Below are 57,262 nucleotides of genomic sequence, written 5' to 3'. Positions count from 1 at the left end.
CTGCTGGGGACATTCGCGTCCGCCAGCCTCGGTCATTTCCTGTTAATGTGGTCCAGCGCCAGCCTCGGCGCCATCGGCGGATTCTGGCTCTCGTGGTGGTTAGGCGTTCGCTATCGTCACCGCCTCACGCAGTTGCGCTGGCTGACCGCCGAGCGGCTGGCCCGCAGCCGACTCTTTTTTCAGCGCCGCGGGCTGTGGGCGGTCTTTTTCAGTCGTTTCCTCTCTCCCCTGCGCGCCACCCTGCCCCTGGTCAGTGGCGCCAGCGGCCTGCCGCTGTGGTCGTTTCAGCTGGCTAACGTTACCTCCGGTCTGCTGTGGCCGTTTCTGCTACTCTCCCCCGGCGCTTTAAGCCTGAGTTTATGGTGAAAAAACTTTGTCTTTCAAAGAGATTCCGCAAATCCGCGATATGCTCTAGAATTAGGATAAGCACCTGCTATTTAAACTATTTTTTAATAATTGTACGATTATTTTAAATATGCTACCGTGACGTTATAATCACTGGAGAAAAGTCTTATGAAAATCGCGGTTTACAGTACGAAGCAGTACGATAAAAAGTACCTGCAGCACGTTAATGATACCTACGGCTTTGAACTGGAATTCTTCGACTTCCTGCTGACAGAGAAAACCGCCAAAACCGCCCACGGTTGCGAAGCGGTATGCATCTTCGTCAATGACGACGGCAGCCGTCCGGTGCTGGAGGAGCTGAAGGCTCACGGCGTGAAGTATATCGCCCTGCGCTGCGCCGGGTTTAACAACGTCGACCTCGAGGCGGCGAAAGCGCTTGGCCTGCGCGTCGTGCGCGTCCCGGCCTACTCGCCGGAAGCGGTCGCTGAACATGCGATCGGCATGATGATGTCGCTTAACCGCCGCATCCACCGCGCCTACCAGCGTACCCGTGATGCCAATTTCTCCCTCGAAGGCCTCACCGGTTTCACCATGTACGGCAAAACCGCCGGGGTGATCGGCACCGGGAAAATTGGCGTGGCGATGCTACGGATCCTTAAAGGCTTCGGCATGCGTCTGCTGGCTTTTGATCCGTACCCAAGCGCCGCCGCGCTGGAGCTGGGGGTGGAATATGTTGACCTGGCCACGCTGTACAAGGAGTCGGACGTGATCTCCCTGCACTGCCCGCTCACCGACGAAAACTACCATCTGCTCAATCGCGAGGCCTTCGATCAAATGAAGGACGGGGTGATGGTGATTAACACCAGCCGCGGCGCGCTGATCGATTCCCAGGCGGCCATCGATGCCCTGAAGCACCAGAAAATCGGCGCGCTGGGGCTGGACGTTTATGAGAACGAACGCGATCTGTTCTTCGAAGACAAATCCAACGACGTGATCCAGGACGACGTCTTCCGTCGCCTCTCCGCCTGCCACAACGTGCTGTTCACCGGCCATCAGGCGTTCCTCACCGCCGAGGCGCTGATCAGCATTTCGGAGACCACCCTGGGCAATCTGCAGCAGGTCGCCAACGGTGAAACCTGCCCGAACGCTATCGTCTGATTCCTTTCCCTTTTGTGCTCCTCTCCCCGGGGGGAGCACATTCAGATAATCCCCACAGATCCCCGCTGCGATACCGTTACACTGGCTTTGTTTTATTAGTAATGTGAATGTTTTGGAGTAAAAATGAACAAATTTGCGGCATTACTGGCGGCAGGGTTGCTGCTGTCCGGCTGTGTCTATAACAGTAAGGTGTCCACCGGCGCGGAACAGCTACAGCATCATCGTTTCGTGTTGACCAGCGTCAACGGCCAGGCGGTGAACGCGGGCGACCGGCCGCTGGAGTTGAGCTTCGGCGAGAAGACGGCTCTTACGGGCAATATGTATGTTTCGGGCAATATGTGCAACGGCTTCAGCGGGGAAGGTAAGGTGTCGGACGGCGAGCTGAAGGTTAAATCGCTGGCGATGACCCGGATGCTGTGCCACGATGCCCAGCTCAATACCCTTGACGCGACCATTGGTAAGATGCTGCGCGAGGGCGCGCAGGTCGATCTGACGGAAAACCAGTTGACGCTGGCGACCGCCGACCAGACGCTGGTCTATAAGCTCGCCGACCTGATGCACTAGCCGGCGTGGTGAACCCGCTGCGGGGCTGCCATTAATAGCCGCAGCTTCCGCCCGCCAGCGCCTGCTCGCTGCAGCGTTTACCGTTCGGCAACGCGCACATGCCAATCGCCGAACCATCGAGCTGACGAGCTACCGATAACGAGCCGCCTATCATGGCGCAGTTGGCCTGACCGGCGTCGCTCATCGCCGCCCGCATTCCTGGCGTGACGTGCGCCGCCGTGGCCTGCTGAACGGGTTCACTACTGCACGCCGACAGCAACAGCGCCGCACATCCCACTAATATCGCAGCTCGCATTTTCTCTCCCCTCGGAAACGTCTTAAAAAGCAAACCCAAGAATAATAGGCAGCGTGGCGCGCGGCGTCGAGAGGGGAAGTACGTATTTATGCGTCTCATTAACATTTTCTAGCAAATTTCTGCGTAAAGGTTGATCTCCCCCGGGTTCGCCACCGGATAAGCGCTGGCCTTCACGCCCTGGAAAGCCACTTTCTCCGCGAACCGCGCAAAATATTGATCTGGTCACGGGTGGCCGCCGCATTGAGGACACAAATGCAAAAATGGCGGCATCAACGGTTTGCTAAACTACCTCTTATATAATTACAGGGCGCGTCGCGGTTTTACGCGTCCATTCTTTTGCGCAATGTAAGGGTGTCTTCCTATGATTACTATTGATGGTAATGGCGCGGTCGCTTCCGTCGCGTTTCGCACCAGTGAAGTTATCGCCATCTACCCGATCACGCCCAGTTCAACGATGGCGGAACAGGCCGACGCCTGGGCCGGCAACGGGCTGAAAAACGTCTGGGGCGATGTGCCCCGCGTGGTCGAAATGCAGTCGGAGGCAGGCGCCATTGGCGCCGTACATGGCGCGCTGCAGACCGGCGCCCTCTCCACCTCCTTTACCTCATCGCAGGGCCTGCTGCTGATGATCCCCACGCTGTACAAACTGGCCGGCCAGCTGATGCCGTTTGTCCTGCACGTCGCCGCCCGCACTGTCGCCACCCACGCGCTGTCGATTTTCGGCGACCATTCCGATGTGATGGCGGTCCGCCAGACCGGGTGCGCCATGCTGTGCGCCAGCAGCGTTCAGGAAGCGCAGGATTTCGCGCTGATCTCGCATATCGCCACTCTGCAAAGCCGGGTGCCGTTTATTCATTTCTTTGATGGTTTCCGCACCTCGCACGAAATCAACAAAATCGCCCCGCTGGCGGATGACACGATTCGCACCCTGCTGCCGCAGGAAAAAATCGCTGAGCATCGCCAGCGCGCGCTCAATCCGGAACACCCGGTGATCCGCGGGACCTCAGCCAACCCTGACACCTACTTCCAGTCGCGGGAGGCCACCAACCCGTGGTACGACGCGGTTTATGATCATGTCGAGAAAGCGATGGACGACTTCGCCGCCGCCACCGGCCGCCAGTACAAACCGTTTGAGTTTTACGGCCATCCGCAGGCGGAGCGCGTCATCGTCATTATGGGCTCGGCCATCGGCACCTGCGAAGAGGTGGTCGATGAGCTGCTGAGCCGCGGCGAGAAAGTCGGCGTACTGAAGGTCCGCCTCTATCGTCCGTTCTCCGCCGCCCACCTGCTGGCAGCGCTGCCGGAGAGCGCCCGGGCGGTGGCGGTGCTGGATCGCACCAAAGAACCTGGCGCGCACGCGGAGCCGCTGTATCTCGACGTGATGACCGCCCTGGCGGAAGCCTTTAACCGCGGCGAGCGCGAGACGCTGCCGCGGACCATCGGCGGCCGCTACGGTCTCTCTTCCAAGGAGTTCGGTCCGGAATGCGTGCTGGCGATATTCCATGAGCTGCAGGCCGCCCAGCCGAAGCCGCGCTTTACCGTCGGCATTTACGACGACGTGACCAACCTGTCGCTACCGCTGGGCGAAAATACCCTGCCGGCAGAGGCCAAGCTCGAAGCGCTGTTCTACGGCCTCGGAAGCGACGGCAGCGTGTCGGCCACTAAAAACAATATCAAAATCATCGGCAACTCCACCCCGTGGTTCTCCCAGGGGTACTTTGTCTATGACTCGAAGAAGGCCGGCGGCCTGACCGTCTCCCATCTGCGGGTCAGCGAAAAGCCGATTCGTTCTTCGTATCTGATTTCGCAGGCCGATTTCGTTGGCTGCCACCAGCTGCAGTTTATCGATAAATACCAGATGGCCGAGCGGCTGAAGCCCGGCGGCATTTTCCTGCTCAACACGCCGTACAGCGCCGATGAAGTCTGGTCCCGCCTGCCGCAGGAAGTGCAGGCTACCCTGAATCAGAAAAAAGCGCGTTTTTACGTGGTCAACGCGGCGAAGATCGCCCGCGAATGTAGCCTCGGGGCGCGCATTAATACCGTGATGCAGATGGCCTTCTTCCATCTGACTCACATCCTGCCTGGCGACAGCGCGCTGGCGGAACTGCAGGCGGCCATCGCCAAAAGCTACAGCAGCAAAGGTCAGGAGCTGGTGGAACGTAACTGGCAGGCGCTGGCCCTGGCCCGCGAGTCCCTGGCGGAAGTGCCGCTGCAGCCGGTGAATGCCAGCAGTCCGAACCGCCCGCCGGTGGTCTCCGACGCCGCGCCGGATTTCGTCAAAACGGTTACTGCCGCCATGCTGGCCGGCCTCGGCGATGCGCTGCCGGTCTCCGCCCTGCCGCCGGACGGCACCTGGCCCATGGGCACCACCCGCTGGGAGAAACGCAACATCGCCGAAGAGATCCCGATCTGGAAGGAAGCGCTTTGCACCCAGTGTAACCACTGCGTTGCCGCCTGCCCGCACTCGGCAATCCGCGCCAAAGTGGTCGCGCCCGAGGACATGGAGAACGCCCCTGCCAGTCTGCACTCACTGGACGTTAAATCCCGCGATATGCGCGGGCAGAAATACGTTCTGCAGGTCGCCCCGGAAGACTGCACCGGCTGCAACCTGTGCGTGGAAGTGTGCCCGGCAAAAGATCGCCAGAACCCGGAGATCAAGGCCATCAATATGATGTCGCGCCTGGAGCATGTGGAAGAGGAGAAAGTGAATTACGATTACTTCCTCAACCTGCCGGAAATCGACCGCAGCAAACTGGAGCGGATTGATATCCGCACTTCGCAGCTGATCAGCCCGCTGTTTGAATACTCCGGCGCCTGCTCGGGCTGTGGCGAAACGCCGTATATCAAACTGCTGACCCAGCTGTATGGCGACCGGATGCTGATTGCCAATGCCACCGGCTGCTCATCCATTTACGGCGGCAACCTGCCCTCGACCCCGTACACGACCGACGCCAACGGCCGCGGCCCGGCGTGGGCCAACTCGCTGTTTGAGGATAACGCTGAATTCGGGCTCGGCTTCCGCTTAACCGTCGACCAGCATCGCCAGCGCGTGATGCGCCTGCTGAGCGAATTCGCCGACCAGCTGCCGACAGAGCTGAACGCGGCGCTGCATGCCGAGGCGACGCCGGAAGCGCGCCGCGAACAGGTGGCAGCCCTGCGTCAGGCGCTGGCCGGCGTGCAAGGCGCTGAAGAGCTGCTGACCGATGCCGACGCGCTGGTGGAGAAATCCGTCTGGCTGATCGGCGGCGACGGCTGGGCCTACGATATCGGCTTCGGCGGTCTGGACCATGTGCTGAGCCTGACGGAAAATGTCAACATTCTGGTGCTGGATACCCAGTGTTACTCCAACACTGGCGGCCAGGCGTCAAAAGCCACCCCGCTGGGGGCGGTCACTAAGTTTGGCGAGCACGGTAAACGCAAGGCGCGCAAAGATCTTGGCGTCAGCATGATGATGTACGGTCATGTCTATGTGGCGCAGATTTCGCTGGGCGCGCAGCTGAACCAGACGGTGAAAGCGATTCAGGAAGCGGAAGCCTATCCGGGGCCGTCGCTGATCATCGCCTACAGTCCTTGCGAAGAGCATGGCTACGATCTGGCGCTCAGCCACGATCAGATGCGTCAGCTGACCGCTACCGGCTTCTGGCCGCTCTACCGCTTCGACCCGCGTCGGGCGGAAGAAGGCAAGATCCCGCTGGCGCTGGACTCCCGCCCACCGTCAGACGCCCTGGCTGAGACGCTGCTCAATGAGCAACGCTTCCGTCGCCTGAATGCGCAGCAGCCGGAAGTGGCGGAGCAACTGTGGAAAGACGCGGCCGCCGACCTGCAGAAGCGCTACGACTTCCTCGCCCAGCTGGCGGGCAAAGCGGAGAAATCACCGAGCGAGAGCTAAGGTTATTTTTCCTCCCGCAGCCATAAAAAAAGCCCGAACATAAAGTTCGGGCTTGTCGTTTTACCGATAAACAAAATCATTCCGCAGAATGAGACGGCAAATAAAAATGCTTGGCATGACAATAAAGGCATATAACGCCCGAATAATACGCGATCAAACTGAATATGTATAATTTTTATTTTGTATATTATTTGTAGATATATTCACCATAATTATCACCATTACTTCAGACGTATTTTATTTAGATTTTACTTATATCGTAACAATTGAGTCTTACCATATCTCAGACCGCTCCTTTAGCATGAGTTCACTTCCTTCCCGGAAGCTAGAACATAAAAACAGTTAAAGGAATTTCTTCATGAAAAGAAAAGTACTGGCCCTCGTTATTCCGGCTTTATTAGCCGCTGGCGCTGCGCACGCGGCGGAAATTTATAATAAAGACGGAAATAAATTAGATGTCTATGGCAAGGTAGACGGTCTGCACTATTTCTCCAGCGACTCGAAAAAAGATGGCGACCAAACTTACGTTCGCTTTGGCTTTAAAGGCGAAACCCAGATCAACGATATGCTCACCGGTTACGGCCAGTGGGAATACAACGTTCAGGCCAACAATACCGAAAGCGCCGGCGATCAGGCGTGGACCCGTCTGGCCTTCGCCGGTATCAAAGTGGGCGATTACGGTTCTTTCGACTATGGTCGTAACTACGGCGTGCTGTACGACGTCGAAGGCTGGACCGATATGCTGCCGGAGTTCGGCGGCGACTCTTACACCTATGCGGATAACTTTATGGCAGGCCGCGCCAACGGCGTCGCGACCTACCGCAACAGCGATTTCTTCGGTCTGGTGGATGGTCTGAACTTCGCCCTGCAGTATCAGGGTAAAAACGAAGGCCAGAACGCCCAGGATATCAACGTCGGCACCAACAACCGCAGCAGCGACAGCGATGTTCGCTTTGACAACGGCGACGGTTTCGGTCTCTCCACCTCCTATAACTTCGGCATGGGCATCAGCGCGGCTGCGGCCTATACCTCTTCTGACCGTACCAACGACCAGATGACCCAGACCAACGCCCGCGGCGATAAAGCCGAAGCCTGGACTGCCGGTCTGAAGTACGACGCCAACGATATCTACCTGGCGACCATGTACTCTGAAACCCGCAACATGACCCCGTACGGCAATGACGGCGTGGCCAACAAGACGCAAAACTTCGAAGTCACTGCTCAGTATCAGTTCGACTTCGGTCTGCGTCCGGCTATCTCCTACCTGCAGTCCAAAGGCAAAGATCTCTATAATACCGGCAGCTACGCCGATAAAGATCTGGTCAAATATATGGACGTCGGCGCCACCTATTACTTCAACCGTAATATGTCCACCTACGTTGATTACAAAATCAACCTGCTGGATGACAACGACAGCTTCTACAAAGACAACGGTATTTCTACCGACAACATCGTCGCGCTGGGCCTGGTTTACCAGTTCTGATGCGCCAGCCCGCCGGTTCCGGCGGGCTTTCTCTCTCTTTGCATCGCAGCAGCTAAAACAAAACAATATATCCCACAGCTTAAAATAGCCGTCCGTTTAGTGATATAGTCGTGCTCAGTCAGTGCCTGCCCGAGGACGTCCATCATGCATCATCACCCGGTAAAATCTTCCCGAATTATCTCTGTCGCCTATGATGACGCCTCCGCCACGCTGGAAATCTGTTTTTATCACCAGCCGCCGTTGCAATATACCGGGGTTCCACCGCGTATTTTTCGTGACTTTTTACAGGTGGTGTCAAAAGGCCGATTTTATGACGGCGTGATAAAGGGAAAATTCCCCGAACGCAAGCCACGTTAATGTCAAAGTGTGACTGCGGTCATGATACAAAACGTGCCATAATGCCGTACAATATGAGGGGATACTTAAACAGGAGGTTTTATGAGCAGAATGATTCTTGTCCCCATCGATATCTCTGATAAAGAATTTACTGAACGCATTATCAGTCACGTTGAATCGGAAGCGCGGATTGACGACGCTGAGGTCCATTTCCTCTCCGTTATCCCTTCCCTGCCTTATTATGCCTCACTGGGAATGGCCTATACCGCCGAACTGCCTGGTATGGATGAGCTGCGCGAAGGGACGGAAACGCAGCTTAAAGAGCTCGCGAAGCAGTTCTCTATCCCGGAAGATCGGAAACATTTTCACGTTGCCGAAGGGTCGCCAAAGGATAAGATCCTGGCCCTCGCCAGGTCGCTACCCGCCGACCTGGTGATCATCGCTTCGCACCGGCCGGATATTACCACCTATCTGCTGGGCTCCAACGCCGCCGCGGTGGTCCGCCACGCCGAGTGCTCGGTGCTGGTCGTTCGCTAACGCCTCAGCCCGCCGCCCGGCGGGCTTTTTATTTTTACTTCTGCCCCTGCCCCCAGCCGAAAGTGCCGGAAAAATGCTGACATTCCGCCCCTGAATCCGTACCATACACGCCACGGTTGTCCGTCAGACCTCATTAATTGCTACGCGCCAGCGCCACGTTGTCCAGCGGCTGGCAGAACGCGTGCTCTTCTGATGCCACACTATGAATTGAGCCACTATTACATGCTGCAAAATCAAGAAATCAGTAAAAATGTACAACACCAATAAGTTGTGCCCCCTCCAACCAACTGAATTTCTTTTATATTTACATTCAGCCAGCCCCCACAGCGCCGGCCGCTGGTCCTGGTACCTGAATCCACCCGGGAATGGATGAGGCAGGCTATTCGAGGAAAAGAGGTGAATGAGATAATTGCAGATGGTGCGGTACCTGCTGATCATTTCACATGGCACCCCGTTTTCCGAGCGGTGGACAACGTTAGGAATCAGGGGGCGTAATTGATTGAGGCTATTAAAATCCAATAACCTGATAATACCCGCACTATGCTGACAGCAGACCTTGGTGTTCTGATTGCCTTTTGCATCGGGAATGCCCTCAAAGCGCATAAGTTAAGGAAGTTGCTCAGACTCCGACGGCATCTTTAGGGCTGGTTGATAAAAAATCAAAATTGTGAACTACTTTCATCGATAATAAATTCAACGTAATAAAAAACCGCCGGCGCGAGTTTCAATCAGAAGTCATCCATTATCACGTTAAGATAGGTAAGATAACGCAACTGTACCGATCAGCTACTCTTTGAAACCAGGCTTGCCATTCCTGGCCCGCCATTCTTTCACTTCCTTAACAACCCTTTCCGGACTATCCTCTCGGCCCTTTGGAGGATAGAAAATTACATCAGAACCATCAGGGTGTTCAGTGATACGTTCAAACTCTAAAACATTTTGCACATCTTCATCTTCGGTTGTATTATCCGGATTAAATATCTTTTTCACAAAAGCTAAAAACTCAGATTCGGTGTAATCAGAAATGCTTTTTTTATTGTCCATCATTTACCACCATTGCTTAGTGAACTTCGACATGGCTTTTGTGCATCATAACTCGCCAGTTCTCAATACCATACACATCACCGGTATTTTAATAGCTTTTGCGTGTTCTAATTCATGTTTAAGCCTTCCCCCGACATGCTCATTTTACGAATGAACGACCATGTTTCTAACTTGATACCCCCTAAGCTAGCTTGTCAAACCGCTCAGTTAGCTCAGTGGTATCAGAAACCGCCTTCCTGAAAGCTCTCCGAATGAATGAAAGTTCGAAAACTCACAGCCACGAAATTTTTCAGCAATCACACTGGGAACAGGAGAGCCTAACTCGTCTCCAGTTTTTTTCAGCCAACCATGACTAACCTGCTCCCCTTAACCAGTAATTTTGCCAGGTAAATCTCTAGAGCTTGCCAACATAACATCACTTGGCTCGACTCCCATTGCAAGAGCATCAGGCTGCTAGATCTCTCAGTACACAAAATCCAGGTAGGCTAGCAGTATTTACGGTTGAGATGGACGAAATCTTATTGTTCCACGCGCAATGCCTGGCTTTCCGGGCTCATACTTGCATTTTCTCATTGCTGATCTTGTTTCTCTAAAAAAGATCTCAGCACCAGTTGTCTCAACAGAAGTTACTTCCCCTTTTTCATTTACTGAGGCAGCGTAATTTACAGTGCCACTAATCCGATTAGCCATGGCAGAAACTGGATAATAAGGATTAGGGCAACTTATCCGCACAGGCACCACTTCTTCTTTATTTCCTGCAGCAAGTGCCAAGTTTGATATAAGAACAGCGCAAACCAGAAGTAATGTTTTTTTCATAACCGATACCAATTGTTGTTTTCCTTATGTCTATAGATCCCTAATACGCCTTTTTCATGCAACGCCGGAGGATGCGGCTCCACTTCTACATCCCCGCTGGTATGGAGGGGATTATATATCACAGCCGGGTTAGCTGCGCGCTTTGCGTTCTGCGGGGGATTGAGGCATCGCCATTCTTCCGCAGGGCTACTCCTTCCCTATAACGCATCCATTCACCTATATTCCATTAAAAAATGAGGAGTTTCGACTTATCATTTAGGGTCAAGTAAAGTAAACACCTCTCTTACAGCCAGATTTCCAATCTTATGTGAGCCCCAAAACCCGGCACTGATTACCGGGTATTTTATTGTTTCCCAAGTGCTTTTACGGTCTCTCACGCCCGGCACATCTCCGGCGAGTTACCTCTCACCAGCGCCTCAGCAAAAGGCCTCGGTATGGCATTAGCAGCAGGAAACCGGACGATACAATTGCTCGCCCCTGCCCTGGACGCGCTCAAAGCGCAGCATGAACTGACAGCTGGACATCCGGTAGCCACTATCACGTTTCACCACAGGGAATACGGCTCAAGCGAGGAACAGAATTTGCGACTTGTTTTCATGCCGCGGAGACGGAAAGGCGAGCAAAAACACTGCTACTCGCACAGCAGCATAGGCAGCAGATGGGAAGCTGCAGTAAAACGCGCTGGCATTCGCCGCAGGAATCCGTACCATACGCGGCATACTTTTGCCTGCTGGCTCCTGACGGCTGGCGCAAACCCGTCTTTTATAGCCAATCAGATGGGGCATGAAAACGCGCAAATGGTGTACGACGTTTATAGTACATGGATAGAAGAGATGAACGGCGACCAGGTTTCTATGTTGAATTCCCGGCTTGGGCTTTAACACATTTTGCCCCCTATATGCCCCTTTTAGATTTTGAGAATGTTAATAATGCAAGAAAATCAAGAACTTACAAAGAAAGAGAAATACAACATCGATAAGCTGCAGAAACGTCTGCGCCGCAACGTCGGTGAGGCGATCGCCGACTTCAATATGATTGAAGAAGGCGACCGCATTATGGTTTGTCTGTCAGGCGGCAAGGACAGCTATACCATGCTGGAGATCCTGCGTAACCTGCAGAAAAGCGCGCCCATCTCCTTCTCGCTGGTGGCGGTGAACCTCGACCAGAAACAGCCCGGGTTCCCGGAGCATATTCTGCCGGCGTATCTTGAGCAGCTGGGCGTTGAATACAAGATTGTCGAAGAGAATACCTACGGCATCGTCAAAGAGAAGATCCCGGAAGGGAAAACCACCTGCTCGCTCTGCTCTCGCCTGCGTCGCGGCATTCTCTACCGTACCGCCAGCGAACTCGGCGCCACCAAGATTGCCCTCGGCCATCATCGCGACGACATCCTGCAGACGCTGTTCCTGAATATGTTCTACGGCGGCAAAATGAAAGGGATGCCGCCGAAGCTGATGAGCGATGACGGCAAACACATCGTCATCCGCCCGCTGGCCTACTGCCGCGAAAAGGACATCGAGCGTTTCTCCCAGGCCAAGGGCTTCCCGATCATTCCGTGCAACCTGTGCGGGTCGCAGCCTAACCTGCAGCGCCAGGTGATCGCCGATATGCTTCGCGACTGGGATAAGCGTTATCCGGGACGCATTGAAACCATGTTTAGCGCGATGCAGAACGTGGTGCCTTCGCACCTGAGCGACGTTAATCTTTTTGATTTTAAAGGTATCACCCACGGTTCTGAGGTGGTGGACGGCGGCGATCTGGCGTTTGACCGTGAAGAGATTCCCATGCAGCCTGCCGGCTGGCAGCCGGAGGAAGAGGACGCCCGGTTAGATGAGCTGCGTCTGAACGTAGTGGAAGTGAAGTAACCCGAAAGCGTCTCAGGCCGCCGCCTGAGACGCGCTATTCTGCCCTTACTTCAGCAGTCGTACGCGGCAGGCTTTGCCTTTGATCTTGCCGTTTTGTAACTGCTTATACGCTTTCTGCGCCATATTCTGGCGGATCGCCACATAGACGTGGGCCGGGTGGACGGTAATTTTGCCGATATCGGCGCCATCAAACCCCATATCTCCGGTCAACGCCCCCAGCACATCCCCCGGGCGCATTTTCGCCTTTTTTCCGCCGTCGATGCACAGCGTCGCCATCTCCGCCGTCAGCGGCGTGATAGCGTTTCCCGTCGGCGCCGGCAGCCAGTTAAGGGATAATTGCAGCATGTCGGCCAGAATGGTGGCGCGCTGCGCCTCTTCCGGCGCGCAGAAGCTGATAGCCAGGCCTTGTTCGCCGGCGCGGGCGGTGCGGCCGATGCGGTGAACATGCACCTCCGGATCCCAGGCCAGCTCGAAGTTCACCACCAGCGCGAGAGATTTGATGTCCAGGCCGCGGGCGGCGACGTCGGTCGCCACCAGAACCCGGACGCTGCCGTTCGCGAAGCGCACCAGCGTTTGATCGCGGTCGCGCTGCTCGAGGTCACCGTGCAGCGATAATGCGCTCTGCCCGGCGGCGTTGAGCGCATCGCAGACCGCCTGGCAATCGCGCTTGGTATTGCAGAACACCACGCAGGACGCCGGCTGATGCTGGCTGAGCAGACGCTGGAGCAGCGCAATCTTGCCGTGACGGGAAACTTCAAAGAACTGCTGTTCGATAGCCGGTAACGCATCGACGCTGTCAATCTCAATCGTTTCCGGATGACGCTGCACCCGACCGCTGATCGCCGCGATCGCCGCAGGCCAGGTGGCGGAAAACAGCAGCGTCTGCCGGTCAGCCGGCGCGAAGCGGATCACCTCGTCGATGGCGTCGCTGAAGCCCATATCGAGCATGCGGTCCGCTTCATCCATCACCAGGGTCTGCAGCGCGTCGAGAGAGACCGTCCCCTTCTGCAGATGATCGAGCAGACGGCCCGGGGTGGCGACGATAATATGCGGGGCGTGCTGCAGTGAATCGCGCTGAGCGCCAAACGGCTGCCCGCCGCAGAGCATCAAAATCTTGATGTTCGGCAGGCAGCGCGCCAGACGGCGCAGCTCGCCGGCAACCTGATCGGCCAGTTCGCGGGTCGGACACAGCACCAGCGACTGGGTCTCAAAGCGCGACGGATCGATATGCTGCAGCAGGCCCAGCCCGAAGGCGGCCGTTTTTCCGCTGCCGGTTTTTGCCTGCACGCGCACATCTTTCCCCGCGAGGATCGCCGGCAGGGCGGCGGCCTGAACCGGCGTCATCGACAGATAACCCAGCTCGTTAAGGTTGGCTAATTGGGCGGCAGGTAAAACAGTCAGGGTAGAAAAAGCGGTCACAATGTATTCTCGTATTAAAGGACAGACGATCTGCAGGCGCGTATCCTCGCAGATCTCCGCGCCTGATGCGACAATTTAATCGGCTCTTCATCAGGCGGCGGATCGGGCTGCGGCTGCGGGCGCGGTCGCGGATCGGGTAAAGGAACCGGATCGTTCGGCTCGGGCGAGATGGGGATGGACTGGGCTGTCAGCCCTGAAGCGTAATGCATAGTGGCCTCCCGGAAAGTGATACGGGCGTACCCGCAGGCGTAAACGGCCTGAAGACCGTCGGGTGTCTTAGTAAGCGTAGAAGCTGGTCAGGAGAGCGCAAAAAAAAAAGCCGACTCAACAAAGTCGGCGTCGTACGAATCAATTGTGCTATGCAGTAATTCAAAAAAGGAAGTAAGACAATATGGAGCGCAACGCCCATCGCTTGACGTTGCATTCACCTGCGAGAGAGATATTGCCCTGAATGGGTAGAGGGTTTATTGATTTCGCTCAAACATTGCCGGGTTTTACCGGCATCGTCGCCGCCAAAAGGCGATTCTTTACAACCATTTACTGCGATGTAACCACCACGCAACACCACCGATGACAACGACTAACATCAGGCAAAAGAGGCTAAAGCCCAGATGCCAGCTGTTACCTGGGATCCCCCCGAGGTTGACGCCGAACAGGCCGGTTAAAAAGGTGCTGGGCAGAAACACCATCGCCATCAACGACATCGTATAGGTCCGCCGCGCCAGCGACTCCTGCATAATCTGGGCGATCTCATCGCTCATGATCGCCGTCCGGGCAATGCAGCTGTCGATCTCGTCCAGCCCGCGCCCCAGCCGCTCGGCGATATCCTGCATCCGCCGCCGCTGATCGTCGCTCATCCACGGCAGGCGTTCGCTGGCCAGCCGGGCGTAAACATCGCGCTGCGGCGCCATATACCGGCGCATCACAATCAGCTGCTTACGCAGTAGCGCGAGAAAACCGCGCGGCGGCACCTGCTGATCGAGCAGGTCGTCTTCGAGGTCGATAATTCGGTCGTGCAGTTGTTCAATAAACTCACTGGCATGATCGGTCAGCGCGTCGCAGACTTCCACCAGCCAGCTGCCGCCATCCGTCGGCCCATTGCCCTCCTTCAGGTCGCCCAGCACATCGTCCAGCGCCAGCACTTTGCGCTGACGAGTGGAGACGATCAGCCGCTCATCCATATACAGACGCATCGCCACCAGCTGGTCTGGCCGTTCATCGGTGCTGCCGTTGATGCAGCGCAGGGTAATCAACGCCCCGTCGCCGATCCGCGTCACCCGCGGTCGGGTGCTCTCGCCCGCCAGGGCATCGCGCACGTTATTGGGCAGCAACGGGGTGGCCGCCAGCCAGTCGGCGCTGTCGCTATGGGTATAGTTGAGATGCAGCCAGCAGGGCTTCTCTTTGTCGATAATATCGTCATCGGCGAGCGGCTTCACGCCCCCCTGCCCGTCGAGCACCCACGCGAAGATCGCGTCCGGTATCTGCAACTCCGAGCCTTTAATCGCGTCCACTCAACCTCCGTTAATCCATGCCTGTCGCATTGCGCGCGCTCTGTATAAGGTACGCGAAAGCGCGCTTTTTCGCTGTTTATTGCCCGGTGAAAGAGGCTAATCGCTTCATTAAAAAGCGCTTTCCCCCGGGCCGCGCCCGCTTTCCTCATTTAACGTTAAAGTGTAGTGAAATCAAGTTCTTCAGGTTTTGCGCGGTTCACTGCGACCTTTTGCGGTTTATTTTGCGACTTTTTGCTGTATTATGCCATTTATTGCGTCAATTTGCGGAGTCCCTCGCCATGCATAAGCTCGCGCGACAAAAACACATCCTTGACCGGCTGAGTGAAACCGGTCAGCTGAGCATCAGCGAACTGGTTGATGCGCTGCAGGTGTCGGCCGATACCATACGCCGGGATCTCAGTGAGCTGGAAAACCAGGGGGTACTGCAGAAAAGCCACGGCGGCGCCATCGCGCTTAACGTCCCGGCGATGACGCGCCAGGGAAGAAACGCCCTGCTCCCCGGAACGAAACAGCGTCTGGGCCAGCAGGTCGCCGCGCGCATCCCCTCCGGCTCGACGCTGTTTCTCGACGCCGGCAGCACACTGCTGGCCGTCGCTACACAGCTGAAAGGCCCCATGACCGTGATCACCGCGTCGCTGGATATCGCTCAGCTGTTCAGCGACCGCGCCGATATCCAGCTTATCCTGCTTGGCGGCCAGTGGGACAGTGAACAGCGGCTGTTCGCCGGCAGCGCCACGCTGTCGCTGGTGGCGCGCTACCGCGCCGATATCGCGATTCTCGGCGCCTGCGCGTTGCATGCCGAACTGGGCCTGAGCGCCAGCCAGGAGGCCGATGCGGACGTAAAATGCGCCATGCTCGCCGCCAGCGCGGAACACTGGCTGGTGGCGGACCATACCAAAGTCAACCATTGCGAACCCTGGCTGGTGGCCGGTCTCAACGACATTCACCATCTTTTCCTCGATCGTCCCTGGCCTGAGCTGGGGGATGACCTTGCCCTCTCTGTACATATTGCTGACGCTTAACAACGTGGAGAACCTGATGAGTAACAACACGATAAATATCGCCCTGATTGGCTATGGCTTCGTCGGTAAGACTTTCCACGCGCCGCTTATCCGTTCGGTGCCGGGCCTGAACCTGGCCTTCGTCGCCTCGCGCGATGAAGAGAAAGTCAAACGCGACCTGCCGGACGTCACGGTGATCGCTTCCCCGGAAGCGGCGGTCCAGCACCCGGATGTCGATCTGGTGGTTATCGCCTCCCCCAACGCCACGCACGCGCCGCTGGCCCGCCTGGCGCTGAACGCCGGCAAGCATGTGGTGGTGGACAAACCCTTTACCCTTGATATGCAGGAGGCCCGGGAGCTGATCGCCCTGGCGCAGGTGAAACAGCGCCTGCTTTCCGTCTTTCATAACCGCCGTTGGGACAGCGATTATCTCGGTATCCGTCAGGTTATTGAGCAGGGCGCTATCGGCACGGTGAAACATTTTGAGTCCCATTTCGACCGGTTCCGCCCGGAAGTCCGCGTCCGCTGGCGCGAGCAGAACGTCCCCGGCAGCGGCTTATGGTTCGATCTGGGGCCGCACCTGATCGATCAGGCGCTGCAGCTGTTTGGTCTGCCGCAGTCGGTACAGGGCAACATCGCCACCCTGCGCGACGGCGCGGAGATCAACGACTGGGCGCATGTGGTCTTAAACTACCCGGCGCATAAAGCGATCCTCCACTGCAGCATGCTGGTCGCGGGGGGCTCCTCGCGCTTCACGGTGCATGGCGATAAAGGCAGCGTTGTCAAAGCCCGGGCCGACCAGCAGGAGAGTCAGCTGCTGGCGGGTGTGGTGCCGGGAAGCGCCGGCTGGGGCGAGGATGAGGATGGGCTGGTTATCTATGACGCCTCGCTGCAGACCCAAACCCAGCCTACCCCGCCGGGCGATCAGCGCCAGTACTATATGCAGATCCGCGACGCGCTGAAGGGCCTGATCGCCAATCCGGTGCCGCCGGTGCAGGCGCTGGCGGTGATGGCCGTCCTGGAAGCGGCGGCGCGCTCTGCAGAAAGCGGCGTGGCGCAGACCCTCGACCTGACCGACGACGAGCGCAACGCGCTGCGCTAAGCCTGTCGTTACTCCGGTTATCTGCGCGGCCCGCAGGTAACCGGATCGCCACCCCGACTGCAGAAATAATCACTGCCTGTCAGTAGATTATCCTTTCTTTATCCTGCCTTTTTGCCTAAAGCACCGCTGGAAATTTCAGCCAATTGGGAGGAGGATAGAGAACAGATCGATCGTGATGAGAACAAGGTTGCTGACGCTGTGGACGCGGTGACCGCAATACCGGACAGGAGAAGCTCATGTACTACACGTTAGGAGATACCACTCTCCATTTTTATCGCTATCAGTGCAAATTCTACGTCGCCCACTGGGAAGGAGGGAACGTGATGGACGAAAAATTTAAACCGTTTATCGAGCAGATCACTGAGAAGACCGGGCTGGACGCGAAGCGCGTCGAGACCGCCGCGCGCGATTATTTTACTAACGTGGATTAACAGGCAGCCTGTTGCGGTATACCCAAGGCCTGGCCGACGCGCCTGCCGTTGATCTCCCCCCTTCCGCCGCCACGGCCCTCGTTCCCGCTGGCGGCTCTCCTTCCCCACCGGCGATAAACAGGATAACGACCAGCCAGAACCCCAGGCTGTCTGCCCCACATTTTTGTCAATTTCCAGACCGATAACGTGAGATGTCATTTATCGTAATTATCTATTTCCCCGTGATTTTTAAGTCGAAACACTATCGCCCTGCCGCCAGGCAGGGCGTCGGCGACTACCGCTCCTCCAGCGCCGCCACCGGCTCCGGCGCGCTTTTCCTGCGCAGCAGATAGCCTGCGGCAAGGATCAGCAGCCATACCGGGATCAGGCAGACGGAGATGCGGATGTCCGGGGTCAGATACATCACCCCGAGGATCCCGGCGAGAAACAGCAGACACAGCCAGTTTGTCAGGGGATAGGCGAAACTCTGGAAAGCCGTTACCTTCCCGGCCCGCTGCATGGCGCGGCGGAACTTAAGATGAGTGATGCAGATCATCGCCCAGTTGATGACCAGGGCGGCCACCACCAGGGCCATCAGCAGGGCAAAGGCTTTCCCGGGCATCACATAGTTAATCACCACGCAAAGCGCCGTGGCGACGGCGGACACCGCCAGGGCGGTCAACGGGATCCCGCGGTGGTTCACCCGCAGCAGCGCGCGCGGGGCGTTGCCCTGCTGAGCCAGGCCGAACAGCATCCGGCTGTTGCAGTAGACGCAGCTGTTGTAGACCGACAGCGCGGCGGTGAGCACCACCAGATTGAGGGCGTTGGCCACAATATTGCTGTCAATGGCGTGAAAGATCAGCACAAAGGGGCTTCCCCCTTCCACGACGTTCCGCCACGGGTAGAGTGACAGTAAGACCGCCAGCGACCCCACATAAAAAAGCAGAATACGGTAGATCACCTGGTTGGTGGCTTTGGGAATGGTTTTATGCGGTTCGTCGGCTTCCGCCGCGGTGATCCCCACCAGCTCAAGCCCGCCGAAGGAGAACATGATCACCGCCATGGCCATCACTAAGCCCGTGATACCGTTAGGGAAAAATCCCCCATCCTGCCACAGGTTGGCCACCGTCGCCGCCGGCCCGCCGTGACCGCTTAATAACAGATAGCAGCCAAAGGCGATCATGCTGATGATGGCGGCCACTTTGACAATCGAGAACCAGAACTCCAGCTCGCCATACACTTTGACGTGCGTCAGGTTGATGGCGTTGATCGCCACGAAGAAGATTGCCGCCGACAGCCAGGTGGGTACCTCCGGCCACCAGTACTGAATATAGATGCCCACCGCCGTCAGCTCCGCCATGCTTACCAGCACGTACAACACCCAGTAATTCCAGCCGGACATAAACCCGGCGAAGGGCCCCCAGTAGCGGTTGGCGAAATGGCTGAACGACCCCGCCACCGGCTCCTCTACCACCATTTCGCCAAGCTGACGCATGATAAAGAAGGCGATAACCCCGGCGATGGCGTACCCCAGCAGGACCGAGGGGCCTGCCATACGGATCGTTTGCGCGATACCTAAAAACAGTCCGGTGCCGACCGCCCCCCCGAGGGCGATCAACTGGATATGGCGGTTTTTTAACCCGCGCTTTAACTGATGCTCTTGCTGCGTTGTCATCTCTGACCTGCCCCTGTCTGTAAAAAGTCACTTTCGCCGGTAGCAACTTTCAGGCCAGCGGATCGTCGCGGAGCGTCAGGCCAAAACTAATCCATTGAATGATATTGAAATATTATTTTCCAGTTCGTTCTGAAAGCTGGTCATCGCGCCGCTGACCTGGCGCATAACGCGCGAAAATTGGCCAGATGACGCACAGATCATGAGAAAACCAGTGACTTCATGCATGAAGCTGACCCGTTTTGGTGCATCCGGTTTGCCGCCGTCGGGTCAGGCTTCACGCCAGGCAAAAAACTGTTAGGCTGGTAGCCACTTTTACGTTCCGCTAGTGGCCACTATGTACAACATCGACGACTATGATCTGAAAATTCTTACCCTGCTGCAGGCCAATGGCCGTTTGACCAATCAGGAGCTTAGCGAGCTTATCGGCCTGTCCGCTTCCCAGTGTTCGCGCCGCCGTATCGCCCTTGAACAGGCGCAGCTTATCCTCGGCTACCATGCGCGTCTGGCGCCGGATGCCGCCGGGCAGGAGATGCTTGGCCTGATTGAGGTGCGCCTGCTGAATCACACCCCGCAATGCGTGGAGAGCTTTCATCAGATGCTCAGTGAAGTGGACGCCATTCTGGACGCCTGGAAAACCACCGGCGACGCCGATTATCTGCTGCGGGTAACGGTCCCGGACCTGCCCGGACTGAGCCATTTGATCAGCCATATTCTGGCGCAAAACAAAGGGGTGGCTCATCTGAAAACCGCCGTTGTGCTCAACCGCCTGAAGGAGAACGGCCAGCTGATGCCGGGCACGCCCTCGCTGCGCTGAACCGGAGCACAGTGCCCTGCGCTGGTGCAGATGCGGGGCCAGTCAATGCGTGATAAGCAGTAAATTCGCACAACTTACGCATTTCATAACCATTATGCGCACGACCCGTGCGATTTTCTCTTTCCGACAGAACAACAGGTTAGGCTAAACCACGGCTATTTTTTCCGCAACCAATCGCCCGGGCACGTTCCTCTGGTGCGATTTTTGCAAACAAGAGCTTATCCTTGTTAACGAAAAGATAGTGCTTATTTATGGATAACGTCCTTTCCCCTGAAAAACTGACCCACACCTGGCTGGAGGATGCCCTGGCGCTGCTGTTCGGCACGCTGATGATCTCCTTTGGCATTATCCTGTTTCGCCAGGCCGGCGCCCTGACCGGCGGGACGGCAGGCATGGCCTTTCTGATCCACTACGCCACCCACCTGCCGTTCGGCGTGGTTTTCTTCGCCATTAACCTGCCCTTCTACTGGCTCTCCGTCCGGCGGATGGGCGCCGCCTTCACGCTGAAAACCTTCTGCGCGGTCGGACTGGTGTCGCTGTTCTCCGACCTGCACGGCTACTTTATCCATGTCGATCGCCTGAACCCCTATTACGCCACCCTCTTCGGCAACATCATGGTCGGTATCGGCTTTGTGGTGCTGTTCCGCCATAAAGCGAGCCTCGGCGGCGTCAATATTCTGGCCCTCTATCTGCAGGATAAAAGCGGTATCCGCGCCGGTAAATTCCAGATGGTGGTGGACGCCTGCATCGTCACCGCCTCGCTGTGGGTGGTTAGCCTGCCGATGCTGCTGGTCTCTGTCCTCGGCGCCGTGATTTTGAATTCGATTATCGCCATGAACCACCGCCCAGGACGCTACGCGGTGTAATGGCTTCACCTTTAACGGTCATTTCAGGAGTAACCACTGTGTTCCAGAACGTTGACGCCTACGCGGGCGATCCTATCCTGTCGCTGATGGAAGCCTTTCAACAGGATCCCCGGGCAGACAAAGTTAACCTTAGCATCGGGCTGTACTATAACGAGCAGGCCATCATTCCTCAGCTGGAGGCGGTCCGTCAGGCCGCTGACCGGCTGCAGAGCCAGTTGCACAAGGCCAGCCTATATCTGCCGATGGAGGGACTGGCTCCCTATCGCCGCGCGGTCCAGACGCTGCTGTTTGGCGAACACCATCCGGCGTTGCGTGCCGGACGCATCGCCACCATCCAGACGCTGGGCGGCTCCGGCGCGCTGAAGGTGGGTGCTGATTTCCTCAAGCGCTACTTCCCCGACTCCGCGGTCTGGGTCAGCGATCCAACCTGGGAGAACCATGTGGCCATCTTTGCCGGGGCGGGTTTCGAGGTGCATACCTATCCCTGGTTCGACAGCGCCACCCGTGGGGTCAATTTCCCCGCGATGCTTGCCGCCCTCCAGCAGCTCCCGCCGCGCAGCATCGTGCTGCTCCATCCTTGCTGCCATAATCCGACGGGGGCCGATCTCGCCCCCGAGCAGTGGGATCGGGTGATTGAGGTGTTGATCGCCCGGGAGCTGATCCCGTTCCTCGATATTGCCTACCAGGGTTTTGGCCGCGGGCTGGATGAAGATGCCTATGCCATACGCGCCATCGCCAGCGCCGGACTGACGGCGCTGGTCAGCAACTCGTTCTCGAAGATTTTTTCACTGTACGGCGAGCGTGTCGGCGGCCTGTCGGTGGTCTGTGACAACGCCGATGCCGCCGGGCGCGTGCTGGGCCAGTTGAAAGCTACCGTACGCCGCAACTACTCCAGCCCGCCGGGGTTTGGCGCCCAGGTGGTGTCGCAGGTGCTCAACGATCCCGAGCTGAATGCCCTGTGGCAGGGGGAAGTGGAGGCCATGCGCACCCGCATCAGCGCCATGCGCGTCGCGCTGGTGAAGGCCCTGCAGGCAGCCCTGCCGGCGGCGGATTTTTCCTATCTGCTGACCCAGCGCGGCATGTTCAGTTACACCGGCTTTAGCGCCGATCAGGTAGACGTTCTGCGTGAAGAACATGGCATCTATCTGATTGCCAGCGGTCGCGTCTGCGTGGCCGGGCTCAACCACGGCAATATTGCGCGGGTAGCCAGCGCCTTCGCCGCGGTCTGCGCACGCTGATCCGCTTTCCCGCTGGCCGGGGCAACCCCGGCGCGGTATAGCAGTTATTCGCGACGCAGTCGGCGAGCCAGGCGGGTGCCCAGCGTCTGAATAAGCTGGACAATAACAATCAGCACCAGGGCGGTGGTGAGGGTGGCAAAGGCGTCGAAACGCTGATAGCCGTAGGTGATCGCCAGGTCGCCGATCCCGCCGCCGCCCACCGTTCCCGCCATGGCGGTCGCGCCAAGCAGACCGATGGTCGCGGTGGTAAGGGCCAGAATCAACGACGCCGCCGCCTCCGGCAGCATGAAATGCCAGACGGTCTGCAGAGGGGTCGCGCCCATGGCGTCTGCGGCCTCAAGGATCCCCTCATCCACCTCCAGCAGCGAGCTTTCCACCAGCCGGGCAATATAGGGGGCGACAAAAACGATCAGCGGCACGATGGCCCCCGCGGTGCCGATAGTCGTGCCCACCAGCAGCCTGGTGAAGGGCAGGATCACAATCAGCAAAATGATAAACGGCAGCGAGCGCAGCACGTTAATCAGCGGATTCAGCGCCTGATGCACCACCGGGTTGGCCACGATGCCGCCAGGACGGCAAACCACCAGCACAATTCCCAGCGGGACGCCGAGCAGCGCGCCAAAGCCCAGTGAGATGGCGACCATAATCAGGGTATCATGCAGCGCCAGCAGAAACTGCTCGCCGGTAATGGCGGTATCAATAAGATCAAACATGGATGATTTTCACTCCTGCGTCGGCCAGATGGGTGATGGCGCGTTCGGTTTCGTCAGGCTCGCCGAGGAGTTGCACAATCATAAATCCCAGTATCCGGCCCTGAACTTCGGACATGCTGGCAAACAGGATATTCACCTCGACAGCATACTCGCGGATCAGACGGTTAATGATCGGCTGCCGGGCCGTCGCGCCGATAAATTCGAGGCGTAAAGCCCGGGCGCCGTTGTCGCGCTGCAGGAGCGACGCCACCCGCTGCGGCAGGCGATCGTGCACCACCGACTGCACGAAACTGGCGGTGACCGGATGCTGCGGCTGGGCAAAGAGATCGAAAACCGTCCCCTGCTCAACAATGCGCCCGGCCTGCATCACCGCCACCTTGTGACAGATTGTCTGGATCACTGACATTTCATGCGTAATCAGCACAATGGTGATGCCATAGCGGCGATTAATCTCCTGCAGCAGCAATAAGATCTGTACCGTGGTATGGGGGTCGAGCGCCGAGGTGGCTTCATCGCACAGCAGCACCGACGGGTTAGTGGCCAGCGCCCGGGCGATACCGACCCGCTGCTTTTGCCCTCCCGACAGCTCATTCGGGTAACTGTGCATTTTGTCGCTCAGGTCGACAAACGCCAGCAGCTCCGCAACCCGCGCCTGGATAAAGGCCTTGTCGCGTCCCTGCAAAATAAGCGGGATAGCGATGTTATGAAATACCGTTTTCGAATTCAGCAGATTAAAATTCTGAAAGATCATGCCGATATCTTTTTTGATCGCCTGCAGGCGCTGGCCGCTGCAGTCCTGGAGCGACTCACCGTTCAACACCACCTCGCCCTCACCCGGCGTTTCCAGACGATTAATCAGCCGCAATAAGGTGCTTTTCCCTGCGCCGCTGTAGCCAATAATGCCGAAAATATCGCCCCGGTCGATACTGAGATTAATATCCTGCAGGGCCAGAACCGGATGCCCTTTTCTGTTAAAGGTTTTACTGACATGGCGAAATTCTATCATCGCGTTATTCATTTTAAATAATCAGGCAGCAGGTAACCATCATACTGCGGATGGCTGAGAATATATTTTTTGAAATCGGCAGAGTGATAGCCGTCGATGATATCTTTGGCAAACTGCGCCTTCTGATTTTTACCGGCAACGGTCACAACGTTAATAAAATGGCTGGTGGCGGCCTCCAGATTTAATGCCGAGGTAAGCGCCATGCCGCTGGAGACGGCGAAATTGCCCTGAATCAGGCCATAGTCGACGTCCGGCAGCGCGCGAACCTGCTGGGCATTGTCCATCTCCTTAAGCACGATGTTATAGGGGTTGGCAACGATGTTACGCTGCGAAAAGGTGGCGGGATCGCTGTCCGGTTTAATCTTCACCCAGCCGAGGCTTTCCAGCACCAGTACCGCGCGATATTCGTTCGACGGCTGGTTTGGCACCGACACCACCGTGCCGGCTGCCGGGGTGCCCAGGGTCGTCAGTTTGCCGCCGTACAGACCCATCGGCGGCGTGGGTACCTGCACAATGCCGACGTTATCGATCCCCAGTCGCTCATTGATCGCTTTCAGGTATACCGGATGCTGCATAATATTCGCTTCGATATCGCCGCGAGCTACCGCGTCATTGACCTGAATACCGTCGCTGAAATCTTTATATTCGATTTTATATCCTTTACTCAATAAATAGGGGGCGACCCCTTTTTCAAATTGTTCTTTATACGGTCCGGGGTTAAAGCCGATGCGAATAATTTGATCGGCGGTGGCGTAAAAGGAGGTGGCGGATAACAGGGCGAGCGTCATTCCGAGCGCAACTGACTTGTTCATAAGGTATTTTCCAGGAAGGTTGGCGATATTGAGCGATTAAATCACAGCCGAAAGCGGGTTGTAAGCCAGAACGCCGGATTTCCTTTTGCTTATTCCTCATAAACTTTTGCCATCCCGACATATCCTAAAAACAATAATCCTTTGCATATATTGTTATTTAGCCAGGCGCAATAAATCCCTTAAAGATGGCAGATTATTGATAACGTAAACCGGGAAAATTATGCCTGATTTCGCTGCTTCACCGCTGGTGGACGCCCTGGAAGAGAATCTGTTCAGCCTGCTGGAAAAACTGGCCGCGGAGGTCAACACCGACGCGCTGCCGTTGATCGACCTCTCCAGCGGCAGTCCGGATCAGCCCACGCCGCCGGAAGTGATTGACTCGCTGCAGAGCGCCATTCATCGTCGTGAAAACCATGGCTACCCGTCGTTCTGGGGCAAGCCGCAGGTCCGCGAAGCGATCGCCCATTTTTATCGCCGCCAGTATGATGTGGAACTCGATCCGCACAGCGAAGTCGCGGTATTTCAGGGCTCGCATATCGGTATTGGCGGCATCCCGCGGGCGCTGCTCCGTCCCGGACAATACCTCATCTCCACCGATCCCTGCTATCCCATTTACCGCTCAGCGGCGCTGCAGTCCCAGGCGGCGTTTTATGGCCTGCCGCTCAGGGCTGAGAACCACTTCCTGCCGGATTTTAACGACCTCCCCCGGGAGGTAGCTGACCAGGCCGGGCTGGTGGTGCTTAACTATCCGCATAACCCCACCGGCGCCCTCGCCACGCCGGCGCTGTTCGCCAGCGCCCTGCAGTTTGCCCGCCGTCACCAGGTGCCGATCCTGCATGATTTTGCCTATGCGGCCATCGGCAGCGCGGCCAGCGATGCGCCGCTGAGCCTTTTCTCTCAGCCCGGCGCGAAAGCGTGGGGAGTGGAGACCTACACCTTCTCCAAGACCTTTAATATGGCCGGCTGGCGCTTCGGCTTCGCGGTCGGCAACGCCTCGATTATCCGGGCGTTTAAAAAACTGCACACCCACAGCTACAGCACGGTGTTTGGCGCCATTCAGGATGCAGCGATCGCCGCGCTCAGCCTGCCGGCAGAACGGATTGCGCAGCTGACGGCGGTGTATCATCAGCGCCGGGAGTGGGTTCTGCGTCGACTGGCCGCACTGCGCTGGCCGGTTCGTGCCGCACAAGGCACTTTCTTCCTCTGGCTGAGCGTGCCGCCCGGGTACCGTTCACAAGAGTTTGCCCGCCTGCTGCTGCAGGAGGCGCATATTCTGGTGGCGCCAGGCACTGGTTTTGGCGATGGGGGTGAAGGGTTTATTCGCATCAGTCTGACGGCTGGGGACGACGCGCTGCGCAAGGCGCTGGACCGTCTCGCCCGGCTGGCGCTGTTTTAGCGCCCGCCTCGCGGAGTCGTTACATCTTCAGGTAGCCCGCCATGCGTTGAATACGCGCGGCGGAATAGTCATAGCAGGCGCTGGCGGGTTTACCCAGTACGCGATATTTGGCGCCATTGTAAAAGGCGGTCTTATTCTCCTCTTCCAGAAAGCGCCTGGAGACGGTGTCGCTGAAAATACGGTCGCCATCCGACTGTGGCTGATAGCGGCTGGATTTGACGCTCTCCCACGCCACGCCGATCGGCTTATGGTCATAGCCGGTCATACAGAACAGCCGGTTGGAGGCCAGCAGATCGGCCTCGATGGTTTTAAATTCCGCCGCCGTAGCGGCGCAGGTTATGCTTAACAGGCAGGCCGAAGCCCATCGGTAAATTGTCATTATTCAGGCGATCCCAGAGAGTTTCCTCCATTCTAAGCGGCTGAAAATTCTGGACGTTCACTTTCACCTATCGTTGCCAGCAAAAACCGCAAAATAATTTACACTCAGACTCCTCGTGCGTTGTCTTAACGACCTGCAGGCCTTCCCTGCGCAGCTCATCCGCCGGGCCAGACAACGAGACGCCGGCGGGAAGGATATAGCCGTCTTTAACGATTAAACGCCCAGCGGGTCCCGCTGGTCAGCGCCCGCTCGAAGGCGGGACGGCCGGGGCCCGCCAGCCAGCCGGCGAAGGTGTGCAGCTGCGGGTGCAGCTGGCGCAGGGCGTCGAGGTCGGCGTGCCCCGCCAGCCGCCCGTCGTCCACCAGCCCGGTCAGCTTGTGCAGAAAAGGGCTGGCGGCCAGCACCTCGTCGGAAAATCGCGAATAGGGGATCGGCCGTCCCGCCGCCGCGGAGAATAACGCCTCGAGCTGATGACCGGTCACGCTGTCGCTGGCGATCTCGAACGTCTTGCCGGCAAACCGCGCCGGCGCGGCAAAAATCGCTGCGACAAGCTGGCCGATATCCTCCACCGCCAGCACCTGCATCCTCCCCTCCGGCAGCATAAAAAAGTGAAAATGACCTTCATCAAGGCCAAAACCGGGCATCACCAGCAGCTCCATAAAGGTGGCGGGCCGCACGATGGTCGCCGCCAGCGGCAGGCGGTGGATATGCCGCTCAATCGCCGCTTTGGTGTCATAATGCGCTACGCCGGTCGGCGTCTCCCCCGCCGCGCTGCCGGAGCTGTACACCAGATGCTTCACCCCGCACTCGACGGCAAGGTCGGCGATGGTTATCCCGTAGCGCACCTCCTGCTCATCGGTTACCGTCCCGCCCGGCGAGCTGGGCTGCACGCTGAAGACGCCGTCGACCCCGGCCATCGCCGCCCGCATTGCCGCCCGGTCTTCAAAGGCGCCCACGACCAGCTCGGCTCCCCGCGCCGCCAGCGCGACAGCCCCGGCGGAGAAAGGATCCCTGACCAGCGCCCGCACTCGCCAGCCGCGGTGCAGCAGCGCCCGCGCCACCGAGCCGCCCTGCTGGCCAGTGGCGCCAAAAACCAATACGCTCTGGGCATTATTCATCACCGTTCCCCCTCGTCAGCAGATCGTTGTCCGGCGTCTCGCCAGCGATACTCCCCTGGCCTGTCCTCCTCCAGCCAACCGCAGGAGGGTCCGGCGAAATGCCCGGTGAACCATTGGGCATGATGGCTTGCGCACCACGCCATCATCTCGCGTCGCGAACGTTCCGCCTGCCGGGGATCGCCGCAGAACGCCGAGCTCCAGTGCGGATGGGTAAACTGGCGCGGGGAATGAAGAAGATCGCCTGAGAAACAGGCGTAGTCATCGCCAGAGGAGAGGATCAGCGCGGCATGGTCCGGACTGTGGCCGGGGGTAGGGATAAAGGCGATCCGTCCGCCGACCAGCGGCCTGGCCGCCACATCCACGGTCTCCAGCTGGCCAGCCTCGATCACCGGCAGCAGGCTGTCGAGCCACAGCGCCCGGTAGCGTTCGCTGTTCTTCACCCGCGTGAGCTCTTTTGCCGAACACAGGTAGCGCGCGTTGGGAAACAGCGGCGCCCAGCGATCGTCCCGCCAGACGGTATTCCATCCCACATGGTCGGTATGCAGGTGGGTCAGTAACACCAGGGTCACCTCCTCCGGGTTCACTCCCGCGGCGCGGAGATTCTCCAGATAGGGCGTATTAAGTTGATGATAGAGCGGATTGCCGCCGCGCTCCCGACCATTGCCGGTGGCGGTATCGATAACGATCAGATCGTGGGGAGTCTGTACCACCCAGCTGTGGATTGACAGCGCGATTGGCTGATTATCGGCGTCCACCTCCGTCACAGGGAACGCCGCGGGATAGAGCGCCGCCGGCTGCAGGCTAATCTCGCGCTCCGGCACTTTGAAAATCAGGCTGTCGCCTGTCTGGTAAGTTTGCATCACTCCCTCCGCGCGCATTGCGCTGGTTGATTTACCGGGGTGATATTCACTATGCTGCCGGGATAACCCACATTCAAATTGATTATCATAATGAAGAAAATCATTGAAAATGATTTTAGTCGTATCGATCTGAATTTATTGACGGTCTTGATGGTGCTGTACCGCGAAGCCAGCGTTACCCGCACCGCAGAGGCGCTGCATCTTGGCCAACCGGCCATCAGCGGGGCGCTGAAACGGCTGCGCGAGATGTTTGACGATCCGCTGTTCGTGCGCAGCGCCAGAGGCATGCTGCCGACCCCGCGGGCGCAAGCGCTGATGACCGAGCTGCAGCCGCTGATGGAACACCTGCATTCGGCAATGTTTGGCGCCGGGGAGTTTTCCCCCGCCAGCGCGCAGCAGCTTTTCCGCGTCGGCCTCAGCGACTGGAGCGAACACTGGCTGATGCCGCAGCTGTTACCCGGACTGATGCAGGAGGCGCCCGGGGTGTCGCTCCAGACACTCGCCGCCGACCCCTTCCAGGTACGCCAGCTGCTGGAGGCGGATCGCATTGATGTCGCGGTGTCCCTCAACAAGCAGAGCCGCGGGGAGATCGTCAGCGAACCGGTGATGAGCATGGGGGTGACCACCCTGTGGTCGCCGCAGCAGATCCCCTGCCGCGGGCCGTTGTCGGTGGGCGATTTCGTCGCCTGGGAACATGTGATGGTGGCCTATCGCGAAACCGGCCACGGGGAAATAGACCGCCAGCTCGCCAGTCAGGGACTCGCGCGGCGCGTGCGCTTCGCCACGCAGAATTTCTCCACCTTTCCCCTCCTGCTGACCACCCTGCCGCTCTTCGCCACCGTCCCCCAGGGGCTGGCGCAACGCTGGCAGGCGCAGTATGCGCTGCGCGCGGACGCCCCGCCGGTGGCCTACCCGGAATTTACCCTGTGTATACTGCGCCACAAACGCCGGGCGCAGGATCCGGCGCTGAACTGGCTGATAGAGAGGATAAAACAGGCCATGCGCGGACCATAGCGGTAGCGAATACCACCGTCATCAGGCCTCGCTGAGCGGGGGTTGCAGAACGCGCCTGCTCCAGTCGTAAAACGCGCGCACCGCCGGCGGCAGATAGCGGTTTTGCGGATAGACCAGCGACAGGGGAAGATCAGACGCGGCCTGCTCCAGACAGGCGACCAGCGCGCCGCTCTGCAGCCAGGGTTGCGCCAGATAGCTGGCGACGCGGATCAGGCCCAGCCCCTGAACGCCGGCCTGGATATAGGCATCGGTATCGTCGACCACCAGCGTCTCCTGCATGCGGATCGCGCAGTCGCCGTCATCGAGGGAGAAAAGCCAGTCGATGGTCCGCCCGGTACGGTGGTTCAGGTATCCCACCGCCCGGTGCTGGTGCAGATCGTCGATGCTTTGCGGCCGGCCGTGGGCCGCTATCCAGGCCGGCGAGGCGAGGACCATCCAGCGGTAGCGGGCCAGAGGGCGCGCCACCAGGGTGGTGGAATCTTCGATTTGCCCGGTACGGATCACGCAGTCGAATCCCTCCTGGATAATATCTTCCACGTTGTCGCTTGAGCAGAGGATCAGCTCCAGGTCGGGATACTGCTGCAGAAACTCGCCGATCCTCGGCAAAACGCAGTGCCGGGCGAGAGATTGCGGCATCCCCACCTTGAACCGCCCGGCGGGCTGCGCCGAGCGGCCGGGAAAGGAGGCTTCCATCGCCGTCATTTCGGCCAGCAGCCGTTTACACTCTTCGTAATACCGACGCCCCTCCGCCGTCACGCTGAGCTTGCGGGTGGTGCGCTGAAGAAGCTGCGCCCCAAGCCAGGCTTCCAGCTCCTTCACTACCCGCGACACCGTTGAGCGCGGCTGCCCCAGCGCCTCCGCCGCCCGGGCGAAGCTGTGGGCATCCACAACCGCAACATACAACTGCATGGCATCCAGTCTGTCCATTTGGTGCTCCCCCGACGGTTATTATCCCATTATGACGAACAGTCTAACCCGAAATCCTGTTCTTATCGAATGATGCCCTCCCCCCTACACTGAGCCTGTAGCCAGTGAATACAAGGCTTAACTGAGCAAGGAGTTAAAATGAAAACTGATGATATTAATCTTGAGGAAAAGGTATTAGTTCTGGGAGCGGGACAACTGGGAGCCGCCGTACTGGATGCGCTGGTGCCAGCGGTGATCCAGCGCCAGGGCGCGGTCTCGGTGATCGTCTCGCCGGCGGCCTGGGATGAAACCGGCCAGCTGCGTTCGGCAAGCCACCGGGCGCTGGCCGACGCCGGGGCCGCCTTTCTCGCCGTCGACATCGCCGGTAGTTCACTGGAGACCCTGACCGGCGCGTTTCGCGGGTACAGCACCGTGATTAACTGCATGGGCTTTGTCGCCGGTCCGGGGACGCAGCTGAAAATTACCCGCGCGGTGCTGGCCGCCGGAGTGCCTCGCTATTTTCCCTGGCAGTTTGGCGTCAATTACGATGTGGTCGGCAAAGGCAGCGGCCAGCCGGTCTGGGACGAGCAGTATGATGTCCGGACCCTGCTGCGCGCGCAGCAGGCCACGGAGTGGGTCATTATCTCCACCGGCATGTTTACCAGCTTTCTCTTCGAGCCAGACTTCGATGTGGTGAATTTATCCGCCCGAACCCTTCACGCCCTTGGCAGCTGGGACACCCAGGTGACCGTCACCTCGCCGGCGGATATTGGCCGCCTGACCACCGCGATTTATCTGCATCAGCCGCGGATCGTCAACGAGGTGACGTTTGTTGCCGGCGAAACGACCTCTTACCGGCAGCTGGCGGACACCGTGGAGCGCGTGACGCAGCAGACGTTCAGCAAAGCCGTTCACACCCTGCCCGCCCTGCTGGACCAGCTGCGGACAGACCCGGATAACGCCATGCTGCGCTATCGCGCCGCCTTCGCCCGGGGGGATGGCGTGTGGTGGCCGATGGGCGACACCTGGAATACCCGCCACCATCTGCCGACCCAGGACATTGCCGGCTGGCTGCAGGCCGCGCGCTGATTTTCTCTCACAGGACAGAATGACGATGAACAAGCTGATTCCACTGATCGTATTGAGTTGCCTGCTGCCGCTGGCGGTCAACGCCAGGACCCTCACCGCCACCGGCGATACCCTGGACCACGCGGAAAGTAAAATTCGCCAGCAGGCCGCCCGCGAGGGCGCAACCGCCTATCGGATCATTGAGGCGCGAATGGGTAACAAAGTGCACATCACGGCGACACTCGATAACTGAACCACCGCTATCCGGCTCAGGGAGGAGCCGCCGCCAGCCCGCGCGCCAGATCAGGCGCTCATTCTTTCCCGTCGACGGTCGCGGCCCGGCGGCGCGCCGTACAGGCGAGCGTATTCCCGGGTGAACTGCGACACGCTGATATAGCCCACTTCGCCGGCCGCCTGCGCAATGCTCATCCCTTCCGCCAGCATCAGGCGGCGGGCGTGGATCAGGCGCAACTGCTTCTGAAACTGCAGCGGCGACAAGGTGGTCATGGCGCGGAAATGACGGTGAAAGACCGAAACGCTCATCCCGGCGGCGTCGGCCAGCGCGTCGACGCTGACTGGCTGCATAAAATCCCGGCGCAGCACCGCCACCGCCCGGCGGATCCGCGCCGAATGGCTGTCTGCGACGCCCAGCGCCCGGATGGCCGCCCCGTGAACACTCTGCAACAGCCAGTAATGCAGCTCCCGCCGCAGCCCTTCGCCTAACACCGCCAGCGCCCCCGGTTGATCAAACAGTCTTGCCAGCCGGTAAGCGGCGTCCGTCACGTCGGCATTCATCGGTTCGATACCGACGCGGGGCGCCTCATCCGCCCCTGACGGCCCCACCTCCTGCAGCTCGCGCAGGATAGCCAGATCCAGCTCCAGCACCAGCGCGTAATAGGGAAAACGCTGACTGGCCTCGGTAATCTGGCTGGTGGTGGGGACATCCGCGGCGATCACCATCGCCTCCCCCGGACCATAGTCGAAACTTGCCAGGCCGGTGGTCACGCTTTTGCGCCCCTGCAGCAGCATGGCCACCAGCGGCCTGGCGATGGCCGCCTGCAGATCGCCGGGGTGCAGGGCCCGCACCAGAGTGATGCCGGGAACCGGGGTAACCGCCACCCCGCTGCTATCGACATGAGCATCGGCATACCGGCGGCAGAGAGCGAAGAGTTCGTCGCGCATAAGATCCTTTCAGGCAAGTTTTAAAGCCTCAGTATGCGCTATTTCCCACCAGAAGAGAGGGTATTGAGAGGAATGGGCAAAAAATAACAAGGATTGGGCAACCCGGTCTGGTAGCCACCACCTATTGTAAGGACTCCACACACCAGAGAGGATCGAACATGACTAAGATTGCACTTATCACCGGCGCCAACCGCGGCCTTGGCCGTCAGACCGCACTGGATATCGCCCGCCAGGGTGGGGACGTCATCGTCACCTGCCGCGGCAATATTGAACAGGCGGAAGCGGTGGTGGCCGACATTCACGCCCTCGGCCGCAAGGCCATCGCCCTGCCGCTGGATATGGCGCAGACCGCCAGCTTTCCGGCCTTCGCCGACAGCCTGCGCGCTGCGCTGGGCAGCGTCTGGGGACGGGACACCTTCGACCATCTGATCAATAACGCGGGACACGGCGAATTTGCCCCGCTGGCCGAAACGCGCGAGGCGCAGTTCGACGGGCTGTTTAACGTCCACGTTAAGGGGGTGTTTTTCCTCGTTCAAACCCTGCTGCCGCTGCTGGCTGACGGCGGACGGATCGTTAACTTCTCCTCCGGACTGACCCGCGTCTCTTATCCTGGCTTCTCCGCCTACGCTGCGGCCAAAGCGGCTGTGGAGATGCTGAGCGTATACATGGCCCGCGAGCTGGGCGGGCGCGGCATCACCGTCAATACCGTCGCCCCCGGCGCTATCGCCACCGACTTTGGCGGCGGACTGGTGCGGGACGACGCGGGGGTTAACGCGCAGTTTGCCGCGATGACGGCGCTGGGACGGGTGGGCGTTCCCGAGGATATTGGGCCGATGATCGCCAGCCTGCTGCGCGACGATAACCGCTGGGTGACCGCCCAGCGGATCGAGGTATCGGGCGGACAGACCATCTGACCAGTCATGCCAGGCTGTCGATCGCCATAAAAAAGCGGTCTTCGGTGAGAATCTGTCGCGCCTCCGGGGGCTGGCGCGACTGACGGATCAACCAGCCGCCGTCCGGGGCCAGGCTCAGATAAAACACCTCCCGGGAGCCCGCCCCGCCAGGTGTCTCAAGGCTCAGGGTCACGACCCCCTTTTCCACGCCATCCCACAGCTGCTGCGGCACGATATTGACGCTGCGCTCGCCGTTTTGCAGGCGGAGAGTGGGGATATCGTAGCGGCAGATGCCGCTATTGAGGCTGTAGCCGAGGGTGCTCAGATCGTGGAGGTGGCGGGTCGAAACCACCACCTCGATGCCCGTTCCGTCAAACCACTGATTCACCTGCCGGGCGAGCGCCGCCATCTGCTGGCGAAACATGGCAATATCCGCGGCCGCCGCCCCATCGTAGGTGGTTGTCCGCGGCGGATTTTGCTGGTGCTGCAGTTTCTTAAAAAAACGCTCCCTCGCTGTCACGTTATCTCCTGTGCTGTGATGAAACCGGTGAGGCTGGATGAGGATGGTTACCGCCAGTTCGCTGGTTAACGAAGATTACGGGCCAATCGCCACGATGGACCCGCCGCAGAAATTTGTTTTCGACGTTACTTCGCCGCTTCAGGCCTGAGCCTTAGCTGGTTAGTTTCGGCGGTAAAAATACGTGGCTTGTCAGGATCCAATTCCTCACGCGCCAGCACCTGCTTCCAGGTATTTCTTTCTGTATCCGGATGGCGGAACAGGCCGACAACCGCCACGAACTTCGCCTGCGTTTCCAGCGGCATATTGAGACTGGCGTCCCCTCCGGGGTTGATCACTACGTCGCGGCTGGCGAGGAGATCGGCGGCGAGCAGAATATCCCCCTCCTCCAGCAGCTGCTGGTAAACCAGCCGGTCAAAGGTCCGGCGATCTTTAAGCTGATAGATGCGCACCACCACCGGTTCGGAGAGCGAGTGATTCTCTCTGGCATCGGTGTTGAGCGCTTCGCGCGCCGTAAAATCCAGATGCAGCGTATTAATTTGCTTATAAAAAACGGCGTTGAAGGCGGATTTTGTTCCCTCCGAGACGCGCTGGGTGAGCCCGCATCCGCTCAGGCAAAGCGCTAGCAGGGACAGCAGGCAGGCGGTTTTAATCAAACTTATACGTAACACGTTGGTTTCCTTGCGGTGAGGTGGCAGGCTGCAGGCCGGTATAGGCGCCCAGTTCGGTGGTAAATGTCTGCGGGATATCATCCTGACTCTCACCCTCTCCAGCGCCCAGCACGCCGTTCATACCGAGCCAGAACGGTCCGTCCCCAAACGGCGGGACAGCCAGCAGTCGGGTCGGCGCGGTCAGGGTGATTCTGGCCCGGAATCGCCAGCCCAGATACACCCGCAGCAGGATGAGAAAGTCCCGAAACAGCGGGCCATCAGGCTTCCAGCCCTGCGCCTCCTCGGGATTATCGGTGATAAGGGCGACGAGGAGCTGGCTACTGCTGTCCATCGCTTCGTCACCCAGCGGGGTATTGCCGTCCAGTAAGAAGTCATCATCGCCGTAAAAGCCCAGCGGCTGGCTGACCGCCACCGGACGCAGGCAGTAAGGGCTCACCCTGACGGTGGTCTTCGGGGCCAGCAGCGTGACCAGCGCCTGGATCCCCTGCTGAGTTTTGCCCGGCTGACGCAGCACGCCAGTCAGCGCCAGAAAGCGCGACGCTGGCGAGGCGATATGCCGCGTCGTGCCGGGGATGCCCAGGCCCGCCAGACCCAGCAGCGACTGTGACAGGCGGTCGGTACCGCCGGGCTCAAAGGTGGCGGGCCAGCAGTATTTCCGCCAGAGGCGGTAATACTGCGTGATAATCCGGTGACTGAAGATATCCAGCACCCCCTGCAGCGCTTCATGCCCTTCCCTGCGCTGGGCGATATCATCGAGCCAGGCCGTCGGGAGCGGCGAATCGACACCGTACAAGCCCATAAAGGTGGTGCGAATGACCGGCGGCCCGCTGTCATTGGCCTCATCGTATTCCACGGCTCTGAGTTCGCTGGCGGGGAACCCCATCCCCGGATGCGGATGAAAACGTACCGGATCGTCAGCCGGATGGCTGGTCGCCCCCATCAGCGGTTTATCGGGGTGCTGTCGTTCCAGAAGCTGACAAAAGCGGTAAAAATTGATCCGCGGCAGGTCGGCCTCCAGACGCGGCATCAGCCGGGAATGCGTCGGCTGTGCTTCTCTTCCCATTCCAGTCGTTCTCCGGTTGGTTGCAGAATGATAATCAGGCGGTTGAACAAGTAGATATCGGTGTAGAGCGCAAAGAAGCGGCTGAGCATCTCGCCAAACAGGCATATATCGCCTCGTCCGGCAAAGCCGCGGCTGTCGAGGGTGACTTCAATTTGCACGCCGCGCACCAGATGGCCCTGTGCAAAGCGCTCTGTTGCGCGGTGCTTCACGTCGAGGATGGCTTCCAGACGCCGACGATTCATCTCGCTGTCGGTCCATTCATACAGCGCCAGGGTGCCGCGCAGGACTTCAGCGTTGTCCATCAGGGAAAGAAAACTGCTGCCCAGATGGCTCAGCACCCGCCAGTGAAAACGATCCTGGGCAGGGGGATAGCATGGGAGCGTCGGCGCGCAGAGGTTACGAACCGCGACGCTGGCCGAGGTGGTTTTCATCACCGTATCGAGCACGGTGCTCTGCAGCGCACGACGCGGAAGCTGGCCGTTGGTTCCGGTGAGGGTGAGCGACAGGCTTTCATCTTCCGGTACGGTATGCTTGTCAAAGGCTTCCCCGCCGACGATAAGCCAGGTGTTATGCAACCCGGAGGGGCCACGGCGCACCCGGGTATGATAGTAATAATCAGGCGCGTCATGACGCATCATGCCGCCTTTGTGACGAAAGCTTGAGAACGGCGCGTAAGCCTGTTGGCTCGAGGAGATCACGGAATCGACGGTGTAAATTTCAGTGTGGCCGTCCTGCACGCGCAGTGGGCGCAGCAGGTATTCTGTCTGCAGGGAATTGATGGTCAGCGGATCGGACTCCAGCGGGAACAGGTTGATCGCCGGTACGCAGTGCAGGCGCAGCTGCTTTTCGCTGAAGCGGAAGTCATGTTCCCAGCGTTCCGCCAGCACGACGTCGATCTCAAACCACGCCATCCCGGCCGGGAAAGCCACCGTCTCCAGCCCGCGCAGGTCGATGAACATGAACTTTTCACGGAAGGTAAAATACTCCAGCAGCAGCTGGTAGCCGCGAAAACTGCGGCTATCTTCGGGCCAGAGGCCGTCATCCTCGCCAAATCCCAGCGCGCTGAAATACCCGTCCAGCGGCTTTCTGTCCTCCTCACCGGGTACGCGCAGCCACATCCTGGCCACCTTGAGGGTAAAGGCCTCGTGCATGGCGCAGGCCAGCGGCGCATCGGCGTTGCAGTAGAGCGGGATATGGCTGAGATCGATCCGGCGCCAGTCCGTCAGGCTGCTGCAGTTAAAGCGCAGCGTGATCACCGACCGGCCATCCGTATCGGTGGTCAGCTGAGCGCGCTCCAGGGACAACGGCTGCAGAGCGATCGCTTTGGTGGTGGTGTACCGACAGCGCGTGCCCTTTTCACCGATCGGCCGGGAAAGCACTTCAAAGCCTTTGGCCATCATCATCGGCTCTTTCATTTCCTGCCAGTCGGGGGTGAATTCCACGACCGACAGGGAAGGAATGGTACGTAAATAATGTGGCCACAGCAGACTGACCACGCCTTCGGTGAGTTCGGGCAGATCGTCATCGAGCTTCTGGCGCATGCGGCCCATCAGGAAGGCAAAACCTTCAAACAGACGCTCGACAAAGGGGTCGCGGGCGCCCGCTTTGTCAAGATTGAGCATTGCCGCCTGCTCAGGATGAGCGCGGGCAAACTCTTCACCCGCTTCCAGCAGGTAGCGCATTTCAGCGTCGTAATAACGCAGGGTTAAATCGTCCATAAGTCACCAGAAGAAGTAATAGCTTTCAGATATGCAGAAGACAGCAGATGCAAGTAATAAGGTGCGGTTGACGCGTCAATTATGCGCACAGCACCGCAGCGCGAGCGGGATCCAGAGCGATAAGCCCGGCAAGCAAAGACTCCATCTCTGGCTGCAAGCGATTTTTTTCTGCCTCACTGCGCCCGGCCTTGCCTCTTAGCAGCCGGAGTCGGCGGGCTTTGATCTCAAAGATAAGCTCCGGCGTCCATTGTTCGAGCGTCATTTCCCGGGCACGGCGGTCGAGTTCCGCCAGCAGATGCAGCGCTATTTCATTTTTTCCGTACTGCTCGCTGACCCGCGCCATCAATAAGCGCATCAGCCACCGATTGCGGCTGGTGGTATAGCCCGGTTGCGCCTGTAACCAGTTCAGCGCCGACTCAATACCTTCATCGTCCGCGCGGGCGAGCACTTCTGCCTCCAGCGACAGCACCTCATCAGTGCTGGTCGCCGCCATCACCGGCTCACCTTGCCATCCGGCCATCTCATCCAGAACATGTTCGTTAAGCCAGTTGAGCGTCACTTCATCGGCGAATGGCGTACCATCGTTAAACGCCAGGGTTTCCAGCCCCGGTAGACGAGCCAGTAGCCCTTTCATATCCCGGCACAGGATATCGGCCCGTACAGTGTCAGCATCCAGTTTCAGCAGCGCCTGCCAGGCGTACCACTGCACGTCCAGCCACAGATGATTGACGCCTTGCGCCAACAGCGTGTCCGTATGCTCCAGCAGTTCTGACCAGCTTTTCTGTAAATACAACCGCTTAAGATGGGCTTTACTCTCCGGCTTTGGAGGCAATAGCCGGGTCCGGCCGGAGGCATCCAGCGGCGGTAATTCCGTTAAAGTATCCCAACGCACACTCTTCATCAGATGATGACCTGCCAGCCATCCGCCGGGACACTCACGCAGATATTTCGCCAGCACTTTAACCTGGTCGAGCAAATCACGTCCTGAGGTGACGGTATGCATTACCGGTGCGGTGTCTGCATGTTGGGGCAGCAGATCGTGTTCTTCGCGGCTGGTCTGCGGCACCAGGCTGCGGGCGCCGCCGCTTTGCACCAGTCGGTTCTCCAGGAGCTGATATAGCCCGGAAAGATCGGGACGAGAGGCCTCAGCCAATACGGCAAAAGAGGCTTCCGTCAGCAATAACGCCCCGATAATGACCTGCATAGTGGTCATGTCGACTTCCGGATAAAGAGACAGACTGTCCGACATCCGGCGACTGCCAAGCCATTCCAGCGCCGATTTGCAGCTACGTTCACGTTGGGGATGGAGCATATCCCCAAACCGCTCAAGCATTGCCGCAAGCAGCGTAACGCCCTCGGCCAGACCGGTTTCGCCATCCTGCTGCAGACGCGCCCACACGTAAAAGGTGATCACGCGCAGATCCTTGCAGGTATGAGTCAGCAGTTTTTCTGCCAGCTGGCAAATCAGTTCGGTATCGACGCCGGAGATCTTATTGACCTCCTCGCGGATACGCTGAAAATCATCGTCATAGCCCGGATCGCTGCCGGTGGGCTGGCTATCACTGATTGGCGCAAGCCATGACTGCCAGTTTTCCTGGCGTGACCGGGCCTGCTGGCGCAGTACGCTTTCATCCAACTGACTGGCGGCAACCAGATTTTGTAAAATACTCATTTTTCCATCTCATCCATGTCACTATTCCCTACCCCCGCCGTCAGGGCCTGTGCGCTCTCAGCCGCATCGACAGTGAAAATCTGATCCGGCAGGGTCAATCCGCGCAGCGCCAGAAGCACCAGCGGGCCGCTCCCAAGCTGGGAGCGCAGTACCCACTGCAGGGTGCGGCCATCCGGAGCAGTGAAGCTCATCATCCACTGGCTGCGTTCGAGCTGCTGGCGTTTACCCTGCTCCAGCCAGCGAATAAAACCCCAGGTTCCGCTGTAGTCACCAAACAGACGCGTGCCCGCATTGACGGTGGTCCAGGTCAGCAGAGCGCCGGGTTTATACGTTTCCCCCGGCCAGCGAAAAGTCTGCCAGTCGGCCATCTGATTGAAATAGCGCAGTTTTTGGCCGTCTATCGTCAGCTGTGTCTCCACGACCTGTGCAACAGGCCTGGCCTGCAATTCGAAGCTGATGCCCTGGCTGCCATCGGTGAAAAGAATGTCGGACAGCTGGCTTAGCTGGTTGATGGCGCGCAGAAAGGCTGGATTAAAGACCAGGCCGTGGCTGTTGACCTTATCCGGCATCCACTGACTGCCTTCTTTATGCAGGACACCGTTCAGCTCCGTCGTAAGAAAACGTTCGATTCGCCCGCTGTCTTTGCGCACAAACTCAGCCAGCATCGGCAGAGAGGCGTCGCTTTTGCTGGCGGCAAACGGAAAGCGGCCGTCAAAGGCAGTGTGCCAGTTGGCGACTACCGATCGGCGCCATTTATCATTCAGACTGGCCGCCGACGGCAGAAGCACGGTTTCCCAGGCCTGAGTCAGCGGCTGCACAAACAGAGTGTTACCGAAGCCACTCCACTCTTCGCCAAGGCTTGCCGAAATCAGACTGCCATATTGTTGCGTGTCGGTCAGGTCGACGCTTTTCCCCTGGAAGACGGTCTGCGCCAGGGTCTGCATCATCTCCTGCGGATCGGAGGCATTCGCAACCTGCTGCAGACGCAGGCGCACGCGGGTGATACGGGTCAGATAGGTTTGCAGGCTCAGGGTGCTGTCGGCCGACATGACGTTGCTGCCCGTGTTTTTCCCCATCAGCTGGAGCAGTGGGCCGAACGTGTCATCCAGAGGCCCCTGCGGCCCGGCTGCCGACTGGTCGATGACCGGCTTGTCTTTTCCGCCCACCAGATCTTTGGCCGATTTAATAAGGCTGTCCGACAGCCCCTCCCTTTGTTGCCCCGCCTGCCCCTGCCAGGCAAGGGTATTCATCAGGGCAATCAGCGGCGACTGGCGGACATCGCTTATCAGCGTGAGCTGGTCGGTAACATCAGCAATGGTGGTCGCCGGATTAAGTCGCAGACTGTTGAGAAAATTCAGCCAGCTGCCGGCGAAATCGGTGAAGTAGCGTCGGGTCAGACGCGCTTTCAGCGCCTCCGGCGACAGGTCTGTCGACACCGTTTTGCGCGAATCGCTCAGCACCCAGTCGATTTCCTCCCGGCGCGAGCTGGCTGCCTTATCAATGGCCTGCTGAATGCCGCCTTCCCATGCCTGGCGGGTAAACATCCCCGGGACCACTTCATCGGTGGTAAACAGGCGGCGCGCATCGGTGCCACTGGTCATGTCTTCCAGCGATACATCGGCAAAATTACGTCGCACGGATTTGAGCATGTTCTCATACAGGGTGCTTTCGGCATTGCGGCGACCTATCTGCTGCAACAGAACCTGACGGCTCTGACTGACCCGTTGTGCATCCGGGATGATCTTCCACTCTGGGCGCCCGGGCAGCAGGGAGAGATAAAAGGCCCACAGATCCGGCGCCAGACTTTGCCACAGTCCGGTCGAGATCCCCTTTCGCGTTGGCTGGACCGTTTTCATGGTCTGCGCGAAAAAGGCGCCATCGGCTTTATCCGGACGAGCCATCATCAGCCAGGCTTTCAGCTGGTCATAGCCCGGTTTCGCCAGCCGGGCTCGCTGGTCGCTATTGGGTGCGGAGTTGACCAGCGCGCTGAGCGCCTGCCGCAGCGCGACATTGGCCGGGTCACGTATCAGGCGGTTGTTTGCCACGCCGTACCAGGGCAGGACGGCGTCTAATAGTTGCTGATTATGGTCCAGACCAAAGCGCCGATACCAGGGCGCTCCCTTCTGCCCATCGTGCACGAGACGGCCGGCCTCATTGCGCAGGGCATGGAGGGCCGTCAGTTGATAGTCAGAAACAGAGGGGTGGGTCACCAGGTCACGGGCTTTTCCCGCTACCGAAACAATCTGGCTGTAATTAAGGGTAAAGGAGAGCAGCAGTCCCGCCGCCCACAGGCCGAGGATAGCCATCAAACCGCACGCCAGGCCCCGCTCCCACGCCATTCCCACGTGATGCCCGTGTAAACGGCGGCAGTCATCGACGATTCCCTGCCAGGTGGCGGGCAGCGTCAGGAGATGAGGCTGGCCCGCAGGCGAGGCATCAGCCTCCTGATAAGGATCCTTGGCGCGAGGCTCTGGCAGGCTAAACATCAGGCCACGCAGCGCAAACCTCTGCCGCGAGGCGGTCAGCCAGGGCGCCAGCTGCCAGCGCCATTGCGCGATCCCTCCGTCGATAAGCTGCTGCCCCAGACGCAGCAGGAAGTCGTGGCGGGTCTCCTCCGCGATCTGGCGCATCCCCTGCTCCCGCAGCGTGGGCAGCATCTGCGCAAGCTGACGGGCGACATCGTCCTCAGCGGCGCGCAACGGGAAGCTAACGCCTACCGCCTGTACCGCGCGGTCAGCCTGCGACCACTCACTGCCGCACAGTTTCCACAGCCAAACCGGGGCGGCATAGCCCAGTAGTTCGCTAATTTTTTCCAGCCCGCGCAGGTCGTTTTCGCTTATCTGCGGCGTCAGGGTGAGAGACGATCGCATCACCCGCACAATCCCGTCCAGAGGACGGCCGCGGCGCAGCTTGCGTAGCGCGGCGTATTGCTGACTGTCGGGTTCGGAGAGCAAACTGCCGCCGTAAATCAGTACGGTGCGGTTGCCTTCAAGCCAGTGCTGCCGTTGTAGGCCGGGAACCAGTTGTTCTATTGCCTCATCGTCGCCGGTGACTAAAAGCAGGCGGACTTTGCGGCGCCAAAAGAAACTATAGCGGTGCTGAAGATATTTTTTTAATTCATTGTTGTTCTCTGCCGTCACATAATATATCTCGTTGACATAGTTCTCATCATCAGGGGTAAATGGTGTTTCAATATGCCTCTCAGATAAGACGAACTGAGCTGTTATGCAGGAAATGCAAGATATTCCTACAATCGCGACTATCTTTAACCAAGTGGAATATCCCTCAATATCAGCAGGGGTTTTATTTATCTGAGAAATTAATAAAACAATCAGGAGCAAGATAACCAAAATCAGGAGACCGAAACCTACCAATCGTATATTTTTTCTCATTCCAACCTTTCCTTTTTGGGCTGTCTGACAGCCTTAACAAAACGAGGATACAGCAGTTTTGAAATTACATTGCGCGTAAGAATGGCTATAAAAGAAAAAGATACTACAAGAAGAAATGAAAATATCATCATGCCAGACCATGAAAATGCAATCGAGGGTGAGCAATTTGCTATCAAACCGAAAATACTAACGCTAAACAACAACGCCATCATAACTGTTCCAGCAGGAAATGGGGATAAATAAAATTCTCTTAATTGGGGAGAAATCACCGGACAACTCTTTCCTATTGTCACAGCCCAACCCTCATTCTCATTTTCGCACAAAAGTAAATGAGTTGCCGGGCCATAACGTGTCATTTCGCAAGCTGACGCAATCATCAGCCATCCAGCAAGCCTTTTATAAACACCAAATTCCTTGTCAAAATCAATTACCCCCCCAGCTCCGATATTATCAACCAGTGGTAATGGTAGTGTATTTAAAACTCTACCCAATTCTTGTTGGGCCGTAATGTTTAATCCACTATGCCAGACTAAATATCTTTGATCTGATGGTTGTTGCCCCATATCATGCCACTCAATTAATTCATTCTCCATGGCATTACCACGAAGGGGCATTGCATGGAAAATTTTGGGGATAAAGTTATATTCACCTTGCTTAACTAAAGATGATGGTTTAAGCAGTAAAATGCTTGCAAACTCTGGTAATGACTCATTAGGCTGCCGATAATGCATCGCCAGCACCAGAATGTTGCCGCATGTAGTAGATACACACTGGTTCCAGTCTTTAAAGGCGAACTCTTTCGGGAGCACCAATGTATAAGGTAAACCAGAGAGTTTTTCGCTATCCCAGAGTCGTCGAAATGCCCGCTGTTCCGCTTCTTTTTCGCTAGAAGAGGTAAGTAATATCACCGTTAAATTACCCGAATGCTTATCAAGAAGCCTCTGTGGGATACTGACAAACAGTAATCGACATAGTTGTTCAAAACGCGAAATACCCGGCGTTAGTGGCTCGTCAGGAAGCAGTGTCAGCGGCGGTTCTTCATCAATGCCTTCCGACGATACACCAGCGATTTTAGGGAGCAATTGAGAGTTGGCTGGTATTATACAATGGAAGCTTACAAAGTGGTGCTTGTGTGCTCTTCTGAACCACAGAAGATTCGTATTATGTCTCCAGGAATTCCAGCGCCATACAGCAAAAGCTTGAACCTCCCACCAGAACGTGTAGAAGGTAACTACAGTAAAACATCCGATAGTAGTTTGTAGTATCATTGGCAGCCAATAACCGCTACTAAAAGAAAGAAATCTGTTTTCCGGAGAGTCCAATACTGCAATAATTAGCGACAGAACAAAACCTAATAAAACAATTAAGAGGCATAACCAAGGCGACCACTGTTGGGCGCTGTTTTTCTTTGGAATAACCGGTAGAGACCATCCCATTATCCGATCTCCATATCCTGTAAACTGGCAATAACCACAGCTCCGCACTGTGTTTTACAATGGTGGATAACAACTCCACGGCCGTTTTCTTCATAGGCAGAAAAATCACACTCAATGATGTTATTTGTACCGTGATACGGACAGGATACAGTATCGTTCAGGAGGGCAACATTTTTTCCTGATATCTCAAAACTGGACGAGGCTGAAGTTACTATACCACCATGTGAAGTAGCATCCCCTATAACAACGATATATTTACCCACTTGCCATTCCTTTGGTTAAAATTAAGACCTTTAATATTTATTTTGATATTCATCATGTTTATTAAACTGAATGGCTTATTAACACTTGTTTATGCCTTATTGACAGACCTGTACATGGGTAATTTATATTTCTCCTTATTAAATTTATCAGTAATAGTTTCACGACTAATTATATCAGGCTCAGGCACATTGTCAGGTATTCCGCTGAAGAGATAAGGATCCTCACCTTGTGTCCAATCCGCTTTTCGCCGTAAATCAGCCATAAATTCTTTATCCCAGGTTGCATCGCAATATCCTATTGGCAAATCATATGCCACCACCTGAGACATGAAATCAGCACGCATTGGAAGAGTACTATGATCCGTAGGCTGAGAAACATAAGTTCTTATGCGAAGATCCTTTTCTTCAAATGTCTCCTTACGGTTCACAGGTACCAATCGGGGCTCAGATTCAGTACCCACATTTTTAAATCCAGTCACAATGTCCTGATTAGGATATAGGTTGATATAGTTGTCATAGGTATTGTCGTTTTTTCGTTTTTTATCCAGATTAAATTCCCCCCAACCATCTATCTGTCTGTCATCGTGTTCAGCTCCAACGCGTGATGCATCAAAACCAGCTAATTTTGCAGCATCTATAGGTTCAGGTACCTTTTCGGCATTAATAAAAACCGTTTGCCCTTCTGGAGGATCCGGATAGGTGAAGCTGCTGCTTTGATACTTGTCGCCTTTATCATCCCAGAACGGTTTACCATCCGGCAATTTTGCAAAAGGTGTTGCGGGATTTGGGGCTTCGCCACATGGGGTACTGCGAGCCAGCATTCGCTGAAATAAATGGCCTTGATGCTTTTTCAGCAGAGGATGAGGCTGTCCCTGAGAATTGTTGGGTAATCCCTGCCAGCCAATTGAGCGTAGCGGGCGTGACCCCATAACACGGTCATGAGGACAAAAGTAAATATAGGTGCGGCCGTGGTTATCTCGTTCGGCAAGACTGCTGCCACTTTCACTGGCAAGAGTGACATCAGGTCGCCAATTCTTTTTATCCGCTGTCTGGCCTACGCAAAGTCCTTCATATCCAAGTGATGACAGGTGATTTTTTCTGGAAGCCACCTTGTCAACAATGGCAGATAAGGTGCTTTGTCTCCCTTCAGGAGAGATGCATTCCTCTGCTGGAAGCGAAGCGCCATTAAGATCGTTATGATCCAGTGCATAGGGTGAGTTAAGTACAAATAATGCATCAGGTGCATTCTTCGCTAGCGCTACCGCTGCCATTGCAACCATGGTTCCCTGGCTGTGAGAAATAATGGTTACTGTATCTTTGGGATATTTATTACGAATACTGTCAACCAAGTCTGCAAGGCGTTTTGCTGCATGGGCATAGTATTTTCGCGGTGGGGCATTGGTTAACAGGCGATCTTTGTCTTCATTAAACCACTGGACTTTGATACCTGCGACTCTCTCTTTAAACCCTTTTTCACTCCATAAAGAGTGCAGATTATTTGTGCCGTTCTGGAATGGCCCGCCGCCCCAGAAAAATGGGCTCTGCGCCATAATATTTTCCTGAGGTAGGCCTTGTCTTTTTAACTGATGGTAATCAACGCCTTTTCTATTGGCTAGCGGTATAACATATTTATCTTCATTACCTTTAGGTGAAGCATACCCCCAGTAAAAGCGAATGACTGGAGATTTATTTTTATCAACTTCAGGTAAATCTCGGGATACCAGAGGTTCAGAATCTATTTTCTCATCAGAAAGATATTTGTTGGCCACCAATTCATAATCTGTCTCGTTTAATCCAAGCCTCTTATTCAGCCCTTCGCAAAGTTTCTCCTCCGCAATTGAAAACCATTCTCCTGTCGAGTTAACACCATGTACAAGGATAATAATACCAGGCAAATGTGGAGGTAAATCACACCCGCCTCTGATTTGGCAATTTTTATGAGAGGGGAATGAACGCCAGGAAGGATGCCCATTATCATCAAATTTACATTCAAGTTCCCGGACAGGTTCAGGGTTAGTGTTCATTTTTCTCCACCTTCTTTTTTCCACTTGATTCAAGTGTATACGTGATGGTTTTAGCTTCAATACTTTTATCACACAGATATTTAGCATCAATACTTTTCGTGGAAAGTTTCGGGAACTCAACCCTGTGACTATAAACCTCATCCTCAATCCTGATTCGAATATCTGATAATTCATTTGCCATTAAATTACTTTCCTCATGATTTTTCGGAGGTGTTAATGTTCTGATATAGTCGAATATACGAAACTTTGGCCCATACTCGTCTGCATAGGGCATTTTTTTTCTTATCAGTTCTTCTTTTACTAACTCATGAACTTTTTTCTGCCAGTCATCATAAATACTTATTAAATTGCCGTCTGAAAATCTTAATTTATTTACTGATCGAAGATCGCGAAGACCTATAGGGTGAGAATATACATTCTCTATTTGAGACTCATCCCTTAAGTAAACCCCATCATTAGCTACTACTACCTTAAGCTTATTGAAACGCTCAGGGGTGCTGTATTCTTCAGCTACAATTTTATATATAAATGTTTTCCCATAGTCGGCTGAAAAGAAGAAAAATACAGGACAACCTGTTGTGGAATTACCGCCACCACAATATTGTCTGGTAGATGCGCCGGGAAATGCCAGATAACCATTATCCGCCCCATTTATAATAGAGCCTCTATAAGCTGCTAAGTTATTCCCCCGGCGATATGCGAAATCATAAAAATCGTCATCCCATCCCAGCTGGGTTTTTATTCCCCGCAGAGAGTCATTGTAATAAACCTGTCCACCCTCATCACAGGATATATAGTTTTCCAGGGTCAGGTATCGATTTTTATCTATGCGATAAATAATTTGAGCCGGTGCATCTGTTTCAACTTTTCGTGACTCTTCTAGCTTTTGAGAACCGCTCATTCCTCCCAGCCCCACCCCAAAGCTTGCCCCCATACTGGCTCCTGCCAGGAACTGTAACCCTTTATAAATGGCATACAGGAGTACACCAATAATGGCTATAATTGTGAGGACTTTCTTGTCTGACTGATTCCATCTCATCTTAATTCGCCTTAACTAAGCTGATAATCATATTATCGATAACATCAGAGGAATTGAGTGATGTTGCGCCAGAAGCATCTGTAACACCGGAAACAACTGAACCATCTGGCATGGTAATTTTGTACGCTCTCCCTGGCAGTGGTTCTTTAGTCAGCGCATTTCTGATTATAAATTTTTCATCAAATGTTGAGGGTTCAAACGACCTCATAACACCCTGCATACTGCCAGCGCCTGCTTTCTTTATCCCCGAATTCTTAATCAGCAGTTTGCCCGATCCGCCAATTTCAACATTCCCACCAGTGATTTTGATATAGCCGCCACCGCATATCAGCGTCAGTTCATCCTGTGCTGTAATGACCATTTTTCTGCCACTTGAAATATGCGTATCCTCCGTCGACCAGGTAGTGATATTCCCTCCCTGAGCCTGAATATCAATATCATTTTGCGAGCTGAATAGTTTGACACCTCCATGACTATACAGACTCAGTTGCTTACCTACCGCCATGGTAAAGTCCTTATGTGCACCAACATCGAGCTGTTTACCTGCAGTAAGAGTCAGGTTATCGCTGGCCGAAAACTGCATATCTTCACCGCTCACAAGGGCAATTCCATTCGGCGCACTGCCAAGGATCACCTCCCCATGCAGTTGTTCAATTTTCTGCTTCAGGAGTTTTTGCTGACGACTGACATCAGCAGCCAGGGCCTGAGCCTGAAGTGCGCTGGCGGCAAGGGATTCCATCTCCAGTAATGCCGCTGAAAGCCGGGCAAGGGCCGGCTCCATATCCAGCGCCTGCCCCTGGGCCTGCGCCTGTCCGTCCGCGCTGATAAAAATACCCTTCTGCGCCCTGATGGCGCCCCAGCTGTCGGTTCTCAGCTCAAACCCCTCGCCGCGCTGCTGTCTTTCGCTGTCGACCAGATGGCCGAGATTCAGCTGGCTCTTGCCGCCATACTCGGTCGACACCTTGATATGCTCTTTCCCACGCTCATCGTCGAGGCGGATTTTGTTGTTGGCCGGGGTGCGCAGGACGTTACGTTTGTCATTGCGGATGGTCACGTGGTCGCCGTGCGCCGAATCGTGGAGCACGCCGGCGATATACGGCCGGTCCGGGTTACCGTCCTCAAAGCCAATCGCCACCTCCGTCCCCGCCAGCAGCGGCAGGTGCAGGCCGTAAGTGTCTCCGGCATACGGCCGCGACTGGCGGACCCACAGGCTCTCGAACCCGGTTTCCCAGCGCGCCCGGTCAAACAGCATATTCACCCGGTAGCGCCCGTGTTTGTCGATATGCCCGTAGGTGTCGTTTTCCCGGGTACTGGTCACGCGGGCCGGCAGCGTCCCGGCCATCACCGGGCGCGCGCCGGGCTCGGGCCGGTAGCCGACGTCCGGGCTGTCCGGTATGCCGGCAAACTCCACCGTAAAGTCGGCATCGCGCCGGGCGTGGCTGTGCATCGTCGTGATAAGCACGCCATGAGCAAACTCTCCAGCCACCTCCTCTCCGCCGGTCACCTTCAGCACCTGACCCGGGCAGAGCGTCGGGCAGCTGGTGGTGGCCTGCATCCGGGTCTGGCCGTTCAGATAACGCTCATGGCGAAGCCGGGCGTAAAACGCCCCGGTCTCCGGCGCCGGATGGCGGTCATGGACATTCCCAGCGGTCAGGTAGTTATCTCCCCAGTGGTAAGCCTCACCAAAGGTAGTGGTCTCCCCGCGGGTGACATCCACCTGCGCGTTCATGTCCGCCGTCGCCTCGCGGTAGTTGTAGTCGCGGGTACTGACCTGCTGCTCCACGACGCGGTGGCGGCATGCCATCCCCCACACCGCGTCCACCCCCGCCGACTGCTGCCCGGACGGCGGGACCGAAGGCAACGTCAGCCCCTTCTCATAGCCCTGCTGACTGTCGCAGAACTCCGCGACGTCGATGTGCAGCCGCGTGTCGGCGGTAAAGCGAAACCAGATCCCCACCTCACCCAGCAGCCGGGTGATAAAGCGCAGGTCATCCTCACCGTACTGCATCACCTGCTCGCGGCGCGGATACGTTTTTGTCAGCGAGAACAGAAAATCCTGACCGCGCAGGCCGTGGCGCTCGCGGAGGATTTTTTCCACAATCTGCGGAACGGACTGGTCCTGATAAATGGCGTTCTGGTGCGAGCGGTTAAGCAGCGCCAGGCGCGGCTGGATGGTCAGCGCGTAGTGCGTTTCATCCCTGGAGGTGCCGAGCCGTTCGAACCCCGTCACCACGCCCTGGATCACCCGCACGGGTTGCTGAACATTGATGCCGAAGCCCTGAGCTACCGGCGCCTGCAGCGTGAGGGAGGCTGCCTTCATCAGCATCATCTCTTTTCTGATGGCATGGTCTGCGCTGGTGAATTCGATACGATAGCGGAACGGCTGGCTCAGGGCTTCATCGCCCTCAAACGCCAGCACATCAAGCCCGGCTTCACATCCCTTCACCGAAAGCAGATGGTGGTTGTGGCTGAACAACAACGATTTCACGCTACTCATCGGCGATTGCCCTCTCGTCAAACGCCATCACGATGCCTTCTTCTTCGTGATACCCCAGCGTCACATGGTTCGGTTTATGCCCCGCCGCCATATGGCTCAATAGCTGCTGACTCAGCGCCGGCAGGATCTGCTGATTGAGCAGAATGTCGACGTTGCGGGCGCCGGTGTCCGGCAGCAGGCAGGCCTCGGTCAGCGCGTCGAACAGGCTCTCGCTGAGGGTGGTGGTCATCCCGTAATGGCAAGCCAGACGCTGACTCACCTGCCCGAGCTTCATGTCGACAATGGCGCGCAGCGCTGCCGCCGGCAGCGGACGGTAAATCACCGTCTGGAAGCGGGCCAGTAGCGCCGGCTGGAAGTGACCGCGCAGCACCGGGCGCAGCAGCTCGTGCAGGTCTGATTCGCTGGCTTCAGGCTGTTCATCCAGCAGCTGCATTAGCAGGTCACTGCCAAGGTTGGCGGTCATCAGGATCACGGTGTTGCGGAAGTCGATTTCACGCCCCTCGCCGTCGCGCATTACCCCCCGGTCGAAGACCTGGTAGAACAGGTTCATCACATCGCGATGGGCCTTTTCCACCTCATCGAGCAGCACCACGCTGTAGGGGCGTTTGCGCACCGCCTCGGTCAGGATCCCGCCCTGGCCGTAGCCGACGTAGCCCGGCGGAGAACCCTTCAGCTGGCTGACGGTGTGCGGTTCCTGGTACTCGGAGAGATTAATGGTGATCAGCGCTTTCTCGCCGCCGAACAGCGCATCGGCGAGGGCGAGCGCCGTTTCCGTTTTGCCGGTGCCGCTCGGCCCGACCAGCAGGAACACCCCCTGCGGACCATTCTCCGGCGTCAGGCCGGTTTTCGCGGCGCGCAGGCGCCGGGCAATAGCGCTCAGGGCCGCCTCCTGGCCAACCACCCGTTTGCCGAGACTCTGTTCCAGGCTCAGCAGCTCCGTCTGCTCATCCTTCATTAGCGAGGAGAGCGGCACGCCGGTCCAGTCGGCAATCACCGTCGCCACGGTGCGGACGTCGACGTCCAGCCCGAGCAGCGGATTGCCGTGCTGGGCGGCAGTAAGCGCGTTTTGCAGGTCGTTGATTTCCCCCTGGCGGGAGATATCGCGACGACATGCCCGCAGTGCCTCCGTCAGCTGCAGCTCCTGACCATATTGGGTTTCGAGGGTATCCAGCGCCAGGATAAGGCAGTTCTCCTCCTGCTCAATGAACGCCAGCCGTTCGCCGTGGGCGCTGTTGCCCAGCGCGATATCCTCCAGCAGCGCCTGCTTCTCCATCGCCAGCGCGGTGAGCTGCGCCTTCAGGCGGGTCAGCGGCTCTGGCACGGTATCAAGGCTCATGCGCAGGCGGGCGGAGGCGGTGTCGAGTAAATCCACCGCCTTGTCCGGCAGCTGGCGGCCGGTGAGATAGCGTCGTGACAGCGTCACGGCGGCACGCACCGCGTCATCCGTGATATGCACCCCGTGGTGGTGGGCATACCGGGCCTTCAGGCCGCGCAGCATCAGGCTGGCGGTGTCGTCGTCCGGCTCATCCACCTTGACCATCTGAAAGCGGCGCTCCAGCGCGGCATCGCGCTCGAAGTACTGCTTGTATTCACGCCAGGTGGTGGCGGCGATGGTCCGTAGTTCCCCCCGGGCCAGCGCCGGCTTCAACAGGTTGGCGGCATCCGCCCCGCCGGCCTGATTGCCCGCGCCGATAATCGTGTGCGCCTCGTCGATAAACAGCAGCACCGGCGTAGGCGACTGCTGCACCGCCTCAATGATATTTTTCAGCCGCTGCTCGAACTCGCCTTTGACCCCGGCGCCGGCCTGCAGCAATCCGAGGTCCAGGGTGCGCACCGACACCGGCTTCAGCGCGTCGGGGACGTTGCCTTCAGCAATGCGCAGCGCCAGGCCTTCCACAAGGGCGGTCTTGCCCACGCCCGGTTCACCGACGAGGATCGGGTTGTTTTTACGACGCCGGGAGAGAATATCCACCATCTGGCGGATTTCCGTATCACGTCCGAACACCGGGTCAATCTGCCCGTCTCTGGCTTTGGCAGTGACGTCGAGAGTAAATTTGTCGAGGGCGTTCTGCAGCGCCGGGTTGGGCCCATCCGCGTCCGGTACCCCGTCCGCAGGACGCCCCACAAACTCCACGTCCCCGCCATGACGCTGCGCCAGCGCAGTCTCCTGCTGCGCTTGCGGACGTTCGTCGGACTGGGTATCCAGCAGGGGGCGCAGGCGTTCCAGCTGGCTCTGGCCCAGGGTTAACAGCGGCCACAGGCCATCGCACTGGATCAGATTCTGTTTTGCTACCAGCGCCATCAACAGGTGAACACTGCGGATCTGCGCTTCGCCGCTGAGCGAGGCAATCAGCCAGGCCTCCTGCATTAGCTTCAGGATAGCGCCAGATAGCTGAGGACGATGACGTACCGAGCGCGGCTGTTTATCCAGCCAACTAAGCAGATCCTGCCATAGCGCATCCATATCCCATTCGTAGCGCCGCGCCAGCACCGTCAGATCGCCTTCCCCCTGTTCCAGCAGCTTGAGCAGCCAGTGCTCGGGCAGGATCTCAGCGTGCGCCCGGGACTGGCACAGCGAGGCCGCCCCCTCCATCGCGCGGGCACAGCAGGGATTAAGACGGCGTAACAGGCTGGCTGGATTTTCCATGAGATCCTCTCTTTATTGGTTCCGGACACGCTACCGCCCGTCGCTGTTCCCCAACAGGAACCCATAGCGCACAGGGTCAGGCAGGCAGATTGTGTTTTTCTTTGCTGAGTACCCGCATCTCAGGCATTCAGCAAAAAACGGCGGACAGAGAAACGCTGTCCGCATCAGGCGATGGCCCTCCTTACTCCCCGGTCGCATAGATAACGATGCGACCGGGGTGAGCGAACGCCGCCAACGCGCCTCCGGCGCGAAGAATGACGGGCAATTACGCGGTAGCGCGTTCGTTCCAGCTATCGGAATGAATGATGTTGCCGTCTTTATAGGTCCAGATGATCTTCTCGTAGCGCAGCTCGATCTGTTCCAGATGGTTGTGCTTCTCGTAGGCAGGGTCTTTGATGTCGTGCATCAGGGGATTCACTTTCACCACCTTGACGTTCTCAAGCGTGGTGTTGAAATACTCCACTTCCTGGCCAGCATCGTTGATCCGATACCACTTGAACTCGGCGGATTTCAGGGTCTGACCGGTGGTCACCGCCTTGTACAGGTAGGAGCTGGAGGAGTCGATCTCCTTGGTGAACAGGAAAGGCGTATGGATCCGCGTGCCGGTCAGTTTGCCGGTGTTGTTATCGGTCGGGATGTACAGGTTATGCTCCTGGGCCACCACTTCGATACTGCCTTCACGATCCTGAACGTCGACAGACCCTTTAATGTCCGCGCCGCCGTCGTCTTTCAGCCAAAGATAAACAGGAATTGCCATGGAATTACTCTCCATTGTGTAGTGAAGCGCCATCATCCTGGGATGACGCAGAGGGTTTGTCCGGTAACCGGCAGGCGTCGACCTGCGGCACCAGACTGATTTCGACACGTCGGTTCAGCGCCCGGCCTTCCGGCGTGTCGTTTGTTGCAATTGGGCGGCTTTCGCCATAGCCCTGAACGGCAAAGCAGCTATCCGGCACGTCGCCGGTATCGCGCATCCAGTCGCGGACCGATTCCGCGCGTTTCAGCGACAATAGCTGGTTGGCTTTTTCATCACCGACGCTGTCGGTGTGGCCCGCCACCACGATCAGCCACCCGGGCCTGGCCTTAATGTCCACCAGCGAGTGGACCAGCTGCTTTGTCGAACCGGGTTTCAGTACCCATTTCCCGGTATCGAACAGCGACATGCTGTCAAGGCGGATGACATGCGGCGCGACGCGCTGCACCGGCCTGGGGGGCGGTGGCGGCGGCACGTAGCGGCGAATAGCCTCCAGCAACGGCAGGCGAATCCGCTCCCCGCGATATAAGCCAAGACTCAGGCGCAGCGGGACGCCGTTACGCGCCCAGCTATCCAGCAGCGCGGCATCTTCACGCAGCACCCTGACGACGCTGGCTTTTGCCCCATAATCATCCATCGCGATCCGCTCATAACGGGCAATATCAACGCCCACGCGCTGCAGCAGTTGTCGATTGTTCCAGCCACTGCTGAGCAGCGCGGCGACAGCCGCGAGAGTGAAAATAGCGAGCGCCGCGCGCCCGGCCCTGCCCCATGGCGTAAGCCCCCGTCCCGCCGGTAACTGCAACAGGATGAAATCCGGCAAAGATGACGCATCCGGGGTGTCGGTCTCGCCTGGCTGCCAGCCAGCTACCCGCGTCAGGCCGGTATGCCGGGATAACCACCTCGTCCATGCCGACGACGCCAGGCTCCCGGCATGGGTGGGTCCGATCCCCCAAAGTACGGCCGCTGGGGTCAGGGGTGGCAGGTCGGCATTCTCCTCCGTTAACACGGCAAGGACGTGCCGTTCGAACCAGCCCATCAGGCTGTTCATTAACACCTGCTGCTGCAGCGCCGCCGCACCGCCGACGCTCAACCAGGTCGACACAGAACAGGGGGCGCAGGAGGGCTGCCAGACTTTCACCGCCTCACCCGGGATCGCCGCCTGCCAGAGCAGACTGGGGTTCATCGCGCTGCCCACCTGCCCCTGCAGCGCCAGCGGTACGGCATACCCCGTCTGCTGACGCAGCTGGCTGATTTGCCAGCGCAGGGCCAGCAGGGCGCTGGTCAGCGCGTCGCTTTGCGCGTGCCGCTGCGGGCAGACGCAGAGCAGCACCGACAGCTGAGGCCCCCACTCCGGTCGCTGGCTTAATATCTGGCGCGCAACCTGCGGCAGCTCCTCCGTCTTTTCCACCCGGATCCAGCAGCCCTGTTTGACGACCCGCACCGGGGACGGCTGCGGCCAGACACACGGCAAATCGCCGCAAACGAGGACTACCGGCTGGCGATAAGCGATCGCCGGAAGTTCGTGCAGGGTTGACGAGACGTGACGTTCGGCACCACGACGGGCAATACGCCAGATCACGATAATCAGGGCCAGCGTGACCAGCAGAATGAGCCACGCCCCCCAGCGGGGAACCGGCAAAAATAGCAGGCACACCAGCGCGCTCAGCAAGCCTGCCCACAGCGCCAGCCCGCGCTGCTGGGCGGGGCTCATTTCACCTCCCCCGGCAGCAGGGTCAGCAGCAGATGATCGAGCCAGTGGTTCAATCCCCACCACAGAGCCACGATCACCGCCACGCTCAGCCCTGCACGTACCGGCCAGGAGGCCAACCAGCCGCTTATCCCCAGTCCGGCGCGGCTCTCTATCAGCACCGGAGCGCCCTGCGGACAACGGAAAGGCGGGACATGTTCACTGAGCGCGTTGACCAGCTTCAGGCGCTCCGGGTCGTGGAGGGAGCGAAAGCTGCCAACAAAACCCAGCAGCATCACCCGCTGAAAACAGGTGACCACAGCCAGGTCGGGCGTCGGATCATGCAGAACCTCGCGCATCCGCTCGCACAGAGTGTCGCCGGCGTCCATGGTGCCGAGAAAAAGCCCCTGCAGCGGAATGTCATACCACTGCAGGCAGGCATCATCCTCCACGCCGCGCCCTTTCACGACTTCATCGAGCAGCGCGCACTGGGCGGTGAGAATATGCTGACAGCTGACGTCATCAAGCCCGCTCGCCTTCAGCTCAGTTTGCACGCGCTCGACATCAGCAATACAGCGCTGCCAAAGCGTGTACCCCTCCTCATCGCGGAACTGCGGGCCATGGCGCAGGCTGATAACCTGCAGCCAGGTGTTTTGCAGCAGCGCATCGATATCAATGGACGCGGCGTTGCCGCGTTGACGTTCATTCACGTTCGTAGCACCGCAAAAAGTTCAAGTTCAGGCTCGCCGAGCATCCCCGGGACGTAGAACATACAGGTACCGCTCTGCAGCATTTCCGTCGCCAGAGGATGGGACACATCGAGGCTGAAATACTGGTTTTCCAGACGCAGCGGGATCGCCGCCGGCACATGACGCAGTGGCGTCAGGGGCACCCCTGTCCGCGAGGAGTTGACGATGGCTTTGACATGATCCGGACTGCCCACTTTGCACTGCCGCGGAAACTGTTCCTGCAGCTGGGCGACCGGTACCGACGAACGAACCGACAGATAGTAATCCGCCCCTTCCCGCAGCCGGGCATCGTGCAGACGCGCCTGCCAGAAGTGCAGCCGGGCATCATGCTCCAGGGCAATCGCTACCACCCGCGACGGCAGGCTCGCCTCCAGCAGGTCGCTGAGTAAATCAAACAGCGGCGGAAAAACCGCGTTCAGCTGGTCATGTTGATAGATCGGGACGGCATTCGCCTGATGGGTCAGCGAAAAGGTCAGCAGGCTGCCAGCCAGGCGCGCCAGCTCCGGATAGAGGCGTTCCGGCGGGCTTTGCCGGTAACGCAGAAAATAACCCAGCACCGGCTCAGCGCTGTTCAGCGCGTTCAGCAACCAGAACAGAGAGACATCGGCCACGGCAAAATCAGCCATCCGTTCATTGCTCTCGCGACGCATGGCCATCAGGCGCGTCAGACGAGCCCGGAGCTGAGTAAGCAGCAGTTCAAGCTGCGTCGCCAGCCAGCGGCTGCCCTGAATCTGCAGCAGCGGCGGAAGAAACGTCTCGTCGATGAGCCAGGCCCCCTGCGAATCCCGCAGCAGGCGTACCACCGGACAGGTCAGGTAATCGCTGTTATCCTGATGGGCGAAACGGAGGGACAGCTCCGGCTGCATGACGGCAATCTGCCGGGTATCATCCCCGAACTGGTTGCGGACATCGCGCCAGCGCTGCCGGAAGCGCACCGGCCTGTCGGCCACATCATCAGGCTTCAGGCAGTTGCCGCCATTGGCCTTCATCAGAGGCAGCGCCAGCATCACCACTCCCGTGCGGGATTCGCCCTCCAGCGACAAAGCCGGCGGCAGCGCATCGGAATTGTCCGTATCAATCATCGTGCCATCCTGGAACCGGACCTGCAGCCTGTGAGCCTGCAGGCGTCCCAGTTTGAGCATCTCTGGTTCGAAGGTCGCCTCAACCACTCCCCAGGGGTGGTTGAGGCCCATCCGGGCAATCGCTTCCGCAGCCCAGGCGGCAAACGCAGCCTGCTGTTGAAAATGCTGGGGCGACACCATAATGCCCCGGCCCCATAACGGACGTTCGGTTTTCATCATCGTCCGACCCTACGCCTTCGCCTTCGGCATCTGGCTGACCAGCGACAGATTGACGTCCAGCCCCTCGACCTGGAAGTGCGGCACGGCGTACAGCTTCACGCGGAAGAAGCCCGG

At 57.8% G+C, this 57,262-nt stretch carries 52 protein-coding genes and 3 pseudogenes (1 of these 55 cut by a window edge); 21 read left to right on the top strand and 34 right to left on the bottom strand.

The features are described from left to right. The 3 genes from K5R89_RS02170 to hslJ all read left to right on the top strand — a co-directional run. Positions 1 to 366, top strand: partial view of a DedA family protein gene (locus K5R89_RS02170; protein ID WP_023289432.1) — the 3' portion only. The gene continues 135 nt to the left of window position 1, outside the view; only the last 366 of its 501 coding nucleotides appear in the window; the start codon falls outside the window, past its left edge; the stop codon is at positions 364 to 366. A 147-nt stretch (positions 367 to 513) separates the two neighbouring features. Further along, positions 514 to 1,503, top strand: coding sequence for a 2-hydroxyacid dehydrogenase (locus tag K5R89_RS02165; protein WP_032452619.1), 990 nt, complete (start codon positions 514 to 516; stop codon positions 1,501 to 1,503). A gap of 123 nt (positions 1,504 to 1,626) precedes the next feature. Beyond that, positions 1,627 to 2,067 (top strand): heat shock protein HslJ, encoded by a 441-nt coding sequence (gene hslJ / locus K5R89_RS02160; RefSeq protein ID WP_023289430.1) that lies wholly within the window; start codon positions 1,627 to 1,629, stop codon positions 2,065 to 2,067. Positions 2,068 to 2,098: 31 nt separating this feature from the next. On the opposite strand, the gene K5R89_RS02155 is transcribed toward hslJ, so the two are convergent. After that, on the bottom strand, positions 2,099 to 2,362 hold the full coding sequence (locus tag K5R89_RS02155; protein ID WP_008805145.1) for a DUF333 domain-containing protein: 264 nt from the start codon (positions 2,360 to 2,362) through the stop codon (positions 2,099 to 2,101). A gap of 361 nt (positions 2,363 to 2,723) precedes the next feature. Here K5R89_RS02155 and nifJ point away from each other — a divergent pair, with 361 nt between their 5' ends. Both nifJ and ompK37 read left to right on the top strand, forming a co-directional pair. Next, positions 2,724 to 6,251, top strand: a complete 3,528-nt coding sequence (gene nifJ, locus K5R89_RS02150; protein WP_048334939.1) for a pyruvate:ferredoxin (flavodoxin) oxidoreductase — start codon at positions 2,724 to 2,726, stop codon at positions 6,249 to 6,251. Positions 6,252 to 6,609: 358 nt separating this feature from the next. Further along, entirely contained in the window at positions 6,610 to 7,734 is a 1,125-nt protein-coding gene (ompK37, locus tag K5R89_RS02145; protein WP_044522574.1) for a porin OmpK37, read from the top strand. Here the strand turns inward: ompK37 and K5R89_RS02140 are convergent. Then, positions 7,722 to 7,880, bottom strand: coding sequence for a hypothetical protein (locus K5R89_RS02140; protein WP_162824562.1), 159 nt, complete (start codon positions 7,878 to 7,880; stop codon positions 7,722 to 7,724). The genes ompK37 and K5R89_RS02140 overlap by 13 nt on opposite strands. Between K5R89_RS02140 and K5R89_RS02135 the strand changes: the two genes are divergently transcribed. The 3 genes and pseudogenes from K5R89_RS02135 to K5R89_RS27335 all read left to right on the top strand — a co-directional run. Next, positions 7,879 to 8,091, top strand: a complete 213-nt coding sequence (locus tag K5R89_RS02135) for a KTSC domain-containing protein (RefSeq protein WP_023289427.1) — start codon at positions 7,879 to 7,881, stop codon at positions 8,089 to 8,091. The two genes, K5R89_RS02140 and K5R89_RS02135, sit on opposite strands and share 2 nt — an antisense overlap. An 81-nt stretch (positions 8,092 to 8,172) precedes the next feature. Next, the gene (gene uspF / locus K5R89_RS02130; protein ID WP_023289426.1) at positions 8,173 to 8,607 is read left to right on the top strand and encodes a universal stress protein UspF; all 435 of its coding nucleotides are present in this window, start codon (positions 8,173 to 8,175) and stop codon (positions 8,605 to 8,607) included. A gap of 327 nt (positions 8,608 to 8,934) precedes the next feature. Then, a pseudogene (locus K5R89_RS27335) lies at positions 8,935 to 9,102 on the top strand (SOS response-associated peptidase); the annotation flags it as partial. Positions 9,103 to 9,393: 291 nt separating this feature from the next. Here the strand turns inward: K5R89_RS27335 and K5R89_RS02125 are convergent. The 3 genes and pseudogenes from K5R89_RS02125 to K5R89_RS02120 form a co-directional block, all read right to left on the bottom strand. Beyond that, positions 9,394 to 9,651, bottom strand: a complete 258-nt coding sequence (locus K5R89_RS02125; protein ID WP_025999099.1) for a bacteriocin immunity protein — start codon at positions 9,649 to 9,651, stop codon at positions 9,394 to 9,396. A gap of 207 nt (positions 9,652 to 9,858) precedes the next feature. Continuing rightward, positions 9,859 to 10,005, bottom strand: a pseudogene (locus tag K5R89_RS27840) (hypothetical protein); the annotation flags it as partial. 141 nt (positions 10,006 to 10,146) lie between these two features. Beyond that, complete coding sequence (locus K5R89_RS02120) at positions 10,147 to 10,467, bottom strand: TonB family protein (protein ID WP_109547428.1); 321 nt, start codon at positions 10,465 to 10,467, stop codon at positions 10,147 to 10,149. 446 nt (positions 10,468 to 10,913) lie between these two features. On the opposite strand from K5R89_RS02120, the pseudogene K5R89_RS02115 reads away from it, so the two are divergent. Next, a pseudogene (locus K5R89_RS02115) lies at positions 10,914 to 11,348 on the top strand (tyrosine-type recombinase/integrase); the annotation flags it as partial. A 48-nt stretch (positions 11,349 to 11,396) separates the two neighbouring features. Then, on the top strand, positions 11,397 to 12,332 hold the full coding sequence (gene ttcA, locus K5R89_RS02110) for a tRNA 2-thiocytidine(32) synthetase TtcA (RefSeq protein WP_087827668.1): 936 nt from the start codon (positions 11,397 to 11,399) through the stop codon (positions 12,330 to 12,332). A gap of 45 nt (positions 12,333 to 12,377) precedes the next feature. Here the strand turns inward: ttcA and dbpA are convergent, their stop codons facing one another. The 3 genes from dbpA to zntB form a co-directional block, all read right to left on the bottom strand. Beyond that, positions 12,378 to 13,751 (bottom strand): ATP-dependent RNA helicase DbpA, encoded by a 1,374-nt coding sequence (gene dbpA / locus K5R89_RS02105; RefSeq protein WP_044522571.1) that lies wholly within the window; start codon positions 13,749 to 13,751, stop codon positions 12,378 to 12,380. 14 nt (positions 13,752 to 13,765) lie between these two features. After that, positions 13,766 to 13,960 (bottom strand): hypothetical protein, encoded by a 195-nt coding sequence (locus tag K5R89_RS27750; RefSeq protein ID WP_071592553.1) that lies wholly within the window; start codon positions 13,958 to 13,960, stop codon positions 13,766 to 13,768. Positions 13,961 to 14,278: 318 nt separating this feature from the next. Further along, positions 14,279 to 15,262, bottom strand: a complete 984-nt coding sequence (zntB, locus tag K5R89_RS02100) for a zinc transporter ZntB (protein ID WP_032436262.1) — start codon at positions 15,260 to 15,262, stop codon at positions 14,279 to 14,281. Between the two features lie 278 nt (positions 15,263 to 15,540). Between zntB and K5R89_RS02095 the strand changes: the two genes are divergently transcribed. The 3 genes from K5R89_RS02095 to K5R89_RS02085 all read left to right on the top strand — a co-directional run bounded on the left by K5R89_RS02095 (position 15,541) and on the right by K5R89_RS02085 (position 17,796). Then, positions 15,541 to 16,284 (top strand): DeoR/GlpR family DNA-binding transcription regulator, encoded by a 744-nt coding sequence (locus K5R89_RS02095; protein ID WP_087827669.1) that lies wholly within the window; start codon positions 15,541 to 15,543, stop codon positions 16,282 to 16,284. Next, positions 16,247 to 17,365 (top strand): oxidoreductase, encoded by a 1,119-nt coding sequence (locus K5R89_RS02090; RefSeq protein WP_117264909.1) that lies wholly within the window; start codon positions 16,247 to 16,249, stop codon positions 17,363 to 17,365. Before K5R89_RS02095 ends, K5R89_RS02090 begins: the two co-directional genes overlap by 38 nt. A 236-nt stretch (positions 17,366 to 17,601) precedes the next feature. Further along, on the top strand, positions 17,602 to 17,796 hold the full coding sequence (locus tag K5R89_RS02085; RefSeq protein ID WP_004203980.1) for a hypothetical protein: 195 nt from the start codon (positions 17,602 to 17,604) through the stop codon (positions 17,794 to 17,796). Positions 17,797 to 18,070: 274 nt separating this feature from the next. On the opposite strand, the gene K5R89_RS02080 is transcribed toward K5R89_RS02085, so the two are convergent. Further along, a complete protein-coding gene (locus tag K5R89_RS02080) occupies positions 18,071 to 19,450 on the bottom strand; it encodes an amino acid permease (protein WP_087827671.1) in 1,380 nt (459 codons plus the stop codon). A 334-nt stretch (positions 19,451 to 19,784) separates the two neighbouring features. Here K5R89_RS02080 and K5R89_RS02075 point away from each other — a divergent pair, with 334 nt between their 5' ends. The 3 genes from K5R89_RS02075 (at position 19,785) to K5R89_RS02065 (ending at position 22,368) form a co-directional block, all read left to right on the top strand. Next, positions 19,785 to 20,264 (top strand): Lrp/AsnC family transcriptional regulator, encoded by a 480-nt coding sequence (locus tag K5R89_RS02075; RefSeq protein WP_023289419.1) that lies wholly within the window; start codon positions 19,785 to 19,787, stop codon positions 20,262 to 20,264. Between the two features lie 251 nt (positions 20,265 to 20,515). Next, positions 20,516 to 21,130, top strand: a complete 615-nt coding sequence (locus K5R89_RS02070; protein ID WP_004176405.1) for a YitT family protein — start codon at positions 20,516 to 20,518, stop codon at positions 21,128 to 21,130. Between the two features lie 38 nt (positions 21,131 to 21,168). Further along, positions 21,169 to 22,368: an amino acid aminotransferase gene (locus tag K5R89_RS02065; protein WP_023289418.1), complete on the top strand. Its 1,200-nt coding sequence runs from the start codon at positions 21,169 to 21,171 to the stop codon at positions 22,366 to 22,368. 44 nt (positions 22,369 to 22,412) lie between these two features. Here K5R89_RS02065 and K5R89_RS02060 read toward each other — a convergent pair whose 3' ends face one another. Genes K5R89_RS02060 through K5R89_RS02050 form a run of 3 tightly spaced genes read right to left on the bottom strand, consistent with a single transcriptional unit; the run spans position 22,413 to position 24,899 of the window. Further along, on the bottom strand, positions 22,413 to 23,081 hold the full coding sequence (locus K5R89_RS02060; RefSeq protein WP_044522560.1) for a methionine ABC transporter permease: 669 nt from the start codon (positions 23,079 to 23,081) through the stop codon (positions 22,413 to 22,415). Continuing rightward, entirely contained in the window at positions 23,074 to 24,087 is a 1,014-nt protein-coding gene (locus tag K5R89_RS02055) for a methionine ABC transporter ATP-binding protein (RefSeq protein ID WP_032429140.1), read from the bottom strand. Before K5R89_RS02055 ends, K5R89_RS02060 begins: the two co-directional genes overlap by 8 nt. An 8-nt stretch (positions 24,088 to 24,095) precedes the next feature. Next, on the bottom strand, positions 24,096 to 24,899 hold the full coding sequence (locus K5R89_RS02050) for a MetQ/NlpA family ABC transporter substrate-binding protein (protein ID WP_087827672.1): 804 nt from the start codon (positions 24,897 to 24,899) through the stop codon (positions 24,096 to 24,098). A 220-nt stretch (positions 24,900 to 25,119) separates the two neighbouring features. Here K5R89_RS02050 and K5R89_RS02045 point away from each other — a divergent pair, with 220 nt between their 5' ends. Next, positions 25,120 to 26,295 carry an aminotransferase class I/II-fold pyridoxal phosphate-dependent enzyme gene (locus K5R89_RS02045; RefSeq protein ID WP_087827673.1) on the top strand — a complete coding sequence of 392 codons (1,176 nt, stop codon included), beginning with the start codon at positions 25,120 to 25,122 and terminating at the stop codon, positions 26,293 to 26,295. A 19-nt stretch (positions 26,296 to 26,314) separates the two neighbouring features. Here the strand turns inward: K5R89_RS02045 and K5R89_RS02040 are convergent, their stop codons facing one another. The 3 genes from K5R89_RS02040 to K5R89_RS02030 all read right to left on the bottom strand — a co-directional run bounded on the left by K5R89_RS02040 (position 26,315) and on the right by K5R89_RS02030 (position 28,655). Further along, positions 26,315 to 26,674, bottom strand: a complete 360-nt coding sequence (locus K5R89_RS02040; RefSeq protein WP_049015170.1) for a hypothetical protein — start codon at positions 26,672 to 26,674, stop codon at positions 26,315 to 26,317. A 206-nt stretch (positions 26,675 to 26,880) separates the two neighbouring features. Then, entirely contained in the window at positions 26,881 to 27,792 is a 912-nt protein-coding gene (locus tag K5R89_RS02035) for an NmrA/HSCARG family protein (RefSeq protein ID WP_087824918.1), read from the bottom strand. After that, positions 27,792 to 28,655 carry an MBL fold metallo-hydrolase gene (locus tag K5R89_RS02030; RefSeq protein ID WP_171005033.1) on the bottom strand — a complete coding sequence of 288 codons (864 nt, stop codon included), beginning with the start codon at positions 28,653 to 28,655 and terminating at the stop codon, positions 27,792 to 27,794. Before K5R89_RS02030 ends, K5R89_RS02035 begins: the two co-directional genes overlap by 1 nt. Positions 28,656 to 28,742: 87 nt before the next feature. On the opposite strand from K5R89_RS02030, the gene K5R89_RS02025 reads away from it, so the two are divergent. After that, positions 28,743 to 29,666, top strand: a complete 924-nt coding sequence (locus tag K5R89_RS02025) for a LysR family transcriptional regulator (RefSeq protein ID WP_087827675.1) — start codon at positions 28,743 to 28,745, stop codon at positions 29,664 to 29,666. A 21-nt stretch (positions 29,667 to 29,687) separates the two neighbouring features. Here K5R89_RS02025 and K5R89_RS02020 read toward each other — a convergent pair whose 3' ends face one another. Next, complete coding sequence (locus K5R89_RS02020) at positions 29,688 to 30,593, bottom strand: LysR family transcriptional regulator (protein WP_023289409.1); 906 nt, start codon at positions 30,591 to 30,593, stop codon at positions 29,688 to 29,690. A gap of 138 nt (positions 30,594 to 30,731) precedes the next feature. Here K5R89_RS02020 and K5R89_RS02015 point away from each other — a divergent pair, with 138 nt between their 5' ends. Next, the gene (locus K5R89_RS02015) at positions 30,732 to 31,661 is read left to right on the top strand and encodes an aromatic alcohol reductase (RefSeq protein ID WP_023289408.1); all 930 of its coding nucleotides are present in this window, start codon (positions 30,732 to 30,734) and stop codon (positions 31,659 to 31,661) included. Positions 31,662 to 31,686: 25 nt separating this feature from the next. Next, the gene (locus K5R89_RS02010) at positions 31,687 to 31,893 is read left to right on the top strand and encodes a DUF1471 domain-containing protein (RefSeq protein WP_032452602.1); all 207 of its coding nucleotides are present in this window, start codon (positions 31,687 to 31,689) and stop codon (positions 31,891 to 31,893) included. 50 nt (positions 31,894 to 31,943) lie between these two features. Here the strand turns inward: K5R89_RS02010 and K5R89_RS02005 are convergent, their stop codons facing one another. Next, positions 31,944 to 32,822, bottom strand: coding sequence for an AraC family transcriptional regulator (locus tag K5R89_RS02005; RefSeq protein WP_064154719.1), 879 nt, complete (start codon positions 32,820 to 32,822; stop codon positions 31,944 to 31,946). 158 nt (positions 32,823 to 32,980) lie between these two features. Here K5R89_RS02005 and K5R89_RS02000 point away from each other — a divergent pair, with 158 nt between their 5' ends. Continuing rightward, positions 32,981 to 33,736: an SDR family NAD(P)-dependent oxidoreductase gene (locus tag K5R89_RS02000; RefSeq protein WP_032452600.1), complete on the top strand. Its 756-nt coding sequence runs from the start codon at positions 32,981 to 32,983 to the stop codon at positions 33,734 to 33,736. 4 nt (positions 33,737 to 33,740) lie between these two features. Here the strand turns inward: K5R89_RS02000 and K5R89_RS01995 are convergent, their stop codons facing one another. From K5R89_RS01995 to K5R89_RS01915, 17 genes are all read right to left on the bottom strand, one after another. Continuing rightward, a complete protein-coding gene (locus K5R89_RS01995) occupies positions 33,741 to 34,235 on the bottom strand; it encodes a hypothetical protein (protein ID WP_087827677.1) in 495 nt (164 codons plus the stop codon). Between the two features lie 125 nt (positions 34,236 to 34,360). Continuing rightward, a complete protein-coding gene (tssJ, locus tag K5R89_RS01990; RefSeq protein WP_023289403.1) occupies positions 34,361 to 34,903 on the bottom strand; it encodes a type VI secretion system lipoprotein TssJ in 543 nt (180 codons plus the stop codon). Then, complete coding sequence (gene tssG / locus K5R89_RS01985; RefSeq protein ID WP_087827678.1) at positions 34,881 to 35,966, bottom strand: type VI secretion system baseplate subunit TssG; 1,086 nt, start codon at positions 35,964 to 35,966, stop codon at positions 34,881 to 34,883. Before tssG ends, tssJ begins: the two co-directional genes overlap by 23 nt. Beyond that, positions 35,930 to 37,684, bottom strand: a complete 1,755-nt coding sequence (gene tssF, locus K5R89_RS01980) for a type VI secretion system baseplate subunit TssF (RefSeq protein WP_087827679.1) — start codon at positions 37,682 to 37,684, stop codon at positions 35,930 to 35,932. The genes tssG and tssF overlap by 37 nt, the downstream gene beginning before the upstream one ends. 79 nt (positions 37,685 to 37,763) lie before the next feature. Continuing rightward, complete coding sequence (gene tssA / locus K5R89_RS01975) at positions 37,764 to 39,356, bottom strand: type VI secretion system protein TssA (RefSeq protein WP_087827680.1); 1,593 nt, start codon at positions 39,354 to 39,356, stop codon at positions 37,764 to 37,766. Beyond that, positions 39,353 to 42,748 (bottom strand): ImcF-related family protein, encoded by a 3,396-nt coding sequence (locus tag K5R89_RS01970; protein WP_101989486.1) that lies wholly within the window; start codon positions 42,746 to 42,748, stop codon positions 39,353 to 39,355. The genes tssA and K5R89_RS01970 overlap by 4 nt, the downstream gene beginning before the upstream one ends. Continuing rightward, positions 42,745 to 44,184, bottom strand: a complete 1,440-nt coding sequence (locus K5R89_RS01965) for a hypothetical protein (protein WP_023289398.1) — start codon at positions 44,182 to 44,184, stop codon at positions 42,745 to 42,747. The genes K5R89_RS01970 and K5R89_RS01965 overlap by 4 nt, the downstream gene beginning before the upstream one ends. Then, the gene (locus K5R89_RS01960; protein ID WP_044522532.1) at positions 44,184 to 44,447 is read right to left on the bottom strand and encodes a PAAR domain-containing protein; all 264 of its coding nucleotides are present in this window, start codon (positions 44,445 to 44,447) and stop codon (positions 44,184 to 44,186) included. The genes K5R89_RS01965 and K5R89_RS01960 overlap by 1 nt, the downstream gene beginning before the upstream one ends. 89 nt (positions 44,448 to 44,536) lie before the next feature. Continuing rightward, the gene (locus tag K5R89_RS01955) at positions 44,537 to 46,471 is read right to left on the bottom strand and encodes a hypothetical protein (RefSeq protein ID WP_023289397.1); all 1,935 of its coding nucleotides are present in this window, start codon (positions 46,469 to 46,471) and stop codon (positions 44,537 to 44,539) included. Next, entirely contained in the window at positions 46,461 to 47,510 is a 1,050-nt protein-coding gene (locus tag K5R89_RS01950) for a hypothetical protein (protein WP_064157526.1), read from the bottom strand. The genes K5R89_RS01955 and K5R89_RS01950 overlap by 11 nt, the downstream gene beginning before the upstream one ends. A 1-nt stretch (position 47,511) precedes the next feature. Continuing rightward, positions 47,512 to 49,998 carry a type VI secretion system Vgr family protein gene (locus K5R89_RS01945; RefSeq protein ID WP_217259194.1) on the bottom strand — a complete coding sequence of 829 codons (2,487 nt, stop codon included), beginning with the start codon at positions 49,996 to 49,998 and terminating at the stop codon, positions 47,512 to 47,514. A gap of 1 nt (position 49,999) precedes the next feature. Further along, on the bottom strand, positions 50,000 to 52,654 hold the full coding sequence (gene tssH / locus K5R89_RS01940; RefSeq protein ID WP_217259188.1) for a type VI secretion system ATPase TssH: 2,655 nt from the start codon (positions 52,652 to 52,654) through the stop codon (positions 50,000 to 50,002). Positions 52,655 to 52,919: 265 nt separating this feature from the next. Further along, positions 52,920 to 53,411, bottom strand: coding sequence for an Hcp family type VI secretion system effector (hcp, locus tag K5R89_RS01935; RefSeq protein ID WP_217259189.1), 492 nt, complete (start codon positions 53,409 to 53,411; stop codon positions 52,920 to 52,922). Positions 53,412 to 53,415: 4 nt separating this feature from the next. Further along, positions 53,416 to 55,122 (bottom strand): OmpA family protein, encoded by a 1,707-nt coding sequence (locus K5R89_RS01930; protein ID WP_217259190.1) that lies wholly within the window; start codon positions 55,120 to 55,122, stop codon positions 53,416 to 53,418. Next, positions 55,119 to 55,808, bottom strand: a complete 690-nt coding sequence (gene tssL, locus K5R89_RS01925) for a type VI secretion system protein TssL, short form (RefSeq protein WP_217259191.1) — start codon at positions 55,806 to 55,808, stop codon at positions 55,119 to 55,121. The genes K5R89_RS01930 and tssL overlap by 4 nt, the downstream gene beginning before the upstream one ends. Then, on the bottom strand, positions 55,805 to 57,148 hold the full coding sequence (tssK, locus tag K5R89_RS01920) for a type VI secretion system baseplate subunit TssK (RefSeq protein ID WP_165453632.1): 1,344 nt from the start codon (positions 57,146 to 57,148) through the stop codon (positions 55,805 to 55,807). Before tssK ends, tssL begins: the two co-directional genes overlap by 4 nt. 9 nt (positions 57,149 to 57,157) lie before the next feature. Further along, positions 57,158 to 57,262 (bottom strand): type VI secretion system contractile sheath large subunit (locus tag K5R89_RS01915; RefSeq protein WP_179207817.1); only part of this gene is annotated, 105 nt, incomplete at its 5' end.

The sequence above is a fragment of the Klebsiella sp. TF21-TM genome (genome assembly GCF_019753495.1).
GTDB classification, from domain to species: Bacteria; Pseudomonadota; Gammaproteobacteria; order Enterobacterales; family Enterobacteriaceae; genus Klebsiella; species Klebsiella quasipneumoniae.
Note: the sequence above shows the minus strand (reverse complement) of the source record. Positions and strands in the feature narration are given on the sequence as shown.

Excerpts from the sequence above, each read along its gene's own strand:
- K5R89_RS02165 (WP_032452619.1), top strand. The coding sequence starts at position 514 with ATGAAAATCGCGGTTTACAGTACGAAGCAGTACGATAAAAAGTACCTG.
- hslJ (WP_023289430.1), top strand. The coding sequence starts at position 1,627 with ATGAACAAATTTGCGGCATTACTGGCGGCAGGGTTGCTGCTGTCCGGC.
- K5R89_RS02155 (WP_008805145.1), bottom strand. The coding sequence starts at position 2,362 with ATGCGAGCTGCGATATTAGTGGGATGTGCGGCGCTGTTGCTGTCGGCG.
- nifJ (WP_048334939.1), top strand. The coding sequence starts at position 2,724 with ATGATTACTATTGATGGTAATGGCGCGGTCGCTTCCGTCGCGTTTCGC.
- ompK37 (WP_044522574.1), top strand. The coding sequence starts at position 6,610 with ATGAAAAGAAAAGTACTGGCCCTCGTTATTCCGGCTTTATTAGCCGCT.
- K5R89_RS02135 (WP_023289427.1), top strand. The coding sequence starts at position 7,879 with ATGCATCATCACCCGGTAAAATCTTCCCGAATTATCTCTGTCGCCTAT.
- K5R89_RS02140 (WP_162824562.1), bottom strand. The coding sequence starts at position 7,880 with ATGATGGACGTCCTCGGGCAGGCACTGACTGAGCACGACTATATCACT.
- uspF (WP_023289426.1), top strand. The coding sequence starts at position 8,173 with ATGAGCAGAATGATTCTTGTCCCCATCGATATCTCTGATAAAGAATTT.
- K5R89_RS02125 (WP_025999099.1), bottom strand. The coding sequence starts at position 9,651 with ATGGACAATAAAAAAAGCATTTCTGATTACACCGAATCTGAGTTTTTA.
- K5R89_RS02120 (WP_109547428.1), bottom strand. The coding sequence starts at position 10,467 with ATGAAAAAAACATTACTTCTGGTTTGCGCTGTTCTTATATCAAACTTG.
- ttcA (WP_087827668.1), top strand. The coding sequence starts at position 11,397 with ATGCAAGAAAATCAAGAACTTACAAAGAAAGAGAAATACAACATCGAT.
- K5R89_RS27750 (WP_071592553.1), bottom strand. The coding sequence starts at position 13,960 with ATGCATTACGCTTCAGGGCTGACAGCCCAGTCCATCCCCATCTCGCCC.
- K5R89_RS02095 (WP_087827669.1), top strand. The coding sequence starts at position 15,541 with ATGCATAAGCTCGCGCGACAAAAACACATCCTTGACCGGCTGAGTGAA.
- K5R89_RS02090 (WP_117264909.1), top strand. The coding sequence starts at position 16,247 with ATGACCTTGCCCTCTCTGTACATATTGCTGACGCTTAACAACGTGGAG.
- K5R89_RS02085 (WP_004203980.1), top strand. The coding sequence starts at position 17,602 with ATGTACTACACGTTAGGAGATACCACTCTCCATTTTTATCGCTATCAG.
- K5R89_RS02080 (WP_087827671.1), bottom strand. The coding sequence starts at position 19,450 with ATGACAACGCAGCAAGAGCATCAGTTAAAGCGCGGGTTAAAAAACCGC.
- K5R89_RS02075 (WP_023289419.1), top strand. The coding sequence starts at position 19,785 with ATGTACAACATCGACGACTATGATCTGAAAATTCTTACCCTGCTGCAG.
- K5R89_RS02070 (WP_004176405.1), top strand. The coding sequence starts at position 20,516 with ATGGATAACGTCCTTTCCCCTGAAAAACTGACCCACACCTGGCTGGAG.
- K5R89_RS02060 (WP_044522560.1), bottom strand. The coding sequence starts at position 23,081 with ATGTTTGATCTTATTGATACCGCCATTACCGGCGAGCAGTTTCTGCTG.
- K5R89_RS02055 (WP_032429140.1), bottom strand. The coding sequence starts at position 24,087 with ATGATAGAATTTCGCCATGTCAGTAAAACCTTTAACAGAAAAGGGCAT.
- K5R89_RS02050 (WP_087827672.1), bottom strand. The coding sequence starts at position 24,899 with ATGAACAAGTCAGTTGCGCTCGGAATGACGCTCGCCCTGTTATCCGCC.
- K5R89_RS02045 (WP_087827673.1), top strand. The coding sequence starts at position 25,120 with ATGCCTGATTTCGCTGCTTCACCGCTGGTGGACGCCCTGGAAGAGAAT.
- K5R89_RS02040 (WP_049015170.1), bottom strand. The coding sequence starts at position 26,674 with ATGACAATTTACCGATGGGCTTCGGCCTGCCTGTTAAGCATAACCTGC.
- K5R89_RS02035 (WP_087824918.1), bottom strand. The coding sequence starts at position 27,792 with ATGAATAATGCCCAGAGCGTATTGGTTTTTGGCGCCACTGGCCAGCAG.
- K5R89_RS02025 (WP_087827675.1), top strand. The coding sequence starts at position 28,743 with ATGAAGAAAATCATTGAAAATGATTTTAGTCGTATCGATCTGAATTTA.
- K5R89_RS02020 (WP_023289409.1), bottom strand. The coding sequence starts at position 30,593 with ATGGACAGACTGGATGCCATGCAGTTGTATGTTGCGGTTGTGGATGCC.
- K5R89_RS02015 (WP_023289408.1), top strand. The coding sequence starts at position 30,732 with ATGAAAACTGATGATATTAATCTTGAGGAAAAGGTATTAGTTCTGGGA.
- K5R89_RS02010 (WP_032452602.1), top strand. The coding sequence starts at position 31,687 with ATGAACAAGCTGATTCCACTGATCGTATTGAGTTGCCTGCTGCCGCTG.
- K5R89_RS02005 (WP_064154719.1), bottom strand. The coding sequence starts at position 32,822 with ATGCGCGACGAACTCTTCGCTCTCTGCCGCCGGTATGCCGATGCTCAT.
- K5R89_RS02000 (WP_032452600.1), top strand. The coding sequence starts at position 32,981 with ATGACTAAGATTGCACTTATCACCGGCGCCAACCGCGGCCTTGGCCGT.
- tssG (WP_087827678.1), bottom strand. The coding sequence starts at position 35,966 with ATGGGAAGAGAAGCACAGCCGACGCATTCCCGGCTGATGCCGCGTCTG.
- tssF (WP_087827679.1), bottom strand. The coding sequence starts at position 37,684 with ATGGACGATTTAACCCTGCGTTATTACGACGCTGAAATGCGCTACCTG.
- tssA (WP_087827680.1), bottom strand. The coding sequence starts at position 39,356 with ATGAGTATTTTACAAAATCTGGTTGCCGCCAGTCAGTTGGATGAAAGC.
- K5R89_RS01970 (WP_101989486.1), bottom strand. The coding sequence starts at position 42,748 with ATGAGAAAAAATATACGATTGGTAGGTTTCGGTCTCCTGATTTTGGTT.
- K5R89_RS01965 (WP_023289398.1), bottom strand. The coding sequence starts at position 44,184 with ATGGGATGGTCTCTACCGGTTATTCCAAAGAAAAACAGCGCCCAACAG.
- K5R89_RS01955 (WP_023289397.1), bottom strand. The coding sequence starts at position 46,471 with ATGAACACTAACCCTGAACCTGTCCGGGAACTTGAATGTAAATTTGAT.
- K5R89_RS01950 (WP_064157526.1), bottom strand. The coding sequence starts at position 47,510 with ATGAGATGGAATCAGTCAGACAAGAAAGTCCTCACAATTATAGCCATT.
- tssH (WP_217259188.1), bottom strand. The coding sequence starts at position 52,654 with ATGGAAAATCCAGCCAGCCTGTTACGCCGTCTTAATCCCTGCTGTGCC.
- hcp (WP_217259189.1), bottom strand. The coding sequence starts at position 53,411 with ATGGCAATTCCTGTTTATCTTTGGCTGAAAGACGACGGCGGCGCGGAC.
- K5R89_RS01930 (WP_217259190.1), bottom strand. The coding sequence starts at position 55,122 with ATGAGCCCCGCCCAGCAGCGCGGGCTGGCGCTGTGGGCAGGCTTGCTG.
- tssK (WP_165453632.1), bottom strand. The coding sequence starts at position 57,148 with ATGATGAAAACCGAACGTCCGTTATGGGGCCGGGGCATTATGGTGTCG.